General features: G+C 69.1%; 56 protein-coding genes and 1 pseudogene (1 of these 57 only partly in view). 32 read left to right on the top strand and 25 right to left on the bottom strand.

What is annotated here, in order from left to right:
• The first annotated feature begins 387 nt into the window (after positions 1 to 387).
• The 3 genes from DI526_RS07205 (at position 388) to DI526_RS07215 (ending at position 4210) form a co-directional block, all read left to right on the top strand.
• Positions 388 to 1923, top strand: a complete 1536-nt coding sequence (locus tag DI526_RS07205; RefSeq protein ID WP_304275975.1) for a class I SAM-dependent methyltransferase — start codon at positions 388 to 390, stop codon at positions 1921 to 1923.
• 106 nt (positions 1924 to 2029) lie between these two features.
• Positions 2030 to 2245: a hypothetical protein gene (locus DI526_RS07210; RefSeq protein WP_304275978.1), complete on the top strand. Its 216-nt coding sequence runs from the start codon at positions 2030 to 2032 to the stop codon at positions 2243 to 2245.
• A 90-nt stretch (positions 2246 to 2335) separates the two neighbouring features.
• Complete coding sequence (locus tag DI526_RS07215) at positions 2336 to 4210, top strand: AMP-binding protein (protein ID WP_304275981.1); 1875 nt, start codon at positions 2336 to 2338, stop codon at positions 4208 to 4210.
• Between the two features lie 4 nt (positions 4211 to 4214).
• On the opposite strand, the gene DI526_RS07220 is transcribed toward DI526_RS07215, so the two are convergent.
• Together DI526_RS07220 and DI526_RS07225 are read right to left on the bottom strand one after the other, a co-directional pair.
• Positions 4215 to 6632: a M20/M25/M40 family metallo-hydrolase gene (locus DI526_RS07220; protein ID WP_304275984.1), complete on the bottom strand. Its 2418-nt coding sequence runs from the start codon at positions 6630 to 6632 to the stop codon at positions 4215 to 4217.
• A gap of 171 nt (positions 6633 to 6803) precedes the next feature.
• On the bottom strand, positions 6804 to 9320 hold the full coding sequence (locus tag DI526_RS07225; protein WP_304275987.1) for a TonB-dependent receptor: 2517 nt from the start codon (positions 9318 to 9320) through the stop codon (positions 6804 to 6806).
• A 238-nt stretch (positions 9321 to 9558) separates the two neighbouring features.
• On the opposite strand from DI526_RS07225, the gene DI526_RS07230 reads away from it, so the two are divergent.
• Positions 9559 to 11016: a protein adenylyltransferase SelO gene (locus tag DI526_RS07230; RefSeq protein ID WP_304275989.1), complete on the top strand. Its 1458-nt coding sequence runs from the start codon at positions 9559 to 9561 to the stop codon at positions 11014 to 11016.
• 90 nt (positions 11017 to 11106) lie between these two features.
• Positions 11107 to 11232 carry a hypothetical protein gene (locus tag DI526_RS07235; protein ID WP_013077777.1) on the top strand — a complete coding sequence of 42 codons (126 nt, stop codon included), beginning with the start codon at positions 11107 to 11109 and terminating at the stop codon, positions 11230 to 11232.
• Between the two features lie 16 nt (positions 11233 to 11248).
• Here the strand turns inward: DI526_RS07235 and DI526_RS07240 are convergent, their stop codons facing one another.
• From DI526_RS07240 to DI526_RS07260, 5 genes are all read right to left on the bottom strand, one after another.
• Positions 11249 to 12025 (bottom strand): DUF2334 domain-containing protein, encoded by a 777-nt coding sequence (locus DI526_RS07240; protein ID WP_304276003.1) that lies wholly within the window; start codon positions 12023 to 12025, stop codon positions 11249 to 11251.
• Positions 12026 to 12037: 12 nt separating this feature from the next.
• Positions 12038 to 12868 (bottom strand): glycosyltransferase family 2 protein, encoded by an 831-nt coding sequence (locus tag DI526_RS07245; RefSeq protein ID WP_304276006.1) that lies wholly within the window; start codon positions 12866 to 12868, stop codon positions 12038 to 12040.
• Positions 12869 to 12989: 121 nt separating this feature from the next.
• On the bottom strand, positions 12990 to 15242 hold the full coding sequence (locus tag DI526_RS07250) for a TonB-dependent receptor (RefSeq protein WP_304276009.1): 2253 nt from the start codon (positions 15240 to 15242) through the stop codon (positions 12990 to 12992).
• A 168-nt stretch (positions 15243 to 15410) separates the two neighbouring features.
• The gene (locus DI526_RS07255) at positions 15411 to 16388 is read right to left on the bottom strand and encodes a FecR domain-containing protein (RefSeq protein WP_304276012.1); all 978 of its coding nucleotides are present in this window, start codon (positions 16386 to 16388) and stop codon (positions 15411 to 15413) included.
• An 85-nt stretch (positions 16389 to 16473) separates the two neighbouring features.
• Complete coding sequence (locus DI526_RS07260; protein ID WP_304276015.1) at positions 16474 to 17001, bottom strand: RNA polymerase sigma factor; 528 nt, start codon at positions 16999 to 17001, stop codon at positions 16474 to 16476.
• A gap of 366 nt (positions 17002 to 17367) precedes the next feature.
• On the opposite strand from DI526_RS07260, the gene DI526_RS07265 reads away from it, so the two are divergent.
• Positions 17368 to 18213, top strand: a complete 846-nt coding sequence (locus DI526_RS07265) for an aldose 1-epimerase (protein WP_304276017.1) — start codon at positions 17368 to 17370, stop codon at positions 18211 to 18213.
• On the opposite strand, the gene DI526_RS07270 is transcribed toward DI526_RS07265, so the two are convergent.
• Positions 18203 to 19513 carry a lytic murein transglycosylase gene (locus DI526_RS07270; RefSeq protein WP_304276020.1) on the bottom strand — a complete coding sequence of 437 codons (1311 nt, stop codon included), beginning with the start codon at positions 19511 to 19513 and terminating at the stop codon, positions 18203 to 18205. The two genes, DI526_RS07265 and DI526_RS07270, sit on opposite strands and share 11 nt — an antisense overlap.
• A gap of 202 nt (positions 19514 to 19715) precedes the next feature.
• On the opposite strand from DI526_RS07270, the gene ykgO reads away from it, so the two are divergent.
• Both ykgO and DI526_RS07280 read left to right on the top strand, forming a co-directional pair.
• Positions 19716 to 19841 (top strand): type B 50S ribosomal protein L36, encoded by a 126-nt coding sequence (gene ykgO / locus DI526_RS07275; protein ID WP_004616427.1) that lies wholly within the window; start codon positions 19716 to 19718, stop codon positions 19839 to 19841.
• The gene (locus DI526_RS07280; RefSeq protein ID WP_304276053.1) at positions 19841 to 20461 is read left to right on the top strand and encodes an HAD family phosphatase; all 621 of its coding nucleotides are present in this window, start codon (positions 19841 to 19843) and stop codon (positions 20459 to 20461) included. The genes ykgO and DI526_RS07280 overlap by 1 nt, the downstream gene beginning before the upstream one ends.
• A gap of 1 nt (position 20462) precedes the next feature.
• On the opposite strand, the gene DI526_RS07285 is transcribed toward DI526_RS07280, so the two are convergent.
• A complete protein-coding gene (locus DI526_RS07285; RefSeq protein WP_304276056.1) occupies positions 20463 to 21236 on the bottom strand; it encodes a hypothetical protein in 774 nt (257 codons plus the stop codon).
• 134 nt (positions 21237 to 21370) lie between these two features.
• Here DI526_RS07285 and DI526_RS07290 point away from each other — a divergent pair, with 134 nt between their 5' ends.
• The 4 genes from DI526_RS07290 (at position 21371) to DI526_RS07305 (ending at position 23772) form a co-directional block, all read left to right on the top strand.
• Positions 21371 to 22243 (top strand): NAD(P)-dependent oxidoreductase, encoded by an 873-nt coding sequence (locus DI526_RS07290; RefSeq protein ID WP_304276060.1) that lies wholly within the window; start codon positions 21371 to 21373, stop codon positions 22241 to 22243.
• Between the two features lie 95 nt (positions 22244 to 22338).
• Complete coding sequence (locus tag DI526_RS07295; RefSeq protein ID WP_066684399.1) at positions 22339 to 22608, top strand: DUF2312 domain-containing protein; 270 nt, start codon at positions 22339 to 22341, stop codon at positions 22606 to 22608.
• Positions 22609 to 22661: 53 nt separating this feature from the next.
• The gene (locus tag DI526_RS07300; protein WP_304276064.1) at positions 22662 to 23018 is read left to right on the top strand and encodes a hypothetical protein; all 357 of its coding nucleotides are present in this window, start codon (positions 22662 to 22664) and stop codon (positions 23016 to 23018) included.
• A 277-nt stretch (positions 23019 to 23295) separates the two neighbouring features.
• Positions 23296 to 23772, top strand: coding sequence for a hypothetical protein (locus tag DI526_RS07305; RefSeq protein WP_304276067.1), 477 nt, complete (start codon positions 23296 to 23298; stop codon positions 23770 to 23772).
• 15 nt (positions 23773 to 23787) lie between these two features.
• Here the strand turns inward: DI526_RS07305 and DI526_RS07310 are convergent, their stop codons facing one another.
• Both DI526_RS07310 and DI526_RS07315 read right to left on the bottom strand, forming a co-directional pair.
• Positions 23788 to 25164 carry an alpha/beta hydrolase domain-containing protein gene (locus DI526_RS07310; RefSeq protein ID WP_304276070.1) on the bottom strand — a complete coding sequence of 459 codons (1377 nt, stop codon included), beginning with the start codon at positions 25162 to 25164 and terminating at the stop codon, positions 23788 to 23790.
• A 195-nt stretch (positions 25165 to 25359) separates the two neighbouring features.
• The gene (locus DI526_RS07315; protein ID WP_304276074.1) at positions 25360 to 26829 is read right to left on the bottom strand and encodes a sigma-54 dependent transcriptional regulator; all 1470 of its coding nucleotides are present in this window, start codon (positions 26827 to 26829) and stop codon (positions 25360 to 25362) included.
• A 219-nt stretch (positions 26830 to 27048) separates the two neighbouring features.
• Here DI526_RS07315 and DI526_RS07320 point away from each other — a divergent pair, with 219 nt between their 5' ends.
• Together DI526_RS07320 and DI526_RS07325 are read left to right on the top strand one after the other, a co-directional pair.
• The gene (locus DI526_RS07320; RefSeq protein WP_304276077.1) at positions 27049 to 28842 is read left to right on the top strand and encodes a M3 family oligoendopeptidase; all 1794 of its coding nucleotides are present in this window, start codon (positions 27049 to 27051) and stop codon (positions 28840 to 28842) included.
• Positions 28842 to 30197: an AarF/ABC1/UbiB kinase family protein gene (locus DI526_RS07325; RefSeq protein WP_304276079.1), complete on the top strand. Its 1356-nt coding sequence runs from the start codon at positions 28842 to 28844 to the stop codon at positions 30195 to 30197. The genes DI526_RS07320 and DI526_RS07325 overlap by 1 nt, the downstream gene beginning before the upstream one ends.
• 45 nt (positions 30198 to 30242) lie before the next feature.
• Here the strand turns inward: DI526_RS07325 and DI526_RS07330 are convergent, their stop codons facing one another.
• Positions 30243 to 30839 (bottom strand): hypothetical protein, encoded by a 597-nt coding sequence (locus tag DI526_RS07330; RefSeq protein ID WP_304276081.1) that lies wholly within the window; start codon positions 30837 to 30839, stop codon positions 30243 to 30245.
• Positions 30829 to 31344: an RNA polymerase sigma factor gene (locus tag DI526_RS07335; protein ID WP_304276083.1), complete on the bottom strand. Its 516-nt coding sequence runs from the start codon at positions 31342 to 31344 to the stop codon at positions 30829 to 30831. The genes DI526_RS07330 and DI526_RS07335 overlap by 11 nt, the downstream gene beginning before the upstream one ends.
• 90 nt (positions 31345 to 31434) lie before the next feature.
• Between DI526_RS07335 and DI526_RS07340 the strand changes: the two genes are divergently transcribed.
• The 7 genes from DI526_RS07340 to DI526_RS07370 all read left to right on the top strand — a co-directional run bounded on the left by DI526_RS07340 (position 31435) and on the right by DI526_RS07370 (position 37173).
• Entirely contained in the window at positions 31435 to 31908 is a 474-nt protein-coding gene (locus DI526_RS07340) for a PaaI family thioesterase (protein ID WP_304276088.1), read from the top strand.
• Positions 31909 to 31912: 4 nt separating this feature from the next.
• Positions 31913 to 32836, top strand: coding sequence for an alpha/beta fold hydrolase (locus tag DI526_RS07345; RefSeq protein ID WP_304276089.1), 924 nt, complete (start codon positions 31913 to 31915; stop codon positions 32834 to 32836).
• The gene (locus DI526_RS07350; protein WP_304276177.1) at positions 32833 to 33831 is read left to right on the top strand and encodes a glycosyltransferase family 9 protein; all 999 of its coding nucleotides are present in this window, start codon (positions 32833 to 32835) and stop codon (positions 33829 to 33831) included. Before DI526_RS07345 ends, DI526_RS07350 begins: the two co-directional genes overlap by 4 nt.
• 62 nt (positions 33832 to 33893) lie before the next feature.
• Positions 33894 to 34124, top strand: coding sequence for an aa3-type cytochrome c oxidase subunit IV (locus tag DI526_RS07355; protein ID WP_304276091.1), 231 nt, complete (start codon positions 33894 to 33896; stop codon positions 34122 to 34124).
• 117 nt (positions 34125 to 34241) lie between these two features.
• Positions 34242 to 35384 carry a Re/Si-specific NAD(P)(+) transhydrogenase subunit alpha gene (locus tag DI526_RS07360; RefSeq protein ID WP_304276094.1) on the top strand — a complete coding sequence of 381 codons (1143 nt, stop codon included), beginning with the start codon at positions 34242 to 34244 and terminating at the stop codon, positions 35382 to 35384.
• Positions 35385 to 35409: 25 nt separating this feature from the next.
• The gene (locus tag DI526_RS07365; protein WP_304276097.1) at positions 35410 to 35730 is read left to right on the top strand and encodes a proton-translocating transhydrogenase family protein; all 321 of its coding nucleotides are present in this window, start codon (positions 35410 to 35412) and stop codon (positions 35728 to 35730) included.
• A 24-nt stretch (positions 35731 to 35754) separates the two neighbouring features.
• Entirely contained in the window at positions 35755 to 37173 is a 1419-nt protein-coding gene (locus DI526_RS07370; protein WP_304276100.1) for an NAD(P)(+) transhydrogenase (Re/Si-specific) subunit beta, read from the top strand.
• Between the two features lie 115 nt (positions 37174 to 37288).
• Here the strand turns inward: DI526_RS07370 and DI526_RS07375 are convergent, their stop codons facing one another.
• On the bottom strand, positions 37289 to 37639 hold the full coding sequence (locus DI526_RS07375; RefSeq protein ID WP_304276103.1) for a UrcA family protein: 351 nt from the start codon (positions 37637 to 37639) through the stop codon (positions 37289 to 37291).
• A 505-nt stretch (positions 37640 to 38144) separates the two neighbouring features.
• On the opposite strand from DI526_RS07375, the gene DI526_RS07380 reads away from it, so the two are divergent.
• Together DI526_RS07380 and DI526_RS07385 are read left to right on the top strand one after the other, a co-directional pair.
• A complete protein-coding gene (locus DI526_RS07380) occupies positions 38145 to 38825 on the top strand; it encodes a M23 family metallopeptidase (RefSeq protein WP_304276105.1) in 681 nt (226 codons plus the stop codon).
• Between the two features lie 60 nt (positions 38826 to 38885).
• Positions 38886 to 39842, top strand: a complete 957-nt coding sequence (locus DI526_RS07385) for an alpha/beta fold hydrolase (RefSeq protein ID WP_304276108.1) — start codon at positions 38886 to 38888, stop codon at positions 39840 to 39842.
• Positions 39843 to 39913: 71 nt separating this feature from the next.
• Here the strand turns inward: DI526_RS07385 and rpsU are convergent, their stop codons facing one another.
• Positions 39914 to 40150, bottom strand: a complete 237-nt coding sequence (rpsU, locus tag DI526_RS07390) for a 30S ribosomal protein S21 (RefSeq protein WP_082769410.1) — start codon at positions 40148 to 40150, stop codon at positions 39914 to 39916.
• 182 nt (positions 40151 to 40332) lie between these two features.
• Here rpsU and DI526_RS07395 point away from each other — a divergent pair, with 182 nt between their 5' ends.
• Entirely contained in the window at positions 40333 to 41013 is a 681-nt protein-coding gene (locus DI526_RS07395) for a COQ9 family protein (RefSeq protein WP_304276110.1), read from the top strand.
• 9 nt (positions 41014 to 41022) lie between these two features.
• Here DI526_RS07395 and DI526_RS07400 read toward each other — a convergent pair whose 3' ends face one another.
• Both DI526_RS07400 and DI526_RS07405 read right to left on the bottom strand, forming a co-directional pair.
• Complete coding sequence (locus DI526_RS07400; RefSeq protein ID WP_304276113.1) at positions 41023 to 41532, bottom strand: DUF1465 family protein; 510 nt, start codon at positions 41530 to 41532, stop codon at positions 41023 to 41025.
• 191 nt (positions 41533 to 41723) lie between these two features.
• Complete coding sequence (locus DI526_RS07405) at positions 41724 to 41930, bottom strand: DUF1192 domain-containing protein (protein ID WP_304276114.1); 207 nt, start codon at positions 41928 to 41930, stop codon at positions 41724 to 41726.
• 74 nt (positions 41931 to 42004) lie between these two features.
• On the opposite strand from DI526_RS07405, the gene DI526_RS07410 reads away from it, so the two are divergent.
• A complete protein-coding gene (locus DI526_RS07410) occupies positions 42005 to 42985 on the top strand; it encodes an NAD(P)H-quinone oxidoreductase (protein WP_304276117.1) in 981 nt (326 codons plus the stop codon).
• Positions 42986 to 43108: 123 nt separating this feature from the next.
• The gene (locus DI526_RS07415; RefSeq protein ID WP_304276120.1) at positions 43109 to 43822 is read left to right on the top strand and encodes a DUF1013 domain-containing protein; all 714 of its coding nucleotides are present in this window, start codon (positions 43109 to 43111) and stop codon (positions 43820 to 43822) included.
• Between the two features lie 205 nt (positions 43823 to 44027).
• Here DI526_RS07415 and DI526_RS07420 read toward each other — a convergent pair whose 3' ends face one another.
• A complete protein-coding gene (locus DI526_RS07420; RefSeq protein ID WP_304276122.1) occupies positions 44028 to 44201 on the bottom strand; it encodes a YdcH family protein in 174 nt (57 codons plus the stop codon).
• A gap of 129 nt (positions 44202 to 44330) precedes the next feature.
• Between DI526_RS07420 and DI526_RS07425 the strand changes: the two genes are divergently transcribed.
• The 3 genes and pseudogenes from DI526_RS07425 to DI526_RS07435 all read left to right on the top strand — a co-directional run bounded on the left by DI526_RS07425 (position 44331) and on the right by DI526_RS07435 (position 45714).
• The gene (locus tag DI526_RS07425; RefSeq protein ID WP_304276125.1) at positions 44331 to 44960 is read left to right on the top strand and encodes a UbiX family flavin prenyltransferase; all 630 of its coding nucleotides are present in this window, start codon (positions 44331 to 44333) and stop codon (positions 44958 to 44960) included.
• A pseudogene (locus tag DI526_RS07430) lies at positions 44941 to 45427 on the top strand (TIGR02444 family protein). Before DI526_RS07425 ends, DI526_RS07430 begins: the two are co-directional and overlap by 20 nt.
• 56 nt (positions 45428 to 45483) lie before the next feature.
• Positions 45484 to 45714, top strand: a complete 231-nt coding sequence (locus tag DI526_RS07435; protein ID WP_304276180.1) for a YdcH family protein — start codon at positions 45484 to 45486, stop codon at positions 45712 to 45714.
• A 3-nt stretch (positions 45715 to 45717) separates the two neighbouring features.
• Here DI526_RS07435 and DI526_RS07440 read toward each other — a convergent pair whose 3' ends face one another.
• From DI526_RS07440 to DI526_RS07455, 4 genes are all read right to left on the bottom strand, one after another.
• Positions 45718 to 47430: a M61 family peptidase gene (locus DI526_RS07440; RefSeq protein WP_304276128.1), complete on the bottom strand. Its 1713-nt coding sequence runs from the start codon at positions 47428 to 47430 to the stop codon at positions 45718 to 45720.
• Positions 47431 to 47512: 82 nt separating this feature from the next.
• A complete protein-coding gene (locus tag DI526_RS07445) occupies positions 47513 to 48607 on the bottom strand; it encodes an acyltransferase (RefSeq protein ID WP_304276131.1) in 1095 nt (364 codons plus the stop codon).
• Between the two features lie 407 nt (positions 48608 to 49014).
• A complete protein-coding gene (locus tag DI526_RS07450) occupies positions 49015 to 49371 on the bottom strand; it encodes a response regulator (RefSeq protein WP_304276135.1) in 357 nt (118 codons plus the stop codon).
• A gap of 237 nt (positions 49372 to 49608) precedes the next feature.
• Positions 49609 to 50322 (bottom strand): GGDEF domain-containing protein, encoded by a 714-nt coding sequence (locus DI526_RS07455; protein ID WP_304276137.1) that lies wholly within the window; start codon positions 50320 to 50322, stop codon positions 49609 to 49611.
• Positions 50323 to 50514: 192 nt separating this feature from the next.
• Between DI526_RS07455 and purE the strand changes: the two genes are divergently transcribed.
• Together purE and DI526_RS07465 are read left to right on the top strand one after the other, a co-directional pair.
• Entirely contained in the window at positions 50515 to 51006 is a 492-nt protein-coding gene (gene purE / locus DI526_RS07460; protein WP_304276140.1) for a 5-(carboxyamino)imidazole ribonucleotide mutase, read from the top strand.
• Positions 51007 to 51015: 9 nt separating this feature from the next.
• Positions 51016 to 52101, top strand: a complete 1086-nt coding sequence (locus DI526_RS07465) for a 5-(carboxyamino)imidazole ribonucleotide synthase (RefSeq protein ID WP_304276143.1) — start codon at positions 51016 to 51018, stop codon at positions 52099 to 52101.
• Here DI526_RS07465 and DI526_RS07470 read toward each other — a convergent pair.
• The 3 genes from DI526_RS07470 to DI526_RS07480 all read right to left on the bottom strand — a co-directional run bounded on the left by DI526_RS07470 (position 52073) and on the right by DI526_RS07480 (position 53946).
• A complete protein-coding gene (locus tag DI526_RS07470) occupies positions 52073 to 53062 on the bottom strand; it encodes an acyltransferase (RefSeq protein WP_304276146.1) in 990 nt (329 codons plus the stop codon). The two genes, DI526_RS07465 and DI526_RS07470, sit on opposite strands and share 29 nt — an antisense overlap.
• Before the next feature lie 180 nt (positions 53063 to 53242).
• Positions 53243 to 53482 (bottom strand): helix-turn-helix transcriptional regulator, encoded by a 240-nt coding sequence (locus tag DI526_RS07475; protein ID WP_304276147.1) that lies wholly within the window; start codon positions 53480 to 53482, stop codon positions 53243 to 53245.
• Positions 53482 to 53946: a DUF2975 domain-containing protein gene (locus DI526_RS07480; protein WP_304276149.1), complete on the bottom strand. Its 465-nt coding sequence runs from the start codon at positions 53944 to 53946 to the stop codon at positions 53482 to 53484. The genes DI526_RS07475 and DI526_RS07480 overlap by 1 nt, the downstream gene beginning before the upstream one ends.
• A gap of 101 nt (positions 53947 to 54047) precedes the next feature.
• Here DI526_RS07480 and DI526_RS07485 point away from each other — a divergent pair, with 101 nt between their 5' ends.
• Positions 54048 to 54099, top strand: the start of a protein-coding gene (locus DI526_RS07485; protein WP_304276150.1) for an ATP-binding cassette domain-containing protein. Its footprint extends 884 nt past the window's final position; the window shows 52 of its 936 coding nt (coding positions 1–52); its start codon is at positions 54048 to 54050; its stop codon lies off the right edge, out of view.

Below are 54099 nucleotides of genomic sequence, written 5' to 3' on the forward strand. Positions count from 1 at the left end.
CGCCAGCCCGGCCCGCCCGCCGGGGGCCTCTTTCGGAAGCGGGTTAAAACCCCGCGCGTCGAAGGCTCACCGGATAACGACTGCGCGGAGCGTCTGGCTTCGTCGAAACGGTACACACACTCAACACTCCGGACGAACGTCCGGCGCTCCGCATACCCTTCCGTCCCTTCAGCGAGCGATCGCGTGAGGTTGATTTCACTTGCCCCCACCTGGCCGCTTCGCGGCCGTCCGCCCCCATAGGGGGCAGAAGGCGTGCGGCGCCCCTTCTTCCCCCTCCGGGGGAGGAGCGCGTCAGCGCGGAGGGGGCAAGTGACACAACGCCGCTCTTTCAACCCCTTGCCCCGCCCCTCGCCCCGGCCCACCGTGGCCCTGACTCGGGAGGGGCGGATGAACGAAGACTGGAGCGCCGGCTATGTGGTCGAGACGGGGTACACCTACGGCGCCTATCCGGAGCTGAACCCGGTCCGCGCGGCCTTCCCCCTGCTGCTCAAGGGCCTGCGAGCGCCGAGGATCGAGACGGCCTGCGAGCTGGGCTTCGGCCAGGGCTGTTCGGCGGCGGTGCATGCGGCGACGCAGGCCGGGATCGACTGGTGGGGCTGCGACTTCGCCCCGGCCCAGGCGGTGTTCGCCCGCGACCTGGTGGCCGCCAGCGGCGCGCGGGCCAATTTCTTCGACGACGCCTTCGACGAGTTCGCCGAGCGGCCGGGGATGCCGGAGTTCGACTTCGTGGCCCTGCACGGCGTCTGGAGCTGGGTCAACGACGCGGCCCGCGAGAAGATCGTGGCGTTCCTGCGCCGCAAGCTGAAGCCCGGCGGCCTGGTCTACATCTCGTACAACACCCAGCCGGGCTGGGCGATGGCCGGGCCGCTGCGCCACCTGATGAAGCGCCACGCCGAGACCCTGGGCGCGCCGGGCCTGGGCCCCGCCGCCAACCTGGACGCGGCCCTGCTGACCATGCAGCGCTTCTTCGCCGAGGACCCGGTCTATTCGCGGCTCAATCCCGGCGTGATCGACCGGCTGGAGGCCCTGCTGAAGCAGGACCGCGCCTACATGGTCCACGAGTACATGAACCGCGACTGGCATCCGATGTGGTTCGCCGACGTCGAGGCGCGGCTGTCGGGCGCCAAGCTGTCGTTCGCGACCTCGGCTTACATGCCCGACCAGGTCGAGGCGCTGAACATCTCGCCGGGCATGGCCGGCTTCCTGGGCGAGCTGCCCGATCCGTCGCTGCGCGAGACCTTCCGCGACTTCGCCGTCCAGGCCCAGTTCCGCCGCGACTACTGGCTGCGGGGGCTCTCGCCCCTGGCCGCCGCCGACCAGCGCCGGGCGCTGCGCGACCTGCGGGTGGTGCTGGCCAAGCCGGCCGACCAGCCGCTGGACAAGGCGCGCGGAACCTTCGCCGAGGTCGCCATCGGCGGGCCGCTGTACGAGACGATCCTGGCGGCCCTGGGCGAGGGCCAGCCGCGGCCGATCGGCGAGCTGGAGGCGGCCGCGCCGGAGGGGGTGGCCTTCTCGGAGCTGACCACCGCCCTGGCGCTGCTGATGGCCCAGGGCGTCGTGGCCTCGGCGCAGGACGCGGAGACGGCGGCGCGCGGGGCGGGGACGGCGCGGGCCCTGAACCTGGAGCTGGCCCGGCGGGCGGCCGAGACCACGGACCTGGCCTTCCTGGCCTCGCCGGTGACCGGCGGCGCGATCCCGGCCCAGCGCTTCCACCAGCTGTTCTGGCTGGCGCGCGAGCGGGACGGCGGCGGACCGGCCGACTGGGCGGCCTTCGCGGCGCGGACGCTGGCGGCGCAGGGCCAGACCCTGGTCGCCGGCGGGGCGGCCCTGCCGGCGCAGGCGGCGCAGGCGGCGCTGGAGGCCCAGGCCATCGCCTTCGCCGACACCCTGCTGCCGGTCTGGCGCGGTCTGGGAATCGCCTGACCGGCGCGAAATCCGGACAGAAGGTCGCGGGGGCGAAGGGGCGCTTGCGGCTGTCATCGTCGGCGTGTCTCCTCGTGGGGAAGATCGACTCGGCGGAGCGGCCAGCATGGCGGGCGTGGACGTTGGTGGCGTAGAGCTTGAGTTCGCCTGCCCCCGCTGCGGCGGGGCGGCGCGGGCGACGATCGAGGCGGTGCGCTTCTTGCCGGTGGTCGAGTGCGCTTGCGGCGAGCGGTTCGGGATCGACCTGGACGCCTTCGCCGAGCAGGTCACCGCCGCCGAGGTGGCGGCCAAGGCGGCCCGCAAGGCGCGCCGGCGGGCCTAGAGGCTTCGGCTTCCCTCCACGTCAGGCTTGCCGCCCGGCGCGTTTGGCCTCACCGTCAAGAGAACAACGATAACTTGAGGGAGTGAGACCATGACGCCGCCCGATGGCGGCTCGCCCGTGCGCGAGCCTTCCTCCGCCGCCGCCCCGTTCAAGCCGCTGCCGATGAAGGGCCCCGACGTCAGCGTCGAGCGCCGGCCCGACGGCGCGATCGTCATCACCTCGAACCATCCGCCGGGCGAGGGCCCGCGCTCGATCGCCCACCTGCTGGCGCAAAAGGCGGCCGAGCATCCGGACCGGCCGTACCTGAAACAGCGCGAGCCGAACCACGGCCCTTGGCGGCAGGTGACCTACGAAGAGGCCCTGCGCCAGGTCGAGGGGATCGGCCAGTGGCTGCTGGACCGGGGGCTCACCTCGGCCGACAGCGTCATGATCCTGTCGGCCAATTCGATCGAGCACGCCCTGATGACCCTGGGCGCCTACGCCGCCGGCGTCCCGGCCGCGCCGGTCAGCCCGGCCTACAGCCTGATCTCGACCGACCACGCTAAGCTCAAGCACTGCTTCGAGCGCGTGGCGCCGCGCGTCGTCTTCGCCCAGAGCGGGGCGATGTTCGGCAAGGCGCTGGAGGTCCTCAAAGGCCTCGACCCGAGCCTGCTGGTCGTCACCGCCGACGGGACGGGCGAGGGGGCGATCGCCTACGTCGACGTGGCGGCGACGACGCCGACCCCGGCGCTCAAGGCGGCGCTGGAGGGCGTCGGGCCCGCCACCGTGGCCAAGTACCTGTTCACCTCCGGCTCGACCGGCCTGCCCAAGGCCGTGCCCCAGACCCACGGCATGATGGCGGGCGTCATCGCCGGCCAGGAGGGCCTGCGCGCCGACGAGCCCGAGACGGACGAGGTCCCCCAGAGCCTGGAGTGGATGCCCTGGAGCCACATCTCGGCCGGCAACATCACCTTCAACGCGGTGATCTGGGGCGGCGGCACCCTGCACATCGACGAGGGCAAGCCGCTGCCCGGCATGTTCGAAACGACGATCAAGAACCTCTACGAGGTCTCGCCCGTCGTGTTCGGCTCGGCCCCGATCGCCTTCTCGATGCTCGCCGAGGCGATGGAGAAGGACCCCGCCCTGCGGCGCTCGTTCTTCAAGAACCTGCGCTACATGGGCTATGGCGGCGCGACCCTGTCCAACGACGTCTATGAGCGCATCCAGGCCCTGGCCGTGGCCGAGACCGGCCATCGCATCCCGCTGACCACCATGTACGGCGCGACCGAGACCCAGGGCGTCACCGTCACCCACTGGGTGACCGAGCGGGTGGGGCTGGTCGGCCTGCCCCTGCCGGGCATCCAGCTGAAACTCGCCCCCAGCGGCGCCAAGTACGAGGTGCGGGTCAAGGGCCCGACGGTGGCCGCCGGCTATCACAAGGATCCGGAGAAGACGGCGGCGGCCTTCGACGAGGAGGGCTTCTACCGGCTGGGCGACGCGGCGCGGTTCGTCGATCCGGAGGACCCGTCGAAGGGCCTCGTCTTCGACGGCCGGGTGACCGAGGACTTCAAGCTGGACACCGGCACCTGGGTCAGCGTCGGGGTGCTGCGCCCCGACCTTGTCGCCGCCTGCAGCCCCTACATCCACGACGCGGTGATCACCGGCCAGGACAAGCCGTTCATCGGCGCCATGCTGTGGCCCTCGCCGGCGGGCCTGGCGGCCCTGGTGGCCGATCCCGGGCCCGGCACGCCGCTGGAGAAGCTGGTGGCGATCCTGCGCGAGCGCCTCTCGGCCTTCAACTCCGCCGCGGGCGGGTCCTCGCGGCGCGTGGCCCGCTTCACGATCCTGACCGAGCCGCCCTCGATCGACGCCGGCGAGATCACCGACAAGGGCTACGTCAACCAGCGCGCGACGCTGGAACGCCGCGCCGACCGTGTGGCCGCCCTCTACGAGAAGGAGCCCGGCGAGGGGGTGTTCGCGGTCTGAGGGCTCACCAGCGCGTCCGTCCGCGCACCAGCACCGCCGTCTTGTCCGATTGACCGAAGGCCATCAGGCCGGCGGGCTTGGGCGGCGGCGCCTTGGCGAGGGACGGCCAGCCGTCGTGATACTCCAGAGCCGCGACCTCGACCTGGCCTGGCCCCCGGGTCGTGAAGCTGAGGGTGACGCCGTTCGGATCGGGGGCGTGATAGGTGAGGCTGGACCACTTGCCGGCCTCCATCTTAAGGCTGATCGGCCGTCCGTTCAGGCGGGGCTGGCTGAGCGCGACGCCGGGTTTCAGGCGCAGCCTGACCATCTCGGCGCCGGGGGCGGGGATCAGGCGGACCAGCAGGCGGTCCTCGGCGCGGTCGATCGAAAGCTGCGGGACCTCGACGGGGACGGTGCGGGTCTCCGACATCCAGGTGGGCTGCTCCCAGAACGGCGCGAGCGTCCGCTGCGTCGGCGCGGCGCCGCCGTCGTCCGGAAGGGCGGCCTTGGTCCAGGCGTCGAGGCGCGGATGCTCGGCGACCCGCCAGGCCTTGCCGCTCGAGAGGTCGGCCAGGTGCAGGGCGCCGGTGGGGGCGGGCCGCGAAGCGGTCCCCTCCGCCACGGCCGCGTAGCCGATCAAGCCTCCGCCGGCCAGGACCAGGACGAGGGCGGCGCGCCAGGCCCAGCGGGTGGCGGCGAAGTCGTGGGTCAGGGGCGACAGGGCCGGGGCGGCCAGCAGGACGAACAGCGCCAGCACCGCCGGTTCCTGCACGCCCAGCCCGGCGAAGGTGAACGCCGACCAGGCGGTCAGCTGGGCCACCGTCAGGGCGGCCAGGGCGCCGATCACGACGGTCAGGGCCAGGGCCACGCGCTTGTCGCGCGTCCCGCCGATCCCGATCACCAGGGCCAGGCCCAAGGCTCCGACCAGCAGCGGCCAGGTCAGCATGACCGTCGCGCCCGGGGCCAGGACCTGGGCCGTAGTCGCCAGGACCAGCAGAACGACCAGGCCGCCGATCCAGCCGCCCAGCGCGTCGGTGCGATAGCCCAGCGCCAGGGCCGCCAGCACGCTGGTCGCGACGCCGAGGCCCAGCCCGACCGGATCGAAGCCGCCGACGAGGCTGCAGGCGCCGCCGAGGGCGAGGGCGGCCACGCAGGGGATGATCCGTCCGGCCCCGCGCGCCATGGCGGTCGCGACGCCGAGGCCCGCGGCGATCGCCAGCAGGCCCGCGCCCCAAAGCAGATGGTCGAACCTGACCAGCAGGTCGAAATAGCGCTGGATGTCCTGCACCTTCAGCAGCCGGCCGGCCAGATGCAGGATGAGCGCGGCGGTCGTGGCCAGCAGCAGCAGGCACGCCGCGCCGCGGGCGATCTCCCAGCCGCTGGCGGCGCCCAGGCTCAAGGTCCGCCAGGCGGCGAACAGCAGCAGCGCCGCGGCCAGGCCCAGCAGCGCCCAGCCGGCGACGGGCGGGTAGCTGACCATGAACTGGCCCAGCACGTCGGAATAGATCGCATCCGGAGCCGGCGGCGGCAGGGCGGCGGCGTCGGCCAGGGCGCGGATCGTCGGCAGGGTCTGGTCGCCGACGTGCTGCAGGCTGCCCTTCTCCAGGTGGTCGGGCCTGGCCAGGGGCGTGTGATAGGCCAGCTGGTCGTCGATGAAGGCCAGGTTCAGGCCGGGCAGGCCCTTGCGAACCGCGTGGGTGAAGTCGGTGTCGTTGGGCATCTTCGCATAGACCGCCGAGGCCAGCGAATTGGCCGAAGGGCCCTTGGCGGCGCGCGCGAAGACGGGGATCAGGGCGCCATTGCCGGGGCCGGTCTGGAACATCGACGCCCGGCCGGCGTCGCCGCGCGCTTCCAGGTTCACGACCAGGCCGACGCGCTTGGCCATCGGGTCGCGGGCGAAGAAGGCCTCGGCGCCCAGCAGCCCCGGCTCCTCGGCGTCGGTGAACAGGAAGATCACGTCGCGCCTGGCCGGCCCGCCGGCCTTCATGGCTCGCGCGATCTCGAGGGCGGCGGCGACCCCGGCCGCGTCGTCGGCGGCGCCGGGCGAGTTGGGGACCGAATCGTAATGGCTCATCACCAGCACGGCGGGCAGGGCGCGGTCGGCGCCGGGCAGCACGCCCGCCAGGTTCTGCACCGAGGCCACGCTCAGGAAGTACGGGTCCCTGGCATTGGCGTAGAAGCCCTGGTCGGGGCGGACGGACACCTCAAGGCCCAGCTCGCCCATCCGCATCAGCAGGTGGTCGCGCACCTTGGCGATCTCAGCCGAGCCGGTGGGATGCGGCGCCTGAGCTATCGCCGCAACGTCGGCCATCGCCCGCTGGGCCGAGAAAGTAGCGGGCGGCGCGTCGGCCGGCAGCGGGGCGGGCGTCCGCAGGCTCCAGACGCCGACGGCGACGCCGATCACGAGGCAGATCCAGACGCCAAGGAAGCGGATCGTCTTCATGCTCGAGGCCTCCTGGCGTCACCCCTGGTCCCCGCCATGCTGAGGTGATGCGCGCTCGTCCGGAAGCCCCGAAAATGGTCGCGGAACGGAAAAGGGCGACCCGGTCGCCCGGATCGCCCCCCTCTTCCGAAAGCCCCCGGACCTTGGCGGTCCGAGGGTTCCCCCTCCCGGTCAGAACTTCGAACGCAGGGTCACGCCATAGGTCCGCGGCGCGCCCAGGAACGCATCGTAGGTGATCGTGTCCAGCGCCGGATTGTAGGTGCTCTGCGCGGCGCTGAGGCCCGAGGAGCCTTGCAGCGGCCCGTTGAAGCCCACCTGCATGTACTTCTCGTTCAGCAGGTTCTGCGCCCACAGCTCGGCGGTCCAGCGATCGTCGGCCGAGCCCAGGCCGACGCGACCGTTCACGACCGTGTAGGCCTTCTGGACTTTCGGCGGGAACAGGTCCGAGCCGGTGTTGTAGGACGACGAGTACTTCGCGCCGATGTTGAACCGCGCCTTCATGTTGTCGCCGACCGGGGTCTCGTAGGTGAGCGAGCCGGACGCCGAGTACTTGGGCGCCAGCGACAGGCGGCTGCCCGGCAGCAGGGCCAGGGCGTTGCCCGGGTCGTTCGGGATCGGCTGCTTGCCGTACTTGGTGTCGGCGTAGGTGAAGCCGCTCTGCACCACCAGGCCGTGGACCGGGGTGAACCACAGGAAGTCGGCGTCGACGCCCTTGGACTTCACTTCCGGGATCGAGCGGACCACGAACGAGGTGCCCAGGAAGGTGTTCAGCTGGAAGTCGGTGAACTTCTGCTGGAAGGCGCTGACGTTGAACAGGACGGTGCGGTTGAACAGGGTGTTCTTCAGGCCGATTTCGTAGCTGTCGACGAACTCTGCCGGGAACGAGGTGTCATAGATCGGCGTCACGCCCGCGCCGCCCGACGGCAGGCCGTTGGACGACTGGGTGCGGTCCAGGTTGAAGCCGCCGCCCTTGTAGCCGCGCGCGAACGAGGCGTAGCTGAAGACCTCGGGCGACAGGCGGTACGACGCCTTGATCGTGCCGCTCCACTCCTTGTCCGTGCGCTCCTGCTTGGTGCCGCGGCCGTTGAACAGGGTGTTGGCCCAGGGCAGGCAGAGGTTGGCGACCACCGTGCCGGTGGCGGCCGCGCCGACGATGCTGGCGATCCGGGCCTGGCCCGCCGGGGTCAGGGCCGTGCCGCAGCCGACGCCGCCGTCGGTGTTGGTCTGGTAGGTGTCCAGCTTCTTGTTCTCGGAGGTGTAGCGCAGGCCGGCGGTGATCTCGAAGGCGTCGGTCACGTGCCAGGTGTCGTTGGTGAACAGCGCGATCGTGGTGGCGCGCTGGTCATAGCGGTCCTTCAGGCCCTGGCCGCCCGCGAACGAGGTGTTCGGCGCGCGGTTCAGCAGCAGGCTGATGAAGTTGGGGATGCCCGCCGGGTTGGCCGCCGAGCGCGACAACAGGCGGCCCAGATACTGTTCGTAGTGGTTGCCGAAGTAGAAGTTGGCGCGGTTCGCCAGCCGCTCATCGGCCAGGAAGGCGCCGACCAGCCAGTCGAACTTCTCGTTGCGGCCGGCGAGCCGCAGTTCCTGGCTGTAGGTCCGGAACTCGGAATAGTTCGTGCCGTCCTTGTTGCGATAGGTGATGTCAGCAGTGCTGAAGTCGGAGTCCTGGCCGTTGTCGGTGCGCCAGTTGCGGATCGCCGAGATGGTGGTCAGCGAGCCGAAGGGCAGGTCGATATCGCCCTGCAGCGAAACGCCTTTGTCTTCGATCTTGGCGGGCGCGCCGCGGTTCGAATAGGCCACGCGCTTGAACGGATCGGCGGTGGCCGCCACCGGGGTCGTCTGGCCGGAGGCCGCGGCCAGGATCGCCGAGGTCGGGCCGGTGCGGATCTGCACCGCGCCGCAGCAGTTCTCGTCGCGGCGGCTGTAGTCGGCGATCACGCGGAAGGTGGCGTTGTCGTCCGGGACGAACAGCAGCTGGCCGCGCATGGTGTAGAAGTTCTGGTCCGCGTCCTGGTCGCGCTTGGACGGACCGCCGCCGGTGATGACGTCGTTATAGCCGTCGCGCTTGCGGGCCGCGAAGTACAGCCGGCCGGCCAGCTTGTCCTCGTACAGCGGGCCGGTCACCGAGGCGGCCGCGCCCTTGGCGCTGTAGTTGCCGAAGGTCAGCTCGGCGTTGGCGCCGAAGCCGAATTCCGGCTCCTTGGTCATCACGTTGATGACGCCGGCCGAGGTGTTCTTGCCGAACAGGGTGCCTTGCGGCCCCTTCAGGACCTCGATCCGCTCCATCTCGCCAAGATCGCCGAAGCCGACGCCGTTGCGCGGGCGATAGACGCCGTCGATCACGACGCCGACCGAGCTCTCGAGGCCCGGGTTGTCGCCGACCGTGCCGACCCCGCGCACCCGGGCGGTGGTCGAGGCTTCGGACGAGGTCGAGGTCACGGTCAGGCCGGGCGTCAGGATCGTCAGGTCCTTGATGTCCTTGACGCCAGTGTCCTGCAGAAGCTTGGCGCCGACGGCGGTCACCACGACCGGCACGTCTTGCAGGTTCTGTTCCCGCTTCTGGGCGGTGACGATAATGCTGTCGACGGTTTGGACGTCGCTCGTTTGAGCCTGAGCGGCGCTGGAAGCGCCAAGACCAGCGAGGACGACAGCGGACGCCGTGCCGCAAAGCACCTGGGTGAATCGCATTTCCTACCTCGGTTCGTTGGCCCGGAGACGCTTGCCCATCCCCAGGCTTGTTTTTCGTTGTCCCGCTCGAACGACTGTTCGAATGGATGTCCAAGGGTTAGGCGCCACCAGAGCGTTCGGCAAGCAAAATCCCTTGTGACAAAAAGGCCTAAGCCCTCCTGTTGCCGGGATGTGACAACGTTCGGCGGCCGTCATCGACTTTCGAAGAAGGGTTGCGCCGCGGTCGCCGCGACCTCATTTGGCGGTCATGTCGCTTTCGCCCGCCTATCGCCCCGATCCCCGCTTCCAAGCCTTGGGGCCGGATTTTTCCGACGCCGTCGAACCGGCGGACTTTCCGCAGACGATCCTCCGCCATCGGAATGCGCGCGCGGCGGCCAGCGTCGGCCTGGACGGGCTGTCCGAGGCGGCGTGGATCGCCCACTTCGGCCGCTTCGCGCCCTTGCCGGACAACCAGCCGACGCCCCTGGCGATGCGCTATCATGGCCATCAATTCAGGTCGTACAATCCCGATCTGGGCGACGGCCGCGGCTTCCTGTTCGCCCAGCTGCGCGAGGCCGGAAGCGGCCGCCTGCTCGACCTCGCCACCAAGGGCTCGGGCCAGACGCCCTGGTCGCGCTCGGGCGACGGGCGGCTGACCCTGAAGGGCGGCGTGCGCGAGGTGCTGGCCGCCAGCCTGCTCGAGGCTCTGGGCGTTCCGACCTCCCGCGCGTTCTCGCTGGTCGAGACGGGCGAGGCCCTCGTGCGGGGCGACGAGCCCAGCCCGACCCGGTCGGCCGTGCTGACGCGGCTGTCCCACAGCCACATTCGCTTTGGGACGTTCCAGCGGCTGGCCTATTTCGATCGTCGCGACCTGATCTCGGTCCTGATCGATCACGTGGTCGAGACCTATTATCCGTCGATCGCCGACGCGCCCGACCGCCCGGCCGCGCTGCTGGAGGCGGTGGTCGCCGCCAGCGCTCACCTGCTCGCCCGCTGGATGGCGGCGGGCTTCGTGCACGGCGTGCTCAACACCGACAACATGGTCGTCACCGGCGAGAGCTTCGACTACGGACCCTGGCGCTTCCTGCCGCGCAACGACCCTAACTTCGTGGCCGCCTATTTCGATCATTCGGGTCTCTACAGCTTCGGCCGCCAGCCCGAGGCGGTGTTCTGGAACCTGCAGCAACTGGCCGCCTGCCTGACCTTGGTGGGCGAGCAGGCGGGGCTGCTGGCGGCCCTGAACGGCTTCTCGGACGCCTATCGCTTGGCGCTGCGCGAGGCGATGCTGGACCGGCTGGGCCTGGAAAGCCTGGGCGCCGATCGGGATCTCGCCCTGGTCAACGCCGCGTTCCGCGCCCTGGCCGAGGGCGGCGAGACGCTGCGCTGGGAGCCCTTCTTCTTCGACTGGTTCGGCGGAGAGGCCTCCGAGGCCCGGGCGCTGGGCGGCCCGCGCGCGGGGCTCTACGAAGGCGAAGCGTTCCGGGCTTTCCGGGCCGGCCTCGCCGACTACGCGCCGCGCCGCGCCGAGGGCCTGGCGTCCGCCGTGTTTCAGCGTGACGAGCCGGAAGAGCTGATCATCGACGAGGTCGAATCCCTCTGGGCCCCGATCGACCAGGACGACGACTGGACGTCGCTGAACGCCAAGCTGGAACGGATCGAGGCGGCGCGGCAGGCCTACGGCCTGGACGTCGCGCGTGGCGAAAAGACCGCCTCCTGAAATTTTCCGTTCGCGCCCGGAACAATCGTCAAGGTTCCGTCTTACTGTTCCGGCACAGTGCCCTAGACGAACGCCGTGCGGAGATTCCCGATGCGCATCTTCCAACCGATCATGCTGGTCTGCGCCGTAGCCATGTCGTTCGTGGGCGCCCTGGGTCTGCCCGGTTGCGCCCGGGCGATCGGCGAGTGCCTGCGCGACCGCCCCGAGCTCGCCTAGGGCCTTAGGCTGCTGATCAGGCGCTGAGCGCCTCTGGCTCGCGCGGGCTGGCGGGCGTCAGGCCCTGGCGCGCGCGGACGGTGAAGGCGGCGAGGAACTGGTCGAGGAACGCCCAGGTCGCGGCGTCATGATCCAGGTGATGGGTCAGCAGGCCGATCGGTTCGTCCCAGCAGCCCGACAGCCGGCGTCGCGCCAGCAGCCGCCGCAGCCGCGACAGGAATCGCCAGCGGCCGCGGAAGCGTCCGCCGCCCTTCCAGCGCAGCACGTCCAGATGGGCGTCCAGCCGCGCGACGTCCCCGGACGAAACCTGGTCCTCGGCGAAGGCCGAGATGGCGGTGATCGACGAGTCGCGAGCCGCCTCGGTCAGCTGGGGCGCCAGATTGTTCCAGGGGGGCACGAAAAGGGTGGGCTGGGTTCCCGCCCGATGGAACGCCATCACCGTGGCGCGCAGCTGGGCGCGAACCCAGTCCAGGCTGTCTTCGGCCACCACCTCGCCAAAGCCCTGGCCGGGCGGCTGGCGGTTGATGTGCTTGAAGCCGTGGACGGCGATCTCCACAGCAGGCTCGGCCTCGACCCGCCGCACCAGCGTCGGCAGATGCGGACTGGCGATCGCCGCCAGCGTCAGCGGCGCATCGTGGCGTCGGGAAAGCTCCAGAAGCCTGTCCAGCGGCTCGCTGGGGGCGCGCGCGTCATCGTCGCGCCACCAGAGGACCGGGGCGTGGCCCGCCTTCGCCCACAGCCGCAGCTCACGGCCCAGGATCAGGTGAAACACCAGAGGCGCGGCGCTCCGCATGGCGAGCGCCGCCTAGACGCCGCCGGCTTCGACGCGGCGCAGCGGCAGCGGCGCGGTGGGGGGCGCCTTGGCCATGTCCCGCGCCCTGTCTCGCAGGATTTCGCGGGCGCGCAGGTTCGACAGGATCGGATAAAGCCCCGCCATCAGCGAGATCAGGAAGCCCAGGTCGCCTTCCCGATAGCCCTTGCGCGACACGTAGCACTTGAAGAAGCGACGCACGCCCCGGAAGGCGTCGTCGGCGATCCCCTTGATCTTGCCACTGTCGGCCAGGTCCTGGGCGCGCAGGGCCGTGTAGCGCGACAGGCGGGCGAACATGTCGCCGATGTCCTCGTCGACCATGTGACGCAGCGGCTGGGTCAGGCGACCGCCATAGACGCCGTCCAGCTTGGCGCCCGGATGGACGCGCTCGGACTTCCAAGACTTCACGCCGGGACGGAACAGGCGGGCGGCCGAGGACGTGCCGAACGAGCCGCCCCAGCCGTGGCGGACCAGCTGGTCGCCGACATAGTTGTCGATCGGAATCTGGTACCAGTCGGCGGCGCCGGGGCGGGCGATAGTCTCGCGCACTTCCTCGGCGAAGGCCGGCGTCACGCCTTCGTCGGCGTCCAGCTCCAGGATCCAGTCGCCGGTGCAGCGCGCCAGGCCGGCGTGCTTGCGGGCGCCCTCGATTGGGAAGATCCCCGCAACCACCTGAGCGCCGTACTGGCGCGCGATCGCCTCGGTGCCGTCGCTGCAGCGGTCGGCGACCACCACGATCTCGTCGCAGAAGGACAAGGCCGCCAGGCAAGCGGGCAGCCGTTGTTCCTCGTTGTGAACGCAGATCAACGCGGAAAGCTTGGTCATCAGTCGAAACCTCTGATCGAGCGGCCCGCGCCCCGCGGTCGCTCTCACAGGACATGACGCCACGGGGGGAGCCGGCCCCCCGCTCACGCGCTAAGAAATGTGTAAGCTTTGCAACAAAGCCTCAGAAGTTGGCCGAGAGCGCGAGGCTCCAGGTGCGGGGCCGCTGCGGGGTGACCTGGCGCACCTGGCCGAAGCTGAACGGATTTCCGTAGGCGAAGGTGTCGCTGGAGCTGTTCCAGGGATTGCTGACGAACACCGCCGCCCGCCAGCGGTCAGTCATCACCTGGGCCGAGATCTTGCCGGTGTAGTAGCCGCCCATCGAGGGCGAGTAGCGGGGATCGAAGGTCAGGCGCGAGCGGCCGATATAGCCGGTCTCGGCGGTGAGCATGAGCGAGGCGGCGGTCGTCAGCGGGCGGTGATAGGTGACCAGGCTGCCGAAGGAGACGTCCGGCACGCCCGGCAGACTGGCCGTCTCGCCGATGCCGAAGCCCGGCTCGATCCGCCTCAGCTTGGGCTCGTTGAACAGGGCGTTGCCCGACACGGTCAGGCGGCTTGTCGCGCGCCAGGCGGCCTCGATCTCGACGCCGCGGTTGCGGCCATCGCCGATATTGGCCGTGAAGGACAGGCCGGAGCTGAAATACTGGTCCGTCTGGATATTGCGCCAATCGTCGTAGAACAGCGCCGTGCGCAGGTTCAGGCGTCCGCGGAACGGCGTCAGCGTGGCGCCGAGCTCATAGTTGCGCAGGTGGTCGGGCCTGAAGACGCGGCGGCTCTCTGGCGGGATCGCCAGGCCGCCCGAGTTGAAGCCGCCGGCGCGGTAGCCTTCCGAGGTCAGGACATAGATCATGCCCCCGCCGGACAGGTCGCGCTGCAGCGACACCTTGGGCGAGAACCCGCTGAACGTGGCCGAGCGATCGAGGTCCCGCGAGGCGCCCGGCGCGGGCGCCAGCACGTAGGACCGGGTGTGAACGGTGGTGCGGAAGCTTCGTCCGCCCAGCGCCGCCTTCCAGCCGCCGCCCAGGTCGTAGCTGGCCTCGCCATAGACCGCGTATTCGTTCAGGAGGTCCTTGCGATCCTCGTTATAGATGCTGCGGGTGACATTGGCGGTGCGGGCCCGCAGCTCGGCGTCGCCCTCTTCGATGCTGTTGCTGGTGAAGAGGCCGACCATCCACCGCAAGCGGCCGCGGTCGGGCCCCGTGTAAAGCGCGTCCTCGACGAACATGCGGACCCGCGAGGTCTCGTCATACAGGCCAAGCTCGAGGCCTTCCTCGGCGAACTGGGTCAGGGCCAGGGTGGCGTCGTAGCGGCTGGCGAACTTGTGGGCCACATAGCCGCTGACCGACTCGAAGCGTCCCCAGTCGCCTGACCCGCTGATCCGCACCGAGGTCTGGCCGAGCCGGTTGCGGTGCGTTTCGCGCACCTGGTTGGCGCGCCGCGGTCCGCCGGGGGCCAGGGTGACGTACTGGGTGTCCTTGGACGAGACGCTTTGGCCCGCCGCGCCCAGCCGCACCTCCCATTGGCCGAGCTCGGCCCGCCAGGCCGCCCGGCCGCCGCGGCGGGTGGTCTTGTCGACGTTCGACAGGCGCAGGTTCACGTCGTCCAGGTAGCCGCCGTCGACGTCGTGATAGAGCGTCGCGCGCAAGGCCGACTGTGCGCTGGTCGGCACATTGACCACGCCCTCGAAGCGATAGCTGTTCGAGCCTGACTCGGTGTCGGCCACCGTGACTCCCGCCGAGGCTGTGTAGGCGCCGATCTCCGGCGGCCGGGTGACGATGCGGTAGATGCCGCTGAGCGAGCCTGCGCCATAGAGCGCGCCCTGGGGGCCGCGCAGCACCTCGACGCGCTCGACGTCGATCAGCCGCAGGTCGGGGTCGGGCGCGTTGTAGTTGACCGGCAGGTCGTCGAGATAGGTGCCCACCGTCGACTGGGTGCGGCCGGTGAACGTGCCGTCGGACAGGCCGCGGAGCAGGATCTTGTTCCGCGCCGCGCCGAGATTGGTGGTGATGAAGCCGGCGGTCTGGCGCGACACCGAGCCGGTCTCGCCGACCCCCGTATCCTGCAGCTGCGGCGAGCCGATCACGCTGACCCCGCCGGGCAGGCTGCCCAGCCGAACGGGGCGCTTGCCGGCGGTGACGATCAGCGGCGACAGGGGGGCGACCGTCTCGATCGCGGCTGGCGCGGGCGGACGGACGGCGATCTGCGGCCGGGGCGCGGGTCTGAGCGGTGAGAAGCGGACCGTGCGCGCGTCGATGAACCCATAGCCGCAACCGCCTGGGGCGGCCACGCGATCGAGCGCGTCGCGCAGCGTGAACAGGCCGACCAGCGGGACGCCCGGTCCCTTGCAAGCCTCGACGCCGCCGAGGCTGACGCCCATGCGGACGCCGAGTTCGATCAGGGTTTCGGCGGCGGTGGCCTTGCGAATATCCAGGCGCGTTCGCGGTTCGGCGGCGGCGATCGCGCCCCGTCCGCTAAGGCCTAGTCCCAGAATACTGGCGGCGAAGAGAAGAAGGGCCCGCTTCAGAGTCGGGCCCGCCTAGGCGCGTCAATTCGAGGCGGACGGCCTTCCGCGCAGGACAATGGCATCATTGGTCGGCGTCGCCGAAAGAGGCATGAGGCTGGTCAGGCGGCGAACCATCGCCTCCTGGCCGTCCACGATTAATACGCCGGAAAACCGAAGTGTCGCGGTATTTTCGCCGTCCAGGCGAATGGGTCGCACGAAATAATGGTTCAGGTCGCTGACGATCCGGCCCAGGGGCTGGTCGCGATAGACCAGGCGGCCGGACCGCCAGCCGATCTGGTCCTCGGCCGCCACGGATCGGATGGAAACCCCGGACGCGCCCTCGACATGCTCCAGCATCTGGCCCGGATGCAACCGGATGGGATTGTCCTCGCCGTCGGTCGAGACCTCGACCAGGCCGCGCAGCACGGTGACGCTGAGCTGGCCGTCGCGGCGGCGGACGTCGAACTTGGTGCCGACAACCCGGACCGTCTCGTCGCCGGCGGTGATCAGGAACGGCCGGGCGCGGTCGTGGGCGACGTCGAACAGGGCCTGCCCCTCGTGCACGGTGACCCGGCGCGCATCCTTGTCCAGCCGGACGGAGAGGTGGGAGTCGGTGTTCATGTCGACCCGGCTGCCATCCGCCAGCTCCAGGGTCCGGCTTTCACCCTTGTCGGTGGTGTAGAGCGTGTCCGGCTGGGGCAAGAGATCGCCCCAGGGCGCGATCGCGATCGCGACGGCGGCCGCGGCGGCGGCTGCTCCAAGACCGCCCAGCCAGCGCCAGTCGATCAAGAGCGTCCGCTTCGCCGCGACGCGCCTAGGCTCGGCCAATTCCCCCCGGACGGCCGCGCCTCGCTGGAAGATTTCCTCGTCGACGGCTTGCACGGCGTCATAGGCCGCCTGCGCCCCCGGATCCGAGAGCCAGGCGTCGAACGCCAGCCAGTCGGTCTCATCGACCTCTGGCCGCTGCAGGCGGATCAGCCAATCGGCCGCCTCTTGCAGGTGCTGCGCTGACCGGCTCATCCGGCGTTGCTCCGACGAGGATCCATCATCCCCCACGGGTTAGACGTCGCCACGACGGTCCACCCTCCACTGAAAGATGCATAGATCAACGCAGGCGCCTCGTCAGCGTCTTTAGGGCCGAGCTTATGTGCTTTTCCACGGTGCTGGTGCTGATGCCCATGCGACGCGCCGTCTCTGCATGGCTGAGCCCCTCCAGCTTGTGCAGCTGGAAGGCGTGGCGGGTCTTTTCAGGAAGGTCGTCGACCGCCTCCACCAGCGCCCGCAGCCGCTGTCGCGCGTCGACCACCTGGTCGGCCGACGGCTCGTCCGCCACCTCGTGACCGGCCAGCAGGGTCGTATGGGCTTCGCGCCAGTCGTGATCCCGCGCGCCCGAGCGCTTCTGGCTGCGCAGACGGTCCAGCATCAGGTTTGAGCCGATACGGTGCAGCAGGGCGGACGGGTTGTCGATCGGGCTGTCGGGATCCATGGCCGTCAGGCGAAGATAAAGATCCTGCACCAGGTCTTCGGCCTCGGCGCGCGAGTTCAGTCGCGCCGCGAAGAAGCGCACCAGATTGGCGCGCTTTTCCGCGTAGAGGCTCAGCAGCACGGCCTTGTCCGAGCGTGTAGCGCTCAAAAGATCACCCGCATCGGCACAGCACTCTTCCCCCCAAGGCTGAGCAATATCCATCTTTTGGGCGGAAAGACGATCGTTTGTTGCAGTCGCTGACAGGGCTGTCGCAAGAATTTTCCGCCCGTCGCACGAGCGGCGAGCGCGTATCGGCGCGAAAAGCCACGCTCCACGGCGCCTTGGGCGGCGACGTCAGCGCAAACGCGGCGCGGACCGGCGAATCGTGTGGCGAAATGTCGCGTAGCTTGATTGGAAGCGAGGCGAAGCCGAGCCTGCGACGCGTCGATCCCCGGGAGGGGAGCGCTCCCATCGGGCTTGGCCGCGCAGGCGAATACTCCTACCGATGCGGCGTCGCCTTGCAGGAGCCGCCGCATGACCGCCATCGACAGGGGCCAGGCCCATCTGAGCTTCGCGCCCGAGGTGGGCGGCGCCGTGACCGGCTTCACGGTCGACGGCCGCGACGTGCTGCGGCCCGCCGCGCCGGGCGCTGCGGAAGCCCTGTTGACGGCGAGCTTCCCGCTGGCGCCGTTCTGCAATCGGATCCCGCAGGGCCGGTTCGTGTTCGAGGGGCGCGAGGTCGTGCTGCCGCCAAATCTTGAGGGGCATCCGCACGCGCTGCATGGCCAGGGCTGGCGCTCGGCCTGGACCGCGGAGCGCGCCGCCGACGGCGAGGCGCTGTTGTCCTATGAGCACGCGCCCGACGCCTGGCCCTGGGCCTATCGCGCCGAGCAGCGCTTCAAGCTGATGGACGCGGGGTTCCGCGTCGAGCTGACGATCATCAACACCGGCGAGACGGCGATGCCGGCGGGGCTGGGCTTCCATCCCTACTTCCCGCGCCGCCCGGGCGAGACCCTGACCGCCGCCAATGACGGGGTCTGGCTGATCGACACCGAGGTCCTGCCGACGATCCACCACCCGGGTCCGTGGGAGGCCGACTGGGCGGCCGGGGCGCCCGTCGAGGGCCACGGCCTGATCGACCACTGCTACACCGGCTGGGACCAGAAGGCGGTGCTACGCGCGCCGGGCCAGCCGGACACGATCATCACGGCCTCGCCCGAGTGCCGCTGGCTTCATGTCTACGTCCCGCCGGGCGAGGATTTCCTGTGCGTCGAGCCCTGCGCCAGCCGTCCCAACCCGTTCGGCGAGGGCGACACGGGCATGGTCGTCCTCCAGCCCGGCGAAAGCCGCTCGATCTGGATGCAGGTCGTTACGGGGTGATCCCCGCCTGGGCCTTCAGCCGGGCGACCATATCGCTGGACAGATAACCGTCGGCCGGCAGTTGCTGGCTCTGCTGCCAGGCGCGCAGGGCCTTGCGCGTGCCCGCTCCGATCACGCCGTCGGCGGGGCCGGGATTGAAGCCGACCCGGGCGAGGGCGATCTGGGCGGCCATGCGGTCCGACAGCGACAGCGCCGTTTCCTGCGGCCAGGCGGTGACCAAGGGGCCGCCGCCGGCGAAACGATCGGCCAGCAGGCCGATGCCCAGGGCGTAGGACGTCGAGTTGTTGTAGGTCCGGATCGCGAAGTGGTTCGGCAGGACCAGGAACGCCGGGCCGGCCGCGCCGGCGGGCAGGATAAGGCCCGCGGGCTGGGCGGCGTCCGTCTCCGTCCAGGGCAGGCCGTCGGCCCGGCGCACGCCCTTGGCCTCCCACCACGCGGGAATCTCGCGCGGACCCTCGGCCAGGCCGTAGTCGAAGCCTGCCGGCAGAATCACTTCCTTGGCCCAGCCGACCCCCGGCTTCCAGCCGCCCTTCACGAGCAGATTGGCGGCCGAGGCCAGGGAATCGGCGTCCGAGCCCCAGATGTCGCGCTTGCCGTCGCCGTCGAAATCGACCGCCGTGGCGCGATAGCTGCTGGGCAGGAACTGGGTCTGGCCCATGGCCCCGGCCCACGAGCCCTTCAGCTGCTCACGGGTGACCTCGCCCGAATCGATGATCTTCAGCGCGGCGATCAGCTCGCCCTCGGCCCAGGCGCGTCGGCGGCCGTCGGCCGCCAGGCTGGCCATCGAGCGGACGACGTCGAAGCGGCCCTGCAGCTGCCCGAACGCCGATTCCATGGCCCAGACGGCCATCAGGATGTCGCGCGGCACGCCATAGCGCGTCTCGATCTGCGGCAGGAAAGCCAGCTGATCGCGCTTGGCGCGGCCGATGGCGATGCGGTCGTCGCTGACCACCCCGGCGATGTAGGCGCCGACCGGCTTTGAGAATTCCGGCTGGCGGCCATCCAGGCTGATGACCTTCGGATCGGGCGTCAGGCCCGAGAGCTCGCGGTCCAGCAGGGCCGGCGAAAGCCCGGCGGCCAGGGCGCGCGGCCGGAAGTCCGCCAGCCAGGCGTCAAACGCCTGGGTCTCGGCGTCGACCGGCGTGGCCGGAACGGCGGCGGGAGCGGGGGCGGGTGTCTGCGGCGTCTGCGGTTTCGGCGCCGGCGCGGGCGCCGGGGCGGGGGTCATCTGCGGGTGCGTGACGGTTTCCGCGCAGCCGGCGAGGAACAGGACAAGGAAGACGCGACGATCAAGAGCCATGTGGGGAAGCTACCGGCGTTCGAACAAAAGCTTCAACCACAAGCGCGCCGCCCGGGGTAAGTTCCCTCAAACGCGCGTCGGAGCCTTGGAGCGCATTGACTCAAGCGCCCGCCGCACTTATACGCACCGCCTCCGAAACACCCGGATGTTCCGGCCGCTCTCTTGGCGCGCCCGAACCTCTCCGCTGAGTACAGAGACGGTCATGAAGGTTCGCAGCTCGCTGAAGTCGCTGAAGGGTCGCCACCGCGACTGCAAGATGGTCCGCCGCAAGGGCGTCATCTACATCATCAACAAGACCGACCCGCGCTTCAAGGCCAAGCAAGGCTGATGACGGCGTCCGTGCGTCCCAGGGCCGTTCTCTGGGATGTCGGCAATGTCATCGTGCGCTGGGATCCCCGCGCACTCTACGCGAAGATCTTCAAGGAACCGGCCGATCTCGACCGGTTCCTTTCGCATGTCTGCACCCTGGACTGGCATGGCGCGCATGACCTGGGCGTCGCCTTCGCCGAGAACGCCGCGCCGCTGATCGCGCGCTTCCCCGAGCACGCGGCCGAGATCCGCGCCTGGGACGAACGCTTCGACGAGATGCTGTCGGGGCCGATCCCCGAGACCGTCGCCGTGATCGATGCGCTGGCCGCTCGCGACGTGCCGCAGTTCGCCTTGACCAACATGCCGCAAAGCAAGTGGCCTGGCGTCCAGGCGATCTCGCCCGCCCATTTCAGCCTGTTCCGCGACGCGATCGTCTCGGGCGACGAGGGCGTGATCAAGCCCCACCGCCGGATCTACGAGATCGTGCTGGCGCGGACCGGGCTCGCGGCGGGCGACCTGCTGTTCATCGACGACAGCGCCGCCAACATCGCCGCCGCCGACGCCCTGGGCTTTCACACCCATCACTTCACCGACCCCGCGCGGCTGCGCGGCGCGGTCGAGGCGCACGGCCTCCTCTGAGTCACCAGCCGAGGTCGCAGTCGCCGTGGGGGCTGTCGATGTTCCCGGCGAAGATCTCCAGGTCGCGCACGAACAGCGACGTGCACCATTCCAGCCGATTGACCGGGCCCGGCCCGTAGAAGTCGACCCGCCGAAAGCCGGCCGCGTTCAGCTGCCGGAAGGCGCCGTTGTATTGCCAGCGGTCGCTGTTGTCGAAGACGATGATCCCGTCCGGCTTGACGTACTGGGCGGCCAGCCAGGCCGACAGCGCGCGGGCCATGCCGTCGACGATCACCACGTCGAAGCTCTGCGGCTCGTACTCGGTGATCTCGGTGGCGTAGGCGACGAACTCCGGGTTCATCAGGCCGTGCATGACGTTGTGGCCCTCGTCGTGCGACAGCGGCAGCTCCGGCGGATCGGCGAAGAACGGCGCGACGGCGGCCTGGCGCGCCTCCGAGCAGGCCTCTTCCCGAACCCGGGTGACGACCTTGAGGTTGGCCGGGGCGTTCTCGGCCACGCGGGCGGCCCATCCGGCGTCGTGCTCGACGCTGATCACCTCGGCCGCGTGCGAGGCCCACCACAGCGACGAGCCGCCGCAACCATATTCGAACACCCGCGCGCCGGGCTTTACGATCCGCTCCAGCTGGCGGAAGGCCGGATAGGTGATCCAGGGGACTGGACCGGCCTTGTTGCGAGGAACGCCATCGAGGCTTTCGAACCAGCCCCGCTTTTCCAGGTACAGCTGAGCGAACTGATAGATCAGCGTGTTGATCCTGGCGTTTTCAGTGATGTGCATCCGAGCCTCGCTCCCAAGGCGAAGCTTAGGTGATTCAGATATCGGCGTTCTGCGACATTGTGGCGCAGAGCCGTGTGGCGTGGGCGGCAAAGAGCGCCTATGTGCGCGGCGGATACTTGCTCGGAGCAAACCGCATGAACGTCTCGATGATCGGGCTCGGCGCCATGGGCGCAGCCATGGTCCGCAACCTGCTGGCCAAGGGCGTGACGGTGACCGTGTGGAACCGCTCCCGTGCGATCGTCGACGACCTCGTCGTCGAGGGCGCCAAGCCGGCCGCCAGCGCCGACGAGGCCTTCGAGGCCGACATCGTGCTGTCCATGCTGGCCCATGACCAGGCGGTGAAGGACGTGCTGCTCGACAGCGGCGTCCTGGCGCGGGCGCGCAAGGGCGTGGTCCACGTCAACCTCGCCACCATCTCCGCCGCCCTGGCCGGCGAACTCGCCGCCCTCCACGCCGAGCTTGGCCTCGGCTATGTCGCCGCGCCCGTCTTCGGCCGCCCGCCCGTGGCGCAGGCCGGTGGCCTGAACGTCCTGGCCGCCGGGGCGCCAGACGCCGTCGCGACCGCCATGCCGGTGCTGGAGATGCTGGCCGCCAAGGTCTGGCCGCTGGGCGAGGACCCGGTCCGGGCCAATGCGCTGAAGCTGGCCGGCAACTTCATGATCGTGTCGGCCATCGAGTCGATGGGCGAGGCCGTGGCGCTGGGCGAGGCCTATGGCGTGCCCGCGCCCGAACTGCTGGACATGCTGGGCAGCACCCTGTTCGCCGCGCCGATCTACAAGATCTACGGCGGCATGATCGCCGAGCGCCGCTACAGCCCGCCCGGTTTCGCCGCGGAGCTGGGCCTGAAGGACGTGCGCCTGGTGCTCGACGCCGCCGAGGCCAAGGGCTTGTCCATGCCTCAGGCCGATCTGGCCGAGGCCAGCCTGGAGATGCTGCTGCAGGGCGAGGGGGCCAAGGACCTGGACCTGGCGGCCCTGGCCGAGATCGCCAGGGCGCGAGTCGAATGAAGCCCGTGGACGGCCGCTGAATCGCGCTTCCCAGCGGGGCGGCTTCGAACTAGGTTCCGCGCCTCCGATTTTCAGCCTTTCCGCGAGACCGCCCCATGGCCGACGACGCCATTCCCCACGCCGACGTCCTGAACTCCACCGCCCAGAACCAGCTGAAGTCGATCATCGAGCGCGTCGAGCGTCTCGAGGTCGAGAAGACCGAGATCATGGAGCAGATGAAGGAGGTCTACGCCGAGGCCAAGGGCAACGGCTTCGACGTGAAGATCCTCAAGAAGGTCGTCCGCCTGCGCAAGCAGGACCGCGCCAAGCGCCAGGAAGAGGATGCGATCCTGGACCTCTATCTGTCGGCGATCGGAGAGATCTAAGTTCGCTGTTTTTCAGGGTGCGTCGGCGCGCGGCGTGGGGATAGTCTTCCGCCATGCGCGCCAAGCCGCCCAATCCCAAGGAACAAGCCAAGCGGGCCGCGCTGAACGCCCTCAAGCGCGCCCGCCGCGCGGCCGAGAAGTCGGGCGTCGCGCTGTCCGAATGGGAGGGCGAGTTCCTGACCAGCGTCGCCGAGCGCGTCGAGACCTACGGGCGGGCCTTCGCCGACCCCGAGAAGGGCGCGCGCGGCCAGGCCCTGTCGGGCAACCAGGCGATCAAGCTCAAGGAAATCGCCGCCAAGGCCAAGGGCGAGAAGGCCGCCAAGGGCGCGCGGACCCCCATGCGCCGCGGGGGCGGCTTCGGGCGGGGACCCGCGCGACAGGCCGCCGCGGTCCACGAGGACGAGGAATAGCCAGCCCTCTCGTGGCGCGACCCGGATGGCGAGTGGCGAAATAGCCGCCGCTACCCTGAATGAGTCTCGATTTGAGCCAGAACCGGCCGGTTATCCCCAGCGCATTAAGGTCTTCGTAACCATACGGGTCGAAAATGCGAACGATTGTAAAGGCTTGAAGTCTTAATGGACGTGGGGTTCCGGGTCGCGTGCTTACGATGGCCCGCCCTCGATGCGCGCGGATCTCAGGATCTAGCTCGGCGCCGAGCGAACCCTGCCATTCAGTGGATTAGGGACGATGGCGACGACCTACCAGATGCTGCTGCGCCGCAAGACGGAGCTGGAAAACCGGATGATCGAGGCGCAGCGACGCGCCCAAGCGCCGTTCGAGAGCGAACTGCGCGCAATCGTCCTGGCGCTCGACGCCCTCAAGCAGGCGGGCATGGCCGAGCGCCTGTCCTCGGGCGACCCGACCGCCGCCGCGCCCGCGCCTAGCCGCCGAGGCCGTCGCGGCCGCACCACCCGCGACATGATCCTGATGGCCCTCGGCCAATCGCCGGGCCTCAATGAAGCCGAGATCGCCCGCCAGCTCGACCATCGCTGGAGCCGCCCGGTGACGCCGACGGCGGTCGGCCGAGAACTTCAGGCGCTGGCGGCCGAGGGGCTGACGCGCCGCGCGGGCTCGGGCTGGATCCGCCTGGACCTGACCGCCGCCGAAGCGGTCCGACCCGAACCGGAAGAGGAAGAGCGCCTGAGCATGGCGGCGGGGCTTTAGGCGCTGAGCCAGCGGTCACCAGGACGCCTCATCGGCGGCCCGTTGGATCAGCTCGCCGTCTTGAGACGAGATGAAACCGGCCGCGACGTTCTCACGGATGGAGTGTTCGACCGCGCGCCGATAGGCTTCGGCGGTCGGGTAAAGGGCTCGCAGCCTGGCTAGCGAGAAGGGTTGATAATAGCCCTGCGCCCCGCAGGCCGCGACTCCGCCGTTCTTTCCGACATTGAGGCCGACCGGCGCAGAGACATCCGGGAGCCTGACACCTCCTAAGGCGAGGCCTAGGGCGTTCCTTTCGAGATGGCCCTCGCGGTCCATTTGTCGGGCAAGGCGTGGCGCGCTCGGAGGCGGCGGACCTCCCTGAGACCAGATGACGAGCCGGTCCAGCCCGGCGCCTTCGACCATGTAGGCCGAGGTCGCAGTCCCGATCGCGGCGATCTCGCATTTCGGCGCGATCGCCGCCTGAACGGAGGTTCCGAGATCGCGGAGCTGAACGGGTTCTCGCGCTGCGCGCAGATGGCGGTCCACGTGAGAAGTCCCCGCGATCTCCCATTGGCGGAAGCGCACGGAGTCATTGGGTTGGTTCTCGGCATCGGGCCCGGCGGCGTCGCCCTCGGCGACGATGCGCAGGACGGGCGCCGGCGTCGCGGGATCTATCTTGGCGCTGGTCGCCGAGACCAGGAGAAAGCCGTCGATCGTTCTGGCGTGGGCGAGGCCGCCATTGATGTATGTGGCGAGCCAGTTCGCGGCTTGGGATTGGCCGGCGGCTATCACGGCCCTTGGCTGTAAGCCGCTCGGCTCGCCGCGCCGGAGCTCGGCGGCGATCTGTCTGAATATATCCAGCGACAGGGGCTCCTGGGCCATTGCGCCGCCGTTCTCGATGCGCAGGTCGCCGTAACGCGCTGGGCTCCAAACGCGGAGGGCCTCGACCCCGCCAAAGCCCTGAGCCGAGACGCCGACCCAGGCATAGCCCGCCTCGACCAGATGATCTTGCAAGGCCAGCCAGACGTTATCGGCGTCGAATCCGTTCGAGGCGTTCAGCCACTCGATGACGATGACGCCGTTGAAGTGTTCCGGGCGCTCGGGTCGGCGGACAAGCACCCGTGTCTTAAATCGCTTCGCGAGGCCGCTCGGGAGCGCGCGTTCGCCGGGCACCGCCCCATACGCTGACGAAAGCGGCGTTGCCTGGCCTGAAACCAGGAACTCCTGCTCTACATAGCCTTCGAAGGCTAGGTCACGGTTGGCGGCGAAGAAGGGGTAGAGCCGCCCCGGGCTTCCTGGTGGTTCCTGGGCTTCGACCAACGTCCAGGTCAGGTCTTGAGCGCGCGCGCCTCCGCCGGTGGAGCTGGCGAGAGCCATGAAGGCGAGGAGCGCGGCTCGGAGCAGTGAACGCATGCGTTCATGGGCCAGGATTCCTGGCCGCCAGCAAGCCGGCTGGCGTCTGACTTACCGCCGCGGCAGCTTCCCCGCCGGCCGCACGGGCTTCAGTAAGTTCTTCAGCCGCTGCTCCCGCGAGACGGGACGGAACATCATCAGGGGGACGGGCGCGCGGCCCGGCGGCGTCTGGGCGGTGTCGGTGGGGCGCATGGCTCAGCCGGCTTCCTTCAGGTCGACCTCGATGCCCTGCTCGCGGACCTTGCGATAGAGGGTCGAGCGGCCGATGCCGAGGCGGCGGGCCACCTCGCTCATGTGACCCGCATAGACGTCGATGGCGTGTTGGATCAGGTCGCGCTCGATCTCTTCCAGGGTCCGCAGGTGGCCGCGGTCGTCGAGGATGCGCACGGGCGCCTCGGCCGCAGGGGCGGCCATGGCCGCGTGAGCCGCCTGCAGCATGGCGGCCGCGGTCGGCGGCGGCGACACGGCGGCGACGGTCTCGATCGGCGCGGCCTGGCCGGAGATGGCCGGGAAGTCGTAGGGCTGCAGATAGGGCGCGTCGGCCAGGACGATGGCGCGATAGACGGCGTTCTCCAGCTGGCGGACGTTGCCGGGCCAGTCGAAGGCGGTCAGCAGCTGCAGCGTCTCGGGCGCGGCGCCGATGACGCGCTTGCCTTCCTCGACGTTGAAGCGGCGGATGAAGGCCTCGACCAGGGCCGGGATGTCCTCGCGACGCTCGCGCAGGGACGGGGCCTCGATCGGGAAGACGTTCAGGCGGTAGTAGAGGTCTTCGCGGAAGCGCCCGGCCGAGACGGCCTGGGCCAGGTCGCGGTTGGTCGCCGAGACGATCCGGACGTCGACCTTGACCGACCGCTTGGAGCCGATCGGGTCGATCTCGCCCTCCTGCAGGGCGCGCAGCAGCTTGACCTGCATGTCCAGCGGCAGCTCGCCGACCTCGTCGAGGAACAGGGTGCCGCCGTCGGCTTCCTTGAACTTGCCCAGGTGCTTGTCGGTGGCACCGGTGAACGAGCCCTTCTCGTGGCCGAACAGGATCGACTCCACGAGGTTCTCGGGGATGGCGCCGCAATTGACGGCCACGAACGGCTTGCCGGCGCGCTCGGAGCTGCCATGCACCGCGCGGGCGATCAGCTCCTTGCCGACGCCGCTTTCGCCCGTGATCAGCACGGGGATGGCGCTCTTGGCCGCGCGCTCGCCCATGCGCTTGACGAGGGTCATGGCCGGCGAGGCCCCGATCAGGTCCGAGAAGGTGGTCTTGCCGACCGCGCGCTTGGTCAGGCGCTCGACCTCGCCCTTCAGCTCGCCCATCGACAGGACGTTGCGGATCGAGACGGTGATGCGTTCCGGGCTGGCCGGCTTGATGAAGAAGTCGCTGGCCCCGGCCTGCATGGCCTTGACCACGGTGTCGACGCCGCCGCTGGCGGTGAGCACGATGACGGGCTGGGTGAAGCCGCGCGCGCGCATCTCCTTCAGCGCGTCCTGGCCCGACAGGCCGGGCATGACGAGATCGAGCAGGATGACGTCGGCCGGGGCGCCCGAAGCCAGGTGGGCCATGGCCGCGTCGCCGCCGTCGGCGTGCGAGACAGCGAAACCTTCGCGCTCGAGCACCGCCTGGATTAATCGCCGTTGGGTCGGGTCGTCATCGACGACCAGCACCGTTTTGGTCATGGGGCACATCCACCTGAACCGGCCACGCCCACGTGGAGCGAGGCTCTTGTTGGTTCAGAGTGATACACTTGCGGGGTAAACAGCGGCTTTCGGAGAGGTGTCCTGAACCTTAAGGTTTAGGCTTAACAGGATGTTACGCGGGTAGCGGGCGTTGGCCGTGACGCCGAGTGGGATGTGACGCATTGCGCGGGCGGGGGGCGGAGGCCTATCTGCTGAGCCATGAACGCGCCCTTCAAGCCCGACACCCCGCCCGAATGGAACCTGGCCGACCTCTATATCGGCCGCGACGATCCCCGCATCGAAACGGACCTCTCCGCCGCCAAGGCCGCCAATGACGAGCTGGCCTCGCTGGAGGGCCTGTTCCTGGAGGCCCGCAAGGAGCCCCAGCGCCTGGGCGTGCTGCTGGATCGCGGCGTCACGCTGTACGAGCAGGCGACCAACGGCCTGTGGGGCGTCGGCGCCTACGCCGCCCTCGCGGCGTCCGTCGCGCGGGACGATCCGGCCTGGGCCAAGTTCGAGGCCGACCTGCGGGCCCGCTCGTCCCAGATCGCCGCCGAAAGCCTGTTCTTCACGCTGGAACTGAACCAGCTGGAGGACGGCGAGATCGCCAAGGCGCTGGAGGCCCATCGCGAGGCCGCGCGCTGGGCGCCGTGGCTGCGCCGCGTGCGCCTGTCGCGTCCGCACGAGCTGTCGCCGGAGCTGGAGCGCTTCATCGTCGACAAGGCCCCGGCCGTCGCCAACTGGGTGCGGCTGTGGGACGAGACCCTGGCCAAGCTGACGGCGAATGTCGGCGATGAGAGCCTGACCCTGGCCGAGGCGCTGAATCGTCTTTCGGACCCGGACGTCGCGCGTCGCAGGGCGGCGGCCGACGGTCTCTCCAAGGCGCTGGAAGAGCGGGTCTCGACCCAGGCGCTGGTGCTCAACACCCTGGCCTTCGAAAAGCAGGTCGAGGACCGCTGGCGTCGCTACGACACGCCCGCCCAGTCGCGTCACCTCGCCAACGAGGTCGACGGCGACGCGGTCGACGCGCTGGAGCAGGCGGTGGTCGAGGCCTATCCCCGCCTGTCGCACCGCTATTACGCCCTGAAGGCCAAGGTCATGGGACTGCCGGCGCTGGACTACTGGGATCGCAACGCGCCCCTGACCGCCGCGGCGCCGCGCCCCTACGCCTGGGACGAGGCCAAGGGCATGGTGCTGGAGAGCTTCCAGGACCTGGCGCCCCAGTTCGCGGACGCGGCCCGCGTGTTCTTCGATAAGCCCTGGATCGACGCCAAGCCCCGGCCGGGCAAACAGTCGGGCGCCTTCGCCCATCCCGTGACCGCCGACCGCCACCCGTTCGTGTTCATGAACTACATGGGCGAGCGGCGCGACGTGCTGACCCTGGCTCACGAGCTGGGACACGCCGTGCACCAGACCCTGTGCCAGCCGCTGGGCACCCTGCTGGCCGACACGCCCCTGACCCTGGCCGAGACGGCCTCGATCTTCGGCGAGGGCCTGGTGTTCGACCGCCTGCTGGCCGAGGCCTCTCCCGAGGACCGCAAGGGCCTGCTGGCTGGCAAGATCGAGGACGGCCTCAACACCGTCGTCCGCCAAATCGCCTTCCACCGCTTCGAGCGCCGTTTCCACGAGGCGCGGCTGGAGGGCGAGCTGTCGCCTGACCAGATCGGCGCGCTGTGGCTGGATGTCATGGGTGAAAGTCTTGGCCCGGCCGTGAAGCTGAATGCCGGCTACGAGCATTATTGGGCCTATGTCAGCCACTTCTGCCACGCGCCGTTCTACGTCTACGCCTACGCATTCGGGGACCTGCTGGTGCGCGGCCTGATGGAGAAGCGGCGCGAGAATCCAGAAGCGTTCGCGCCGCTCTATGAGCAGCTGCTGGCGGCGGGCGGGACCAAGACCTATGTGGAGGCCCTGGCGCCGTTCGGGCTGAACCCGCGCGAGAAGGCCTTCTGGGCGGCGGGTTGCGCCCAGCTGGAGCGCCTTGTGGATGAGTTCGAAGCGTTGGTGAGCTGATGGCCGATGACGCCCGCGACCCCGAACGCGACCGCTTGACCGGGCGGTTGTCCCGCTTCGCCAAGGTCGGGGCGGGGCTGTCGGGCGCGGCGGTGTCGTATGGCGCCAACCGGATGTTCGGCGGCGACGAGGCCGACGCCCGCAACGCCAAGGCGCTGAAGGCGGCGCTGGGCGGCCTCAAGGGCCCGCTGATGAAGGCGGCGCAGATGTTCGCCACGGTGCCGGACCTCCTGCCGCCCGAGTTCGCCAAGGAGCTGGCGGAGCTGCAGACCAACGCGCCGGCCATGGGATGGCCGTTCGTGCGCCGACGGATGGCGGCCGAACTGGGCGCGGACTGGCAAGGCAAGTTCGCCAGCTTCGAACACGAGGCCGCAGCGGCCGCCTCGCTGGGCCAGGTGCACCGCACCACGACCCACGACGGTCGCGCCCTGGCCGTGAAGCTGCAGTACCCGGACATGCAGAGCGCGGTCGAAAGCGACCTAGGCCAGCTGCGCGCCCTGATCAACCTCTTCAAGCGCATGGACGGCTCGATCGACCCGTCGGAGATGATCGTCGAGATCGGCGACCGCCTGCGCGAGGAGCTGGACTACGGTCGCGAGGCCAAGCTGATGGCCCTCTACGGAAACTTTTTCGCCGGCCGCGAGGACATCCGTACGCCAACCCCCGTCACGGAGCTGTCCACGGGACGCCTGCTGTCGATGACCTGGCTGGACGGGCAGGGGCTGCTGACCTTCAAGACCGCGCCGCAAGAGGTTCGCGACCGCATCGCCGCCCTGCTGTTCGAGGCCTGGTGGAGCCCGATGACCCATCTGGGCGTCATCCACGGCGACCCGCATCTGGGCAACTACACCTTCTCCGGAGAGGGCGCGGCGCACCTGAACCTGCTGGACTTCGGCTGCATCCGTATCTTCCCGCCGAAGTTCGTGGCCGGGGTGGTGCGTCTCTATCGCGCCTTGTCCGACGACGACCGCGCCGAGCAGATGGAGGCCTATCGCACCTGGGGCTTTACGGGTCTGACCGATGAGCTGGTCGACACCCTGAACGTCTGGGCCCGCTTCATCTACGGCCCGCTGCTGGACGACCGGGTCCGCACCGTGGCCGACGACGTGCCGCCCGGCGAGTACGGCCGCCGCGAGGCCTTCAAGGTGCGCCAGGCCCTGAAGGCGGTCGGCGGCATCACCATCCCCCGCGAGTTCGTGTTCATGGATCGCGCCGCCATCGGCCTGGGCGCCGCCTTCCTGCACCTGGGGGCCCGACACAATTGGCGGCGGATGTTCGAGGCCTCCCTGGAAGGCTTCTCGGAAGAGGCGGTGGCCGCGCGGCAGGCGAGGGCGCTGGCGGCGGTGGGCCTGTAAAAATCCGACCTTCCCGGCGAATGCCGGGGAGATCGGACGCGTGGGTCACTCATACTCCCGGAGCAACCTCTCCAATCGCTGCTGTTCCGGCTTCATGACCCCGAAGTACCGCCCCGTGTTCCAGGCGACGCTCGCGCCTAGCGCGAGGCCGAAGACCATCAGCATCTGCCAGGCGTCGCGGTCGCTGGCCTTGCCGACCTCGCGCAGCTGGGTCACGCTGACCAGCATCGGCGTCAGGAACACCGGCAGCATCACCCAGAAGATCCTGACATTGGCGCGCGCGCGGCGGTTGGCGGCGAGCAGGGCCGAAAGGGTGTCGCGCATCGACGCGCTGTCCGTGGAACCTCGATGGCGTAGCAGAATGCCCATCACCAGCACCGCGCCCAGCACGACCCAGCAGACCGCCAGCATGGCCACCGAGCCCCATTCCTGCGCCAGGTTCGTCCGGCCCGTAGCGATCGCTCGGACCGCGATCGCGGTGAAGATCGACAGCGCGATCGTCGGAACGAGAAAAAGCAGCAGCTCGCCGCGACGGCGGGCCTTCAACGTCTTCATGACTTCCTCCATCAGATAGGCCCGGGCGCGGGCGTCGGGCGTATTGGCCGGCGAGCGCCAGGCGGCTTCGAGATGCTCAAACTCCATGGGCGGCTTCCTCCACGAGGCGGGCGACGCGCTGGCGGATCCGGGTCAGCCGCGCCCCGACATTGGTTTCCGAAAGGCCGTGCAGGCGGGCGATCTCGGCGTAGGCCAGGCCGTCCAGCGACAGCAGGATCAGCGACCGGTCGACCGGCGGCAGCTGGCGGATGGCGGCGTAGAGCCGCTCCAGCAAGGCGTCCTGCGGATCGGTCCCCGCGTCCCGGCTCAGCAATTCGGTCTCGACGGCCACGCCGCGCAGCCGCCGCCGCGCCTCGCCACGTCGCCAGGTGAGGGCGGCGTTGTGGGCCACGCGGTGGGCGAAGGTGCCTGCCGCGCTTTCGGCCCGAAACCGGGGCCAAGCCTTCCACAGGGCCAGCGACATCTCCTGCAGCAGGTCATGCTGGTCGGCGGGCTCTGCGAAGGCCCGCGCCGTCCGCTGCAACATCGCCAGATGCGGCGCCAGCCAGTCGGCGAAGTCTCTATCGGCGTCTCTGGCGCTGTTCCGGCCCATCGGTCCCCCGTTTCGAAGACTTAGACGCCGATCGCGGCGTCGTCCTTACGGAAGGCTTTCCTTTTTTCAAACGCTTGTTAGCGTGGCCGCATGTCCGATGATCTGACAGACGCCCAGACGGCCGCCATTCCGGAGGGCTTCTCCCAGCTGAACTGGTCGCGCGGGTTCGGGCGGCAGATCGGGCCGCTGTTCGAGCATCGCGAGGGGCCGGGGCAAGCGCGGCTGGCCTTCCGGGTCGAGGAGCACCACACCAACGGCCTGGGCAACTGCCACGGCGGCATGCTGATGAGCTTCGCCGACATGGCCTGGGGCCGGATCATCTCGCTGCAGAAATCCTACAGCTGGGTCACGGTGCGGCTGATGTGCGACTTCCTGTCGGGCGCCAAGCTGGGCGACTGGGTGGAAGGCGAGGGCGAGCTGATCGCCGAGGAGGACCTGGTCTTCACCGTGCGCGGCCGCATCTGGTCCGGCGATCGGACCCTGATCACCGGCACGGGAATCTTCAAGGCGCTGAGCCCACGCAAACCGCGTCCGGGCGAGCTGAACTACAAGGAAGGGGCTTAAAGGCATGGCCGACGATCAGGCCGCGCCCGCTTCGCTGCTCGCCGCGTTCGGCGGCGAGCCTCCGCCCGCGCCGGCCTGGTTCGACGCGGCGGTCGCGGCGCTTCCCGAGCGGTCGATGATCGCTGTCGAGGGCGCGAACATCGAGCTCCTGACCTGGGGCGAGATCGGCAAGCCGGGCTTGCTTCTGCTGCACGGCAACGGCGCCCACGCCGACTGGTGGAGCTTCATCGCGCCGTTCTTCGCCAAGGACTGGCGGGTGGCGGCGATCTCGTGGTCGGGCATGGGCGGCAGCGACTGGCGCGGCGCCTACAGCGCCGAACTGTTCGCGGCCGAGATCTTCGCCGCGGTCGACGCCGCGGGGCTGGAGGCCGGCGGGGTCAAGCCGATCGTGGTGGGGCACTCGTTCGGCGGCTTTCCGACCCTGTACTGCGCCGCCCGCCACCCTGAGCGCCTGCGGGGCGCGATCATGGTCGACAGCAGCATCCAGCCGCCGGAAAAGCGCTGGAAGGGGCCGCCGCCGCGATCGGGCCAGGCCCTGCCCACCTATCCGACCCTTGAGGCGGCCCTCACCCGGTTCCGCCTTGCGCCGCCGCAGCCCTGCGAGAACCTCTATATCGCCGACTTCATCGCCCGCCGCTCGCTGAAGACGGTCGACGGCGGCTGGACCTGGAAGTTCGATCCAGACCTCTGGCACAACTTCAAAATGCCTGATCTTGGGGCACTGTTGCCTCAGATTGCTTGTTCCGCCGCCTTGATGTGGGGCGAGCGCTCGAACCTGATGCATGCGGATACCTTGGATTATATGCTCGCGCAGATGCCCAAGGACGTGCTGCTCTTGCCTATCCCGGACGCCGACCACCACGTGATGATCGATCAGCCCCTGGCCTTCGTGGCGGGCTTGCGAGGACTGCTGGCCGCCTGGGACTGACGGCCGCCATGGCCGGCCCGGTCATTGTCTATGCGCCCGATCGGGGGATCGGCGATCTGATGTGGCACCTGCCGACGATCCGCGCGATCGCCGCGACGACGCCGGAGGGGCAGGTGGTGCTGGTGGCCCGGCCCTCCAGCCGCGCCGCCGAGGTCCTGAAGGTCGAGCCGACAGTGACCAGGGTGCTGTATGCGCCCCACTACAAGGACCGGCTGAAGGGTGTCCGCGAGACGCTCGATTTCTACCGCCTGTGCCGGTCCGAGCGACCGCGCGCGGTGTGGATCCTGGAGAAGATCGACCGCCCCGCGATCGCCGCCTTCCTGGCCGGCTCGCCCGAGCGGCGCGGCTTTGGCCTGGGGCACGGTCAGGAGCGGTTCCTGAGCCAAGGGCCTTTCCTGCCCAAGGCCATGCGGCCCGCCCACCGGATCGACAAGCTCGCGGCCTTCGAGAAGGCGCACGGCCTCGTCGTGGAGAGCCGCGAGCCGGCGCTCAAGCTGGATCCCGATGCGGTGGCGGCGGTCAGGGCGCGCTACGCCGATCGGCCCGGCCCTTGGCTGTGCCTGGGAATCGGCGCCAGCGAGCCGGCGCGCACCTGGCCCGCCGAGCGCTTCGCTGAAGCGGCCGCTCGCCTTTCGGACCTGTTCGGGACCGTCTTCTGGGTCGGCGGTCCGCACGAGGCGGAGGGAGCCAAGGCCGCCATCGGCGACCTGCCGGGCAATGTCGCGGCCTGCGATCTGCCTCTGGACCAGTCCGCCGCCCTGATCTCGCTGTCGGCCGGCTTCCTCGGCAACGACTCGGGCGCACTGAACGTGGCCGCCGCCGTGGGGACGCCATGCGTCGGCCTGATGGGCACCGCGCCCTTGCCGGCCTATTCCCGCTGGCTGACGCGGCTGGACGGCGGGGCGGGCAGAATCGCCGACATCACCGTCGACCAGGCCGTCGACGCCGTTCGCGATCGCTTCCGCGCGGAAGGCTGGGGCGATTCGAGCGCTTGAGCGTTTGGCGGTCGCGTTGTATCCGCGAAGAACAAAATTCTTTCCGCACTTAGGGACGACACATGGCCGGCGATTATCACCGCGGTGAAATGGATATCTCGGAACAGGCGGCGACCTACGCCGCGTTCGGCAAGATGACGAAGTGGGGCTCGCTGGCCGTCTCCGTCCTGCTGCTGTTCATCACCCTGCTGTTCTGCACGCCGGCCGGCTTCATTGGTAGCGCTATCGCCGCCGTGGTGCTGTTGGCCCTGGGCGTTGTTCTGCTTCGCGAAAAGCCAGCCTCGGCCCACTGACACCGGTAGACATCGGCATATTTTTTCCCTGACGCGCACGTCATGCCTCGACAAGAGGCAAGACTATCCCCTACAGAGCGCCTCATCCTGATGAGGTAACAGCGCTCTGGGAGGGGTATGCCGATGGCCGTCATCGCCGTCACGAAAGAAACCCGCGCGAACGAGACGCGGGTCGCGGCCACGCCTGAAACCGTCAAGAAGCTCGGCGCCGCCGGCTTCTCGGTTGTGGTGCAGGCCGGGGCCGGGACGGCCGCGTCCTATCCGGACGCCGACTACGAAGCGGCGGGCGCCAAGATCGCGCCGACCGCCGCCGAAGCGATTCAAGGCGCCGACGTCCTGTTCAAGGTGCGCGCGCCCGAAGCCGCCGAGATCGCGGGCCTGAAGAGTGGCGCGATCGTCGCCGCCGCCCTCAATCCCTACCAGGACAAGGAGACGCTGGACGCCCTGGCCAAGGCCGGCGCGACGGCGATCGCCATGGAGTTCATCCCGCGCATCACCCGCGCCCAGGTGATGGACATGCTCTCCAGCCAGGCCAACCTCGCCGGCTATCGCGCCGTGATCGAGGGCGCGGAAGCCTACGGCAAGGCCCTGCCGATGATGATGACCGCCGCCGGCACCGTCGCCGCGGCCAAGGTGTTCATCATGGGCGTGGGCGTCGCCGGCCTGCAGGCCATCGCCACCGCCCGCCGTCTTGGCGCGGTCGTGACCGCCACCGACGTGCGTCCGGCCACCAAGGAGCAGGTCGAGTCGCTGGGCGCCAAGTTCCTGGCCGTCGAGGACGAGGAGTTCAAGAACGCCCAGACCGCCGGCGGCTACGCCAAGGAGATGTCCAAGGAGTACCAGGCCAAGCAGGCCGAGCTGGTTTCCTCGCACATCGCCAAGCAGGACATCGTGATCACCACCGCCCTGATCCCGGGCCGTCCCGCGCCGAAGCTGGTCACGGCCGCCCAGGTCGCCTCGATGAAGCCCGGCTCGATCCTGGTCGACCTGGCCATCGAGCAAGGCGGCAATGTCGAGGGCGCCAAGCTCAACGAGACGGTCGTCACCGCCAATGGCGTGAAGATCCTCGGTCACGCCAATCTGCCGGGCCGCATCGCCGCCGACGCCAGCGCGTTCTATTCGCGCAACCTCGTCGCGCTGTCGGCCCTGTTCACGAACAAGGAGGGCGCCTTCGCCCCCGACTTCGAGGACGAGATCCTGAAGGCCGCCGTCGTCACCCAGGGCGGCGCGATCGTCCACCCGAACCTGAAGACCGCCTAACCACGCCATCGAAAGGGAGGCTCCCATGGAAGCCGTCGACCCCACCGTGTTCCGTCTGGCGATCTTCGTGCTCGCCATCTTCGTCGGCTACTACGTCGTCTGGAGCGTGACGCCCGCGCTGCACACGCCGCTGATGGCCGTGACCAACGCCATCTCGTCGGTGATCATCGTCGGCGCCCTGCTGGCCGCCGCCGCCCATGGGGCGTCCGGTGAAGCCGTCGCCGGCTCGGTCTGGATCTCCAAGGGCGCCGGCGCGGTCGCCGCGGCCTTCGCGGCGGTCAACATCTTCGGCGGCTTCCTCGTCACCCAGCGGATGCTGGCGATGTACAAGAAGAAGTCGAAGTAAGCGGCCGAGAGGGGGAGAAACACCATGAACGCCAATCTCGCCGCCATCCTGTACCTCGTCTCCGGGGTGCTGTTCATCCTGGCGCTGCGCGGGCTGTCCAGCCCCGAGACCAGCCGCAAGGGCAACACCTACGGCATGGTCGGCATGGCCATCGCCGTGGCCACCGTGCTGTCGACCCTGTGGTCGCAAGGCGCGCTGGACGCCGTCACCCTGGGCCTGATCGTCGGCGGCGTCGCCGTCGGCGGCGGCGTGGGGGCGGTGATCGCCCGCAAGGTGCCGATGACCTCGATGCCGCAGCTGGTCGCCGCCTTCCACTCGCTGGTCGGCATGGCCGCCTGCCTCGTGGCCGTGGCCGCCATCTACACGCCCGCCGCCTACGGCATCGTCGGGGCGGACGGCCATATCCACCTCAACAGCCTGATCGAGCTGTCGCTGGGCCTGGCCATCGGCGCCATCACCTTCACCGGTTCGGTCATCGCCTTCGCCAAGCTGAACGGCAACATGGGCGGCGCGCCGATCCTGCTGCCGGCCCGCCACCTGCTGAACATCGTGATCGCCTTGGCGATCGTCGCCCTGGTCGTGGTGCTGGTGGTCAGCGGCGGTTCGGCCATCTGGGCCTTCTGGGGCATCTTCGCCCTCTCCCTGCTGATCGGCGTCACCCTGATCATCCCGATCGGCGGTGCGGACATGCCGGTCGTGGTGTCGATGCTGAACAGCTATTCCGGCTGGGCGGCGGCGGCGCTCGGCTTCACGCTCGAGAACACCACCCTGATCATCACCGGCGCCCTCGTCGGCTCGTCGGGCGCGATCCTGTCCTACATCATGTGCAAGGGCATGAACCGCTCGTTCGTCTCGGTGATCCTGGGCGGCTTCGGCGCCGACGCCGCGGCGGCCGGTCCGGGCGGCAAGGTCGAGACGCGCCCGGTCAAGCAGGGCTCGGCCGACGATGCGGCCTTCATCATGAAGAACGCCAGCAAGGTCATCATCGTCCCGGGCTACGGCATGGCCGTCTCGCAAGCCCAGCACGCCCTGCGCGAAATGGCCGACAAGCTGAAGGAGGAGGGCGTCGAGGTGAAGTACGCCATCCACCCGGTCGCTGGCCGCATGCCGGGGCACATGAACGTGCTGCTGGCCGAAGCCAACGTGCCTTATGACGAGGTCTTCGAGCTGGAAGACATCAACAGCGAGTTCTCGACGGCGGACGTGGCCTTCGTGATCGGCGCCAACGACGTCACCAACCCGGCGGCCAAGACCGATCCGCAAAGCCCGATCTTCGGCATGCCGATCCTGGACGTCGAAAAGGCCCGCACGGTGCTCTTCGTGAAGCGCGGCATGTCCTCGGGCTATGCCGGGGTGGAGAACGAGCTGTTCTTCAAGGACAACACCATGATGCTGTTCGCCGACGCCAAGAAGATGGTCGAAGGCATCGTGAAGGGCCTCTAGGGCTTTCCCGAGACCTTCAAGAACGCGAAAGGCCCCGGCGGTGACGCCGGGGCCTTTTTCGTGGCCGGAGGGGCGAGGGCGCGGTGGTCGGGCGCCCTCGCTTTCGGTCCATCGATCACTGCGCGGCGACCTCGACGGTCGGGGCGGCGGCGGCCACGGTCAGCGCCTGGCGTTGGGCCTTGGGCAGCTGGCGAGCGGCTTCGCGTTGACCGTTGGCGACGCAGGCGCGGATCGGCATGGCCAGGCCTTCGCTGCCGGTCATCTTGGCGCGGCAGAGCTTGTTGGCGGCGGTCTCGACGCGGGCCTTGAAGATCGCGGCCTGGGCCGAGTCGGCCAGGTTCAGGTCGCCATAGGCGATGCGAGCGGTCGGCTCGGCGGCGTTGGCGGCCTGGGTCAGGCCCAGGATCGGAACGGCGGCCAGGCTCAGGCTGGCGACGGTGGTGACGCTCATGATGAACTTGCGCATTTGAAGTATCCCTCTTAAATGGCGCTGTTCGTCGCGCCGATGAATACTGTATACATTTGTGTTTTCGCGAAAGCTCGTTACGTCTGTTTCATGACGTGTAATTAAGCGAGTGAATGAATATTAATTCATGACTTCAAGGTAATGATCGCTGGCGGGCGAAAGGTGTGCGCGTGGCGCGGCGCATTCCGGGCGTGACGTCAGTGTTCGCGCTCGAACTACAAGTGAAATGGCGACGCTTCCGTCAATTCGGTGCGCGAAAACCCATATTATCGCAAACAAATGGTTAAGCTGCGCCCTGTTTTGGTCAAAAGGGCAAGTCATAGAGCCCGCCATTCATCATCCCGAAACGTCGAATATGTGAGTTGATCCGCCTTGGCGCGGTCCTCTCGATTGACCGGATATCCCGAGAGGTAATGGTTTGATCTCACGAAGCCTGGCTTTTCCGTCTCCGCATCTTCGCCTTGCGTTCTTTGCGGCGCTAGGCGTCGCGGCCACGGTCGGCGCCTTGAACGGCGTCGCCGCGCTGGGCGCCTGGATGGCCGAGCCGCCAGCCCTCGCCAGCGCCGCCGCCGATGACGCGGCGCCTCCGGTCGCCGAGCCCGAGGTGTCCGAGCCGCCGCCGCCGGCCTTCGTGTTCGACGCGCCGCTGCCCGGCCGGGTCATCGACTCGCCGTTCGGCCTGCGTCAGTTGCCGTGGGAAGACAATGGCCGCCTGCACCAGGGCGTCGACATCGCCGCGCCGGCCGGCGCGGCGGTCAAGGCCTCGGCCGACGGCGTGGTCAAGCGCACCGGCGTCAGCTCGACCTATGGCCGTTTCGTCGAGGTGATGCACAAGGGCGGCATGACCACCTTCTACGCCCACCTCAAGGCGCCGGCCCGAGGCGTCAAGCCGGGCGCCTATGTCCATCGCGGGGCGACGGTGGCCTTTGTCGGCAATTCGGGGCGCTCGACCGGATCGCACCTGCATTTCGAGATCCGCAAGGGCGACAAGCCGCTGAACCCGGCCTTCTTCATCGGGCGCAGCTTCGCAGAGGCCGAGGACATGCCGATCCGCGCGGCGGGCCGTGTCTCCAAGACGGTGCGCCTGGCGGTGGTCTCCAAGTGGCCTGAGGGCGTGAAGGGCGCGCCGGTCACGCGGACCAAGGGCGGCCGCGTTCGCGCGCGGATCCCCGTCTCCGAGGGATAAATCTCCGAACCCGGCGCAACGCGGCTCGACGCGTCACAAACCGTCCCTACATTGAACGCCATGATCCAGTTTCTCGGCCGTGGCGTCGCGGGCTTCGCGCTCCTGCTTGTGTCCTATATCGCGGTCGGCGGGCTGATGAGCGCCAACGGCGCGCCCAAGCCCCGAGGGCATATGGTCGAGATCGAGCCGGGGCGCGCGCTGCGGCTGGTCTGCGAAGGCCCCAAGAGCGATCGGCCTGTCGTCTGGCTGGAGTCGGGCGCCTTTGGCCTCGCGGCCGACTGGGGCGCGGTGCAGGAAGCCCTGACCGCCGCCGGCTGGCGCTCCTGCGCCTATGACCGGGCGGGCATGGGCTTTTCGCCGCCGGGGCCCAGGCCGCGCGACGGGCTGGCGATCGTGTCCGACTTCGAAAAGCTGATCGCGGCCTCCGGCGAGCCGGGGCCCTACATCCTGGTCGGCCATTCGATGGCGGGGCTGCGCCTACGCGAGTTCGCCGGCCGCAACCCCGACAAGGTGGCGGGTCTGGTCCTGGCCGACGCCGCCACCCCCGAGGCCGCCCAGAACCCGCAGATGCGGGGCTTCATCAAGGCCTTCGCCAACATCTCGCGTTGGGCGGCGCGCGGCGCGTCAATCGGTCTCTACAAGCCTCTGGTCCACACGCGCCTGGGCGACAAGATCGACCTGCCGCCGGCGGCCAAGGCCGAGAAGAGCTGGGCCTTCGCCAACGGCCGCCATAACAGGACCGCGGCCGAGGAGGTCGAGCTGTGGGCGGAAGCCTCGGCCCAGGCTGGCCAGCAGCCGCCCTTCGATCCGAAATGGCCGGTCGCGGTGGTCACGGCGGGGCCCGTCGCCGGGCGCGAGGCGCGCAAGGAAATGCAGGCCGCGCCCGCTCGCCGTTCGGAACACGGCATGGTCGACCACGTCGAGGCCGCCACCCATACCCTGCTGATCGGCCGCCGCTTCGCCGATCACATCGTCCGCGCCGTGGCGTTCGTGGCGGACGCGCGGACGAAGGGCTGAACCAAAAGAAAAGGCCGCGCGGATCGCCGCGCGGCCTTTTCGAATCTTCGGCGATGCGAAGGGAGGGGGTCTTAGCGACCGCCAGCCTTCTTCGGCATCGGCAGCAGGCCTTCGCGCTGAGCGCGCTTGCGGGCCAGCTTGCGGGCGCGACGGACGGCTTCAGCCTTTTGGCGAGCGCGCTTTTCCGACGGCTTTTCGTAGTGCACGTGCCGCTTCATTTCGCGGAACGAGCCTTCGCGTTGCATCTTCTTCTTCAGAGCCTTCAGGGCCTGATCGACATTGTTGTCGCGGACGAAAATCTGGACCAGGGGTATCTCTCCATTCGACAGCCCGACCAATATTCCCAAGTCCCTCTTGAGGGGCCGGGCGGGCGAACAAAACCGGGTAACCTGGAAGGGGTGCTCCCAGGCGATGAGGCGGGGCTGATAGCAGAGCGCGCGCGTCCTGTCCATGCGCGACGCGGCCTAAACCTCGGTGTAGACTCGGATTCATGAGCGAAAATGTCGACACATCCGGTCAAGCTTCGGGTCAGGCGGGCGTGAGCTGGGCCGACTCGGCCGAGCAACGCGTCCTCGACGAGGCGCTGCGGCTGGCGTCGAGCGCCGGCTGGAACGCCGGACTCGTCAGCCGCGCCCTGGCGGCGGCGGGCCTTTCCGAGGCCGAGGGCCAGCTCCTGCTGCCCGAGGGGCCGCGCGATCTGGCCGCCCTGCTATCGCGACGCCATGACGCGGCGGCGATGGAGCGGCTGCGGACCTTCGATCTCGCCGCCCTAAAGATTCGTCAGCGGATTCGCGAGGGCGTGATCGCCCGACTCGACGCGGCCCAGGAGAACGCCGACGTGCTGCGGCCGCTCGCCGTGTTCCTGGCCTTCCCGACCAACCTGCCGCTCGCCGCCCGCCTGACCTGGGAATCGGCCGATGCGATCTGGCGCTGGGCCGGCGATACGGCGACCGACGAGAACCACTATTCGAAGCGCGCGATCCTGTCGGGGATCCTGGTCTCGACCCTGGCGGTCGACATGGCCTCGGGCCGGACCTCTGCGCTGTCGCACCTGGACGCCCGCATCGACAACGTCATGGCCTTCGAAAAATGGAAGGCGGGCCTGAAGCCGATGGACCTCGCGGGCGAGATGGTCGGGGCGCTGGCGAAGATGCGCTACGGAGGTCGCTAAGGCGCGGCCTTACCCCCCGAACGCCGCGGCCAGGCGGTCGAAGTGGGCCTGCACCGGGCGCGGGGCCTCTTCGTTGGGCGATTCCACGTACATGCGACGGTCCAGGTGCCGGACGCGCTCGTACAGGCGCTCGGAGCGGTGCAGCAGGTTGGTCAGGCCGAACGGTAGGTCCTCGACCGGGACGGCCGCGCCCATCGCCTCTTCGGCCAGGCGGTAATTGTCGGCGCAGGCGGTCTCGGGCGGCATCTCGCCTTCGCGGACGGCCCGCTGGACCAGCAGCCACGAGGCCACCTGCATCAGGCGGGTGGTCAGGCGCATGCTTTCGCTGGCGTAGGCCAGTGCGGCGTTGCGCGAGAGGATCTTGCTGTCATGCCGGCCGGCCCCGTCGAGATAGGCGGCGGTCTCCTCGACCAGCTGCATGCCTTCCTCGAACGTGCGGTCGAACAGTTCCGATCGGGCGAAGTCCTGGATGACTCCGGCGCGCCAAGGCGTATCGGCCAACGCGTTGACTTCGGTCATGGCTACTCTTTGCCCCTTCGAAAGGCCGCGAGGACGTCTCGCTGGATGGAGGGAACTGCAACCCTCGTGCCAGACGCCGGTGTCCCGTTTCGCGACCGTCCCCCTTCGAACCGCCTGCATCTAAGACCGTCCGAAAGCGAATTGGAACGCTTTAAGATGCCAGTAACCTCACCGAAACCTTAAAAGAAGCGTTAGTCGAGGCGACCAAACAGCGCATTGGCCGCATCGCGGCCGGCCTTCTTCTTGGCCAGCTGGGCCTTGGTGCGCTCGATCTCGGCCTGCAGGGCGGCGATCCGCTCCTCGAGTTCCGAAACGCCGTAGATTTCCAGGTCCTCGTGCGTGGCCTCGCTCAGAGCGCGTCCGCTGAAGGTGCGGGGTTCCGCAGCATCCTCGAACATCGGCTTTCTCCCTTTTCCAGCCGTCATCTGACGCCTACCTAGGTCGCAAGGCAAGTCACAGAGGGAAGCCGGCCATGGGCGAGACGATGACCGCGATCGCGATCGAGGGCGGCAAGGGCCCCGCCGAGGCGCTAAAGGCCGTGACCGCCGAACGTCCCGAACCGGGACCCGGCCAGATCCTGATCAAGGTCGCGGCCGCCGGGGTGAACCGTCCCGATCTCCTGCAGCGCCTGGGCTTCTACCCGCCGCCGCCGGGCGCGCCGGCGACCCTGGGCCTGGAGGTCGCGGGCGAGGTCGTCGTGGGCGCGGGGCGCTGGAAGGCCGGCGACAAGGTCTGCGCCCTGCTGGGCGGCGGCGGCTACGCCGAATACGCCGTCGTCGACGCCCGTCATGCCCTGCCGATCCCCGGCGAGCTCGACCTCATCCACGCCGCGGCTCTGCCGGAGACGGTGTTCACGGTGTTCGCGAACGTGTTCGAGCACGGCGCCCTGAAGGCTGGCGAGACGCTGCTGGTTCATGGTGGGACGTCCGGAATTGGGACGACCGCGATCGCCATGGCCAAGGCCGCCGGCGCCAAGGTCATCGCCACGGGGCGCGGCGCCGACAAGAAGGCCAAGGCGCTCGAACTCGGCGCCGACATCGCGATCGACGCCAAGACCGAGGACTTCGCCGAGGTGGTCAAGGCGGCCGGCGGCGCCGACGTGATCCTCGACATGGTCGGGGCCAGCTATTTCGACAAGAACCTCGACGCCCTGAACACCGGCGGCCGCATCGTCTACATCGCCAGCCTGGGCGGTTCGACGCTGGAGGTCCCGGTGATGAAGATCATGCAGAAGCGGGCGGCGATCACCGGCTCGACCCTGCGCCCCCGCTCGGCCGACGAGAAGGCGCGCCTCGCCGCCGAGGTCGAGCGCGTGGCCTGGCCCTGGGTGGCGGCCGGCAAGCTGAAGCCGATCGTCGACGCGACCTTCCCGCTCGAAGAGGCGGCCCAGGCCCACGCGCACCTCGAGGCCGGAGAGCACGTCGGCAAGGTGGTGCTGGTGGTGGGTGGTTGAACGCCTCGCGTTGGACGGGCGGAGGCTATTGATCCCCGTTCCCTTTTTGCGAGAACCGCATTATAGCGGTTACCACATCCCGCCCGGCCGAAAGGCCGGGCGCCGTCATTTCTGGAGGACCGCATGTCCGACATCCTGATGCCCAAGGCGACCGCCGTCTGGTTGGTGGACAACACCTCGCTGAGCTTCGAGCAGATCGCCGACTTCTGCGGCCTGCACCCGCTGGAAGTGCGCGGCATCGCCGACGGCGAAGTGGCGCGCGACATCCGCGGCGCCGACCCGATCGGCAATGGCCAGCTGACCCGGGAGGAGCTGGACCGCGCCCAGCGCAATCCGGACTACCGGATGAAGGCCCAGGTCAGCCGTCACGCCGAGCTGCTGAAGCCGGCCAAGAAGGCCCCGCGCTATACGCCGGTCTCGCGTCGCCAGGACCGCCCGGACGCCATCGCCTGGTTCCTGCGCCACCACCCCGAAGTGACCGACGCCCAGATCTCCAAGATCCTCGGCACCACCAAGGCCACGATCGAGCAGGTCCGCGCCCGCACCCACTGGAACGCGGCCAACATCAAGCCGGTCGATCCGGTGACCCTGGGCCTCGTCGGCCAGCTGGAACTCGACGCCCTGGTCAAGAAGGCCGCCGAGAAGAAGGCCAAGGACGACGCCAAGCGCGGCATCGTGCCGGAAGACCCGACCCTGCGTCCGGCTTCCGAAGCCGGCCAGTTCGAACCCGAGGTCGAGGAAGAGGAAGAAGACTTCCGCGCGCCCCGCGGCGACCTCAAGGCCGAGGACGTGTTCGGCAAGTCGTCGGGCTATGTCGACGAGGAAGACGAAGACTGAAACAAGCCCGGCCTCCCCGGCGAATGCCGGGGCCCAGCCCGATAGAATTGGGCTGACGGGATGAACTCAGAGCTTCTGGAACCCATCTCGACACCCTTCCATCTGGGCCCCGGCATTCGCCGGGGAAATCGGGTAGTGGGGTCGGAAAAACAAAGGCCCCGCTCCTTGCCGGAGCGGGGCCTCTCGTTTTTCGGCTGCCTAGCAGCTAGTGCATTCGCGATCGAAGGCCTTCGATCTCTTCCTTCAGCCTAAGCTTCTGCCGCTTGAGCTCCCTGAGCAGCGTTGGGTCGTAACCGGGTCGATTGGTCTCCTCCTGGATCTTGCGATCGAGGTTCTCGTGACGGGACCCAAGCTCGCGGATACGGGATTCGATGGCCATGGCTCTCGGCTCCTTGCTGTTGGAGAGGAAAGTGAACACCCGCTGCGCGAGGCTGTCAGATCACATATGATTGCAACCGGCGGCGCTTGACGTCGCCGTTTTTGCTCCCATGACGGACGAACATTCACCATGACCGAGCTTTCGCAGACCGTTGATCGACAAAGACTAGCGGTCGGCATCACCGGCGCCTCCGGCGTCGTCTACGGCCTGCGGATGCTGGATGCGCTACGCGAGCTGGGCGTCGAGAGCCACCTCGTTCTGTCCAAATCGGCGGCGTTGACGCTCGCCCAGGAGGCAGACCTGACGGTCTCCGAGGTCAACGCCATGGCCGACGTTGTCCACCGCGCCGCCGACGTCGGCGCCTCGATCGCTTCCGGCTCGTTCCGGACCCTGGGCATGGTCGTCGCGCCATGCTCGGTGCGGACGATGAGCGAGATCGCCACAGGCGTAACGTCTTCGCTGCTGACCCGCGCCGCCGACGTGACCTTGAAGGAGCGCCGGACCCTCGTCCTGATGATCCGCGAGACGCCGCTGCACCTGGGCCACCTGCGGACCATGACCAAGCTGGCCGAGATGGGCGCGGTGATCGCTCCGCCGCTGCCGGCCTTCTACGCCAAGCCCGCCACGATCGCCGAGATGGTCGACCAGTCGGTGGGCCGGGTCCTGGACCTGTTCGACCTCTCCTGGCGGCCGGTGAAGCGCTGGGGCGAGGACCTGGAGACCATCACCGGCAAGGGCGATTCTGGGGGCGAGGGTTAACGGCGATGCGGATCTGGGACTGGGCCCTGGAGGTCTATGCGCGACAACCTGTCGCGGACGCCTGCCTGAACCTGCAGGACGGTCACGGCCAGAACGTGCCCTACCTGCTGTGGGCCGCCTGGGCCGCGGGCGAGGGCCGCTCGGCGGACCTGAAGGTGGCCGCCCGGCTGATGCGCGACTGGGACGCCGAGATCGGCGCGCCGCTGCGCGGCGTGCGCCGGGCTCTGAAGCCCGCGCGCCCGCCGGTCGACGACGCGGCCAAGGAGGCGCTGCGCGACGCGGTCAAAAAGGTCGAGCTGCAGGGCGAGCGCGTGCTGCTGGAAAGCCTGGAGGCCTTGACCGGTCCGGCGGGCGATCCGGCCTCGCTGATCGACGGCCTCGTCGCCGCCGCCGAAGCCTCCGGAGACCCGCCGCGCCGGGCGGCGCTGGAGCGCCTCGCGAACGCCCTTGAAAATAAGGCGCTTTAAGCGCCTTTACCGGTCGTCAGCCTTTCCCATCTATTCTTCTAACGGGCCCATCTGAGATCATGTCCATGAACGACGACGATCCGTCGGACGACTCCGACATCGCGATCGAACGCCGCCTCGCCGACCTGCGCGAGGAGCACAAGGATCTCGACGACGCCATCAAGGCGCTGGAAGAGCGCTACCAGCCCGACATGCTGCAGATCGCCCGCCTGAAGCGGAAGAAGCTGGCCCTGAAGGACGAGATCATCCGGCTGGAAGACCTGCTGATGCCGGACATCATCGCGTAAGACTTAGCCAGCCACCGCCTTGACGCAGGCGGCGCGGGCCTGAGGCGTCAGGTCGGCGGGCAAGACGATCCGCTGGAAGCTGACCATGGTCTTGCCCTCGGGCTTGAAGCGGATCGACCGCTGTGCGCCCTGGGCGTCGCTGACCTGATATTCGATCTCGACCGAACTATCTCCGAGCTTGCCGCCCTTGGCGCCCAGCCGCTTCATGCCGTCGCGCAGCCCGGCGGCATAGGCGGGACCATCCGGCGCGACGCCGGTGAACACGCCGCTCGCGCGACTGGCGTCGGCGTCGAACCCGCGGTCGAAGATCGGCCTGGTGATGCGTTCAACCGTCAGGCAGCCGCCGAAGGCGTCCGGCGGCAGGACGACCGTCTCGCCCCTGTCGATCCAGCGGGCGAGGTCCGGCGCCAGGTCGACGCCGGTCCGGACCTTCAGCACGCGCGGCATCAGGATCGCGGCGCTGTGGTCCCATTCGGCCGGATTTCGGCCCTTGGCATAGTCGCGCATGGCCAGCATCAGCGGATCGAGACCGCCCTGCGGCTGGAGCCGTTGGTCGACCAGAACCGCGATCAGGGCGCCACGCTGGTAGGGCAGCTTCTGGGCGCTGTTGTCGCGCCAGAAGCGGGCGGCGATTTCGGCGTTCGGCGCGTCGCGAACCGGGGAGGTCCCATAGACCTGCAGGACCTCGTTCCAGGCGTCGACGAAGGCCTCGAGATCGACGAGCCCCGAACGCAGGGACAGCTTTCGCGCGTAGTAGTCCGTGAAGCCTTCGCTGAACCAGTAGCCCAACGGCTCGTCCGGACCTTCCTTGAGCCCGCCGATGCGCGCCGAGTTCCAGGTGTGGAAATACTCGTGCGCCAGGAACAGGCGGTAGTCGTCCAGCGGAGAGCCCTGGGTGGCGATCACGGCGAAGGCGTCGCCCAGGCCCGTGCCGCGACGCGAGGTCCAGCCCTGCGGGGCGCTTTGGCCCGCCAGGGTGATCAGGAAGGGCTCCTTGCCGTCGCCCCAGAAGGCTCGATTGGCGGCCAGGACGCGCGCGCTCATGTCGGCGAACGCCGCCGGCGTGAAGGCGAAGGTCCCCCGGACCGCCACGCGCAGGGGCGCGCCGCCCGCATCCCTTTGCAGCACCGTCAGGTCCCTGGCGGCGATGGCGACGCTGTCGCGCAGCACGGCCACCGTGCCCTTTCCGGCGCCCAGGCTTTCCAGATCCGAGGCGAAGACCAGGTTCGATCCGGCCGGATCCCAGGTGAAGCGCGCCTTGTCCTCGTCGCGTCCCTCGGCGGTGACGAAGATCGTCTCGCCGATCACATAGACGCTGTCCGGTCCGATGATCGGCTGGGCGAAGTTCGGACTGTTGACGGGCGGCTCGCCGTCATAGGCGGAAACCACCCGGTAGCGGACGGTCAGCGGCGCGCGGGGCCTGGACTTCACCAGCCGGAAATCGTCGCCCTGCGCGACAACCGCCCCGCCCTCGACCGTGAGGTCCTTGACGAAGCGCCACAGCTTCTCGCCGCCGCCCCAGTCGCCCGGCAGCCGCAGCCGGGTCTGGCCGTCGGCGTCGGCCGGCAGGGTGATCGTCACCGCCAGCGCGGTCACCTTGCCGTTCTCCAGCACGGGAGACAGGCGATAGGCGTCGACGGCGGGTTTGGGCGCGGCCGCCATGGCCGGCGCGGCGAGCAGGGCGACCAGCGTCGCCGCGAGACATCTACGGATCAAGGCAAGCCCCCGGAAACTTGGCCATGACCCTAGGTTGGGCGAGGGGCTCGGGTCAGCTTAAACTTCTGTCAGGCGGCCAGCGCTACGCCGCCTGCGGCTGCGGCCGCTTGGGCAGCTTGGCCCAGAAGATCCTGCGCAGCAGCCTATCGACCGGCCGCTCGACCAGCCGGTAGATCGCGTAGCCGACGGCGTTCGCCGACACCACCAGGGCGATAATCAGCAGCAGTGGATGATCCAGGACGGCCGGCAGTTTGGACCAGGCCCGCAAGCCCAGGTTCAGGATCCGCGTATGAAACAGATAGGTGCTGAACGAGGCGCTCCCGCACGCGACCAGCAACCGGGCCACCCAACCGTCGGCGGGCGTGTGATCGGCGATGCAGACCACGACGATGATCGCCGCCAGCACGCCGAACACCACTTGCCACTCCAGCGAGACCGGAAAGGTGACGCCGCCGAAGTGAAAGATCGCCGCCGCCAGGGCGACCAGGGCCAGCGAGGCGGGAATCGACCAGCGCATGCCGGTCCAGGGCCCGAACCGGCGCTCGGCCATGCCGAGCATCATGCCGAACGCGAAATAGAGCAGGACCGGGTCGGCCCAGAACTGGAGCGCCGTGGTCGGCGGCGTATAGGGCGCGAGCGGGCGCATCAGGGCGCCGACGCCCACCAGCAGCATCAGCAGCGCCAGCAGGATCTTCGCCGACCACGCACGGGGCGCCAGCAGCATCACGGCGAATAGGGCGTAGAAGAACATCTCGTAATTGAGCGTCCAGCCCTGGCCGACGATGGGATGCATCGGCTGATCGAACGACGGGCCGTAGGGGATGAACAGCAGGGACTTGACGATCTCGCCCATCGTCGGGGGAGCGCCCTTCAGGCTATCGGTGAGGACCTGGGCCAGGGTCGCGATGTAGTAGAGCGGGACGATGCGCAGCAGGCGTCGGGCGCCGAAATCGACCGCGGTCGCCGGCCCGCCGGGAACAGACGCCGTCGTGCGGACCATCAGAAAGCCGCTGATCACGAAGAAGACCACGACGCCCATCATGCCCAGCAGATACGCGTAGGGTGTGATCTCCGCGGGCAGGGAGCCCGCCGCCACCAGGCTGGTCAGCCCATGATCGGCGACGACAAGGCTCGCCGCGACACCCCGAAGCATCTCCAGGTGGGGCAGCTTGCTCATCTTGCGGCGTTCGGCAGGCGATCGGGGATCGCGTGGAAGCGGGCGTCGAAGGTCTGGGCCGGCTGCCGGGATCTACGAGGATCTTGGCCGGACGATAGACGCGGGGTGGGTCTGCTTACGACGCCGTGGGGGCTGAGGAGCCGATGTCCTCGCCCAGCCGTCGGCGCACGTCTTGCGGCCCATGCCAACACGCAAATGATCCAGGCGAGCCGCGATACGCGCGAGCCGCGATACGGGTTGTCGGTAAACGAGGCGCCGGCTAGGGGAACTGACTTGGGTCCAAGCGAGCGACCGCTTGAACTGTACACGCCGCCGATGGGGCTGCAACTCTAAATCGGCGCTGGGGATCCGTCACTCGCGTCTGGAGATGTGACGCCGCGCCGGTTGCGCAGAGGGGCGATCGCTCCCTAGCCGCGGACGGCTTCGAGCGCGCGGACGGTGTCCAGCAGACGTCCGGGCGTGATCGGCTTCTCCAGCCGGGCGTCGGCGTGCTGTTCGGGCCTGAGCAGGCGGGTGTCGACGCCGGAGGCCATCAGGGTCGCGGCGTGCGGGCAGGCGCGGCGCACGGCGCTGATCAGGTCGCCGCCGTTCATCCGGGGCATCGTATGGTCGGTGATGACCAGATCGGGCGAGAAGCTGTCCAGCGCCTCGAAGGCCTCCAGGCCGTCGTGGCACAGCAAGACCTCGAAACCGGCCTCGGTCAGGGTGATCTCGTAGATCATCGATAGGACGGGATCGTCCTCGGCGATCAGAATTTTTTGCATCCGTCCCAGGCCGCCATGCTTAACAGATCTTGAAGACCATAGTCCCCGAACGCAGGGCGGTCGCCGTGCGATAAGGTCGCACGATCTTCGGTTGTCCTCGCCGATCCGAGGCCAAAAAAAGCCGATCGCGTCTTAAGTTTAGGTGTACGTGACGGGAAAGCTCGAAGGCGTTCGAAGGCGTGCAAATATAGCTAGCGTCTAAGCGCTAAGTCTCGCGCGGCCTAAACTCACAAGACCTTACGCCGCCGCGGCCTTTCGCTTGCGCAGCAACATCGAGGTGGCCGCTTCCGCCAGGGCGATCTCTGGATCGTCGGCGATCTGGCGCACGCCAAAAGAAATGTGCAGCGGCGCCGACCACTCGCCGAACTCGACGGGCGTTCGCATCACCGCATCGGCCAGGGCGCCGGCCTTGGCCAGGGCGGTCTCCTGGTCGGCCTGGGCCAGGACCACCGCGAACTCGTCGCCGCCCAGCCGCCCGACCACGTCGCTGTCGCGGACATTGTCCTGCAGGCGGCGGGCCACGGCCTTCAGCGCCTGGTCGCCGGCGCCGTGGCCGAACCGGTCATTGACCGCCTTGAAGCCGTCCAGGTCAAAGACCGCCACGCTGGCCGGCGAGCCGTAGCGCTGGGCGAAGGCCACGACCCGCTTCATCTCGCGCAGGAAGGCCCGGCGGTTCAGGACCGGGGTCAGGACGTCCATATAGGCCAGGTTTTGCGCTTCGTTCAGCCGCAGCTTGAGCGCGGAGACCTCGTTCCGCAGGTCCTCGATCTCGGTCATCAGGGTCTGCAGGGCCTCGATCACCGGGGGCGTCAGGTCGGTTGCGGCCAGGCCCAGGAAGGCGGCGCTGTCGGGCGCCGACACCTCGCGGACCGCGACCTGCGCCCCGGCGCGCGCCAGGGCCCGCTTGCGGATGGCGGCGAAGGGTTCGGTTCGGGCGCCGGTGATCTTCATGACCCTGGGGAATCGTTATGGCGCAGCTTGAAGATGGTTAACGGGAACCGCGCCGGGCGCAATCGGGGCGCCGATTGGTCGCAGGCGCGCGTCGTCGCACCTCGGCGTTTCGCGGTGTCCGGTGACGTTTTGGGCTTGCGCGAACGGGGCCGACGCGCATACGGGGCGGCTTTCATCAACGGGATGACGCCGATGTCTTCGACCACCCCGCCTGTCGCGATCATCATGGGCAGTCGCTCGGACTGGCCAACCATGAAGGGCGCCGCCGACGCGCTGGACAGCCTGGGCGTGCCTTACGAGGCCAAGGTGGTCTCGGCCCACCGCACGCCCCAGCGCCTGTTCGAGTTCGCCACGGGCGCTGAAAAGGCCGGCTACAAGGTGATCATCGCCGGAGCGGGCGGCGCGGCCCACCTGCCGGGCATGGCCGCCTCGATGACCAACCTGCCGGTGCTGGGCGTCCCGGTGCAGTCCAAGGCGCTGTCGGGCCTCGATTCCCTGCTGTCGATCGTGCAGATGCCGGGCGGCATCCCCGTGGCGACCCTGGCGATCGGTGAGGCGGGCGCCAAGAACGCCGGCCTGCTGGCCGCCCAGATCCTGGCCCTGTCGGACGCGGCCCTGGCCCAGCGCCTGGCGGCCTTCCGCGCGGCCCAGACCGACAGCGTCGCCGAAAGCGTCGAGGACTAAGAGATCAAGATGGCTGAGTTTCCCCTCGTTCCCGGCTCGACCATCGGCATCCTGGGCGGCGGGCAGCTGGGCCGGATGCTGGCCCAGGCCGCCGCGCGTCTCGGTTTCGACGTCGTGATCCAGGACCCGGAAGAGGCCTCGCCCGCCGGCCGCGTCGCCGCCCGCCAGATCGTCGCCGCCTATGACGACCGCTGGGCCCTCAAGCGCCTGGCCGAGGCCTGCGACGTCGTCACCTACGAGTTCGAGAACGTCCCGGCCGACACGGTCGCCGAACTGGCCGCCCTGGGCGCGGTGGTCTCGCCCGGCGCCAAGGCCCTGGCGGCCGCCCAGGATCGCGTGGCCGAGAAGACCTTCCTGGCCGAGATCGGCGTGCCGACCGTGGCCTTCGCCGCTGTCCACGACAGCGAGACCCTGGCCGAGGCCGTGGCCCGCATCGGCGCGCCGTCGCTGCTGAAGACCCGCCGCGAGGGCTATGACGGCAAGGGCCAGGCCTGGATCCAGCGCGCCAGCGAGGCCGAAGCCGCCTACGACCGCATCGGCCGCCAGGCCGCGATCCTCGAGGCCCCCGCCGACTTCGGGCGCGAACTGTCGGTGATCGCCGCGCGCGGCCGCGACGGCGAGATCGCCTGCTACCCGGTCAGCGAGAACCATCACGAGAGCGGCGTCCTGCGCCGCACCGTCGCCCCGGCCAAGATCACGCCGGCCACGCGCGACCAGGCCGAGGCCATCGCCGCCAAGATCCTCACGGCGCTCGACTATGTCGGCGTGATCGGGGTCGAGCTGTTCGAGCTGGCCGGCGGCAAGCTGCTGGTCAACGAGTTCGCCCCGCGCGTCCACAACACCGGCCACTGGACCCAGGACGGCTGCGAGGTCGACCAGTTCGAGCAGCACATCCGCGCCGTCGCCGGCTGGCCGCTGGGGCCGACGGAGCCGCACCACCACGTCGAGATGACCAACCTTCTGGGCGCCGACGTCGACGCCTGGAAGAAGCTGGCCGCCGAGCCCGAGACCCGCATCCACCTCTATGGCAAGGGCGAGGCTCGCCCTGGCCGCAAGATGGGCCACGTCAATCGGCTAAGACCGCTGCGGGACTGAGGACGGGGCGGGGCGCTTCGGGGCTGAGCCGCGACTTCAGCTTCAGCGCCGGCTTCTCGACCAGGAACCAGGACAGGGCCGCGCAGGGCAGGACGGCCGCCAGCGAGGTCATCAGGGTCAACTCGCCGCGCTCGGCCAGCATCTGCTGCAGCGGAAAGCTGTAGATGTAGAGGCCGTACGACAGGTCGGCGGCCGGCCGGGGCAAGGGCAGGGCGCCGAGGCGGACGACCAGGGCCGGCAAGGCCAGGAACCAGACCGGCGTCGCCAGCAGCGGGACCGCCAGCACAGCCAGCCACAGGGGCGGCTTTACGCGGCTGGTCCAGAGCCAGGCGCCGGCGAGGAACAGGAAGCCGTTCAGGCTGGCCAGATAGGCGACGCGGAAGAGGTCGCTGCGCGCGTCGAGGTCCAGCCCGTGAAGGCCGATCGCCGCGCCTGCCGCCAGGGCCGCCAGCGAAGCCAGGGGGCTCGCCGTCGCCAGGCGCGCCGCGCCCAGGGCCGCGAGGGTGAGATAGGCGGTGAACTCCAGCCGCAGCGTCCAGAGCGACCCGTTGACCACCCCGGCCATCGGCGCGGACAGGAACACGCCTGGCAGGTCGTAGGTGACCGCATAGAGGCTGAGGTTCCTCAGCACGTAGCCGTAGGGCCCCTGGTCTCCGAGATAGTCCCCGAGGTCGATGGCGCTCACCAGCGGGCCGAGCACGAAGGCGGTGAACAGCAGTGCGACGGCCAGGCTGGGAAAGATCCGCAGGGCGCGCTTGGCGACGAAGATCCCGACACTGGGCGCCCGCGCCAGGCTGCCGGCGACCAGGAAGCCGCTGATCACGAAGAAGATCCCAACCCCCAGCGCGCCCAGGTCGGCTCCCGCGCCGAGGATCGCGGGCGGACGGCCGTCCAGAACCCGCGCGTGATGGGCGACCACCAGGATCGCCGCGGCCAGCCGCAAATAGTCGTAGCCCCCCATGGCCCCCCCATGACCCAGTCCCCGCGGGAATTTAGAGACCGGATCAAGGGGAGCGGCAAGAACCGTGTGCGATTGGCCGGGCGGTGATCCTTCGGGCGCGGTGACTGACGCGCGAATGCCGAGGGATGCGGCAGGAGCGGCTCAGATATGGGGCCAGAACGCCTCGGACTGGCGGGCGGCTCAGTCCTCCGCCTCCGGCGGTTTCAGGTCTTCGGCGTCGAAGGCGTAGTCCAGCAGGTCGCCCGGCTTGCAGTCCAGGGCCGCGCACAGCCGCGCCAGGGTGCCAAAGCGGATGCCCCTGACCTTGCCCGAGCGAAACAGCGACAGCTGTGTCTCGCTGAGGCCCACCTCCGCCGCCAGGTCGCGGGCCTTGAGGCCCTTGGCGACGATCAAGGCGTCCAGGGTGACGCGGACAGGCATCAGATCATCTCGTCGAGTTCGGCCTGGGCCGCCAGCGCCTGGTCCATGACGCGGCCCAGCAGGAAGAGCGCGCCGCCGATCATGCCCAGCGTCATGCCGGCCACGTCGAAGTGCAGATAGCCGCCCTTGGTCTGGCCGGCCAACCTCATCAGGTTGGTGACGACGAAGACACTGATGACGCCGCCGATCCCCAGCGCGAGCCCGACCTTGCGCATGGCGCCCGGCAGCGCGGCGTGCAGCGGCCGGCCCTTCGACGCGTCGCCCAGCGCCTGGCCGATCGACCAGACGCCAAACAGGTAGCAGGCGGCCGGCAGGTTCGCGATCAGAAGCTCCAGCTTGAAGCCGCGAGGAATGATCGCCAGGCCTAGGGTGAGGATCGCGCCCACGCTAACCACCATGACCACGGCCAGCCAGCGGAACTGGCCGCACATGCGGCGAAAGCGGTCGACGTCGTGCCGGGGCATGGTCCCTCTCCGAACTCGGATTCCTGTCAGCTCTTTAATCTTGACTTAAAGATCGCGCCTTCGCAACTTTATATCGGACTTAAAGATCGAGGGGCTGCCGGATGACCGCTGCGATAGAGACCGAAGACCTCAGCCGGCGCTTCGGCGCGCGTC

Source organism: Caulobacter segnis (assembly GCF_003243465.1).
GTDB classification, from domain to species: domain Bacteria; phylum Pseudomonadota; class Alphaproteobacteria; order Caulobacterales; family Caulobacteraceae; genus Caulobacter; species Caulobacter segnis_A.

What these genes read in the sequence shown, in the direction of transcription:
- DI526_RS07205 (WP_304275975.1), top strand. Translation starts at nt 388, where the DNA reads ATGAACGAAGACTGGAGCGCCGGCTATGTGGTCGAGACGGGGTACACC.
- DI526_RS07210 (WP_304275978.1), top strand. Translation starts at nt 2,030, where the DNA reads ATGGCGGGCGTGGACGTTGGTGGCGTAGAGCTTGAGTTCGCCTGCCCC.
- DI526_RS07215 (WP_304275981.1), top strand. Translation starts at nt 2,336, where the DNA reads ATGACGCCGCCCGATGGCGGCTCGCCCGTGCGCGAGCCTTCCTCCGCC.
- DI526_RS07220 (WP_304275984.1), bottom strand. Translation starts at nt 6,632, where the DNA reads ATGAAGACGATCCGCTTCCTTGGCGTCTGGATCTGCCTCGTGATCGGC.
- DI526_RS07225 (WP_304275987.1), bottom strand. Translation starts at nt 9,320, where the DNA reads ATGCGATTCACCCAGGTGCTTTGCGGCACGGCGTCCGCTGTCGTCCTC.
- DI526_RS07235 (WP_013077777.1), top strand. Translation starts at nt 11,107, where the DNA reads ATGCGCATCTTCCAACCGATCATGCTGGTCTGCGCCGTAGCCATGTCG.
- DI526_RS07240 (WP_304276003.1), bottom strand. Translation starts at nt 12,025, where the DNA reads ATGCGGAGCGCCGCGCCTCTGGTGTTTCACCTGATCCTGGGCCGTGAG.
- DI526_RS07245 (WP_304276006.1), bottom strand. Translation starts at nt 12,868, where the DNA reads ATGACCAAGCTTTCCGCGTTGATCTGCGTTCACAACGAGGAACAACGG.
- DI526_RS07250 (WP_304276009.1), bottom strand. Translation starts at nt 15,242, where the DNA reads ATGGGCGTCAGCCTCGGCGGCGTCGAGGCTTGCAAGGGACCGGGCGTC.
- DI526_RS07255 (WP_304276012.1), bottom strand. Translation starts at nt 16,388, where the DNA reads ATGAGCCGGTCAGCGCAGCACCTGCAAGAGGCGGCCGATTGGCTGATC.
- DI526_RS07265 (WP_304276017.1), top strand. Translation starts at nt 17,368, where the DNA reads ATGACCGCCATCGACAGGGGCCAGGCCCATCTGAGCTTCGCGCCCGAG.
- DI526_RS07270 (WP_304276020.1), bottom strand. Translation starts at nt 19,513, where the DNA reads ATGGCTCTTGATCGTCGCGTCTTCCTTGTCCTGTTCCTCGCCGGCTGC.
- ykgO (WP_004616427.1), top strand. Translation starts at nt 19,716, where the DNA reads ATGAAGGTTCGCAGCTCGCTGAAGTCGCTGAAGGGTCGCCACCGCGAC.
- DI526_RS07280 (WP_304276053.1), top strand. Translation starts at nt 19,841, where the DNA reads ATGACGGCGTCCGTGCGTCCCAGGGCCGTTCTCTGGGATGTCGGCAAT.
- DI526_RS07285 (WP_304276056.1), bottom strand. Translation starts at nt 21,236, where the DNA reads ATGCACATCACTGAAAACGCCAGGATCAACACGCTGATCTATCAGTTC.
- DI526_RS07290 (WP_304276060.1), top strand. Translation starts at nt 21,371, where the DNA reads ATGAACGTCTCGATGATCGGGCTCGGCGCCATGGGCGCAGCCATGGTC.
- DI526_RS07295 (WP_066684399.1), top strand. Translation starts at nt 22,339, where the DNA reads ATGGCCGACGACGCCATTCCCCACGCCGACGTCCTGAACTCCACCGCC.
- DI526_RS07300 (WP_304276064.1), top strand. Translation starts at nt 22,662, where the DNA reads ATGCGCGCCAAGCCGCCCAATCCCAAGGAACAAGCCAAGCGGGCCGCG.
- DI526_RS07305 (WP_304276067.1), top strand. Translation starts at nt 23,296, where the DNA reads ATGGCGACGACCTACCAGATGCTGCTGCGCCGCAAGACGGAGCTGGAA.
- DI526_RS07310 (WP_304276070.1), bottom strand. Translation starts at nt 25,164, where the DNA reads ATGCGTTCACTGCTCCGAGCCGCGCTCCTCGCCTTCATGGCTCTCGCC.
- DI526_RS07315 (WP_304276074.1), bottom strand. Translation starts at nt 26,829, where the DNA reads ATGACCAAAACGGTGCTGGTCGTCGATGACGACCCGACCCAACGGCGA.
- DI526_RS07320 (WP_304276077.1), top strand. Translation starts at nt 27,049, where the DNA reads ATGAACGCGCCCTTCAAGCCCGACACCCCGCCCGAATGGAACCTGGCC.
- DI526_RS07325 (WP_304276079.1), top strand. Translation starts at nt 28,842, where the DNA reads ATGGCCGATGACGCCCGCGACCCCGAACGCGACCGCTTGACCGGGCGG.
- DI526_RS07330 (WP_304276081.1), bottom strand. Translation starts at nt 30,839, where the DNA reads ATGGAGTTTGAGCATCTCGAAGCCGCCTGGCGCTCGCCGGCCAATACG.
- DI526_RS07335 (WP_304276083.1), bottom strand. Translation starts at nt 31,344, where the DNA reads ATGGGCCGGAACAGCGCCAGAGACGCCGATAGAGACTTCGCCGACTGG.
- DI526_RS07340 (WP_304276088.1), top strand. Translation starts at nt 31,435, where the DNA reads ATGTCCGATGATCTGACAGACGCCCAGACGGCCGCCATTCCGGAGGGC.
- DI526_RS07345 (WP_304276089.1), top strand. Translation starts at nt 31,913, where the DNA reads ATGGCCGACGATCAGGCCGCGCCCGCTTCGCTGCTCGCCGCGTTCGGC.
- DI526_RS07355 (WP_304276091.1), top strand. Translation starts at nt 33,894, where the DNA reads ATGGCCGGCGATTATCACCGCGGTGAAATGGATATCTCGGAACAGGCG.
- DI526_RS07360 (WP_304276094.1), top strand. Translation starts at nt 34,242, where the DNA reads ATGCCGATGGCCGTCATCGCCGTCACGAAAGAAACCCGCGCGAACGAG.
- DI526_RS07365 (WP_304276097.1), top strand. Translation starts at nt 35,410, where the DNA reads ATGGAAGCCGTCGACCCCACCGTGTTCCGTCTGGCGATCTTCGTGCTC.
- DI526_RS07370 (WP_304276100.1), top strand. Translation starts at nt 35,755, where the DNA reads ATGAACGCCAATCTCGCCGCCATCCTGTACCTCGTCTCCGGGGTGCTG.
- DI526_RS07375 (WP_304276103.1), bottom strand. Translation starts at nt 37,639, where the DNA reads ATGCGCAAGTTCATCATGAGCGTCACCACCGTCGCCAGCCTGAGCCTG.
- DI526_RS07385 (WP_304276108.1), top strand. Translation starts at nt 38,886, where the DNA reads ATGATCCAGTTTCTCGGCCGTGGCGTCGCGGGCTTCGCGCTCCTGCTT.
- DI526_RS07395 (WP_304276110.1), top strand. Translation starts at nt 40,333, where the DNA reads ATGAGCGAAAATGTCGACACATCCGGTCAAGCTTCGGGTCAGGCGGGC.
- DI526_RS07400 (WP_304276113.1), bottom strand. Translation starts at nt 41,532, where the DNA reads ATGACCGAAGTCAACGCGTTGGCCGATACGCCTTGGCGCGCCGGAGTC.
- DI526_RS07405 (WP_304276114.1), bottom strand. Translation starts at nt 41,930, where the DNA reads ATGTTCGAGGATGCTGCGGAACCCCGCACCTTCAGCGGACGCGCTCTG.
- DI526_RS07410 (WP_304276117.1), top strand. Translation starts at nt 42,005, where the DNA reads ATGGGCGAGACGATGACCGCGATCGCGATCGAGGGCGGCAAGGGCCCC.
- DI526_RS07415 (WP_304276120.1), top strand. Translation starts at nt 43,109, where the DNA reads ATGTCCGACATCCTGATGCCCAAGGCGACCGCCGTCTGGTTGGTGGAC.
- DI526_RS07420 (WP_304276122.1), bottom strand. Translation starts at nt 44,201, where the DNA reads ATGGCCATCGAATCCCGTATCCGCGAGCTTGGGTCCCGTCACGAGAAC.
- DI526_RS07425 (WP_304276125.1), top strand. Translation starts at nt 44,331, where the DNA reads ATGACCGAGCTTTCGCAGACCGTTGATCGACAAAGACTAGCGGTCGGC.
- DI526_RS07445 (WP_304276131.1), bottom strand. Translation starts at nt 48,607, where the DNA reads ATGAGCAAGCTGCCCCACCTGGAGATGCTTCGGGGTGTCGCGGCGAGC.
- DI526_RS07450 (WP_304276135.1), bottom strand. Translation starts at nt 49,371, where the DNA reads ATGCAAAAAATTCTGATCGCCGAGGACGATCCCGTCCTATCGATGATC.
- DI526_RS07455 (WP_304276137.1), bottom strand. Translation starts at nt 50,322, where the DNA reads ATGAAGATCACCGGCGCCCGAACCGAACCCTTCGCCGCCATCCGCAAG.
- purE (WP_304276140.1), top strand. Translation starts at nt 50,515, where the DNA reads ATGTCTTCGACCACCCCGCCTGTCGCGATCATCATGGGCAGTCGCTCG.
- DI526_RS07465 (WP_304276143.1), top strand. Translation starts at nt 51,016, where the DNA reads ATGGCTGAGTTTCCCCTCGTTCCCGGCTCGACCATCGGCATCCTGGGC.
- DI526_RS07470 (WP_304276146.1), bottom strand. Translation starts at nt 53,062, where the DNA reads ATGGGGGGCTACGACTATTTGCGGCTGGCCGCGGCGATCCTGGTGGTC.
- DI526_RS07475 (WP_304276147.1), bottom strand. Translation starts at nt 53,482, where the DNA reads ATGCCTGTCCGCGTCACCCTGGACGCCTTGATCGTCGCCAAGGGCCTC.
- DI526_RS07480 (WP_304276149.1), bottom strand. Translation starts at nt 53,946, where the DNA reads ATGCCCCGGCACGACGTCGACCGCTTTCGCCGCATGTGCGGCCAGTTC.